At 71.5% G+C, this 57,671-nt stretch carries 52 protein-coding genes and 1 riboswitch (2 of these 53 only partly in view); of the genes, 44 read left to right on the top strand and 8 right to left on the bottom strand.

Annotation, left to right across the window (positions count from 1 at the left end):
* From alaS to nusB, 11 genes are all read left to right on the top strand, one after another.
* Positions 1–1,809, top strand: partial view of an alanine--tRNA ligase gene (gene alaS / locus ACQP09_RS03840; RefSeq protein WP_433395995.1) — the 3' portion only. The gene continues 861 nt to the left of window position 1, outside the view; only the last 1,809 of its 2,670 coding nucleotides appear in the window; its start codon lies beyond the left edge, outside the window; the stop codon is at positions 1,807–1,809.
* A gap of 8 nt (positions 1,810–1,817) precedes the next feature.
* Complete coding sequence (gene ruvX, locus ACQP09_RS03835) at positions 1,818–2,291, top strand: Holliday junction resolvase RuvX (RefSeq protein WP_433395993.1); 474 nt, start codon at positions 1,818–1,820, stop codon at positions 2,289–2,291.
* Positions 2,292–2,392: 101 nt separating this feature from the next.
* Positions 2,393–4,162 (top strand): endolytic transglycosylase MltG, encoded by a 1,770-nt coding sequence (gene mltG, locus ACQP09_RS03830; RefSeq protein WP_433395991.1) that lies wholly within the window; start codon positions 2,393–2,395, stop codon positions 4,160–4,162.
* The gene (locus ACQP09_RS03825) at positions 4,159–4,986 is read left to right on the top strand and encodes a shikimate dehydrogenase (protein WP_433395989.1); all 828 of its coding nucleotides are present in this window, start codon (positions 4,159–4,161) and stop codon (positions 4,984–4,986) included. The genes mltG and ACQP09_RS03825 overlap by 4 nt, the downstream gene beginning before the upstream one ends.
* Before the next feature lie 145 nt (positions 4,987–5,131).
* Positions 5,132–6,316 carry a chorismate synthase gene (gene aroC / locus ACQP09_RS03820; RefSeq protein WP_433395987.1) on the top strand — a complete coding sequence of 395 codons (1,185 nt, stop codon included), beginning with the start codon at positions 5,132–5,134 and terminating at the stop codon, positions 6,314–6,316.
* A complete protein-coding gene (aroB, locus tag ACQP09_RS03815; protein WP_433395985.1) occupies positions 6,313–7,950 on the top strand; it encodes a 3-dehydroquinate synthase in 1,638 nt (545 codons plus the stop codon). Before aroC ends, aroB begins: the two co-directional genes overlap by 4 nt.
* On the top strand, positions 7,947–8,387 hold the full coding sequence (gene aroQ, locus ACQP09_RS03810; RefSeq protein WP_366389878.1) for a type II 3-dehydroquinate dehydratase: 441 nt from the start codon (positions 7,947–7,949) through the stop codon (positions 8,385–8,387). The genes aroB and aroQ overlap by 4 nt, the downstream gene beginning before the upstream one ends.
* Before the next feature lie 122 nt (positions 8,388–8,509).
* Positions 8,510–9,418 (top strand): Pro-rich N-terminal domain-containing protein, encoded by a 909-nt coding sequence (locus tag ACQP09_RS03805; protein WP_432147855.1) that lies wholly within the window; start codon positions 8,510–8,512, stop codon positions 9,416–9,418.
* A 69-nt stretch (positions 9,419–9,487) separates the two neighbouring features.
* Positions 9,488–10,594, top strand: coding sequence for a M24 family metallopeptidase (locus ACQP09_RS03800; RefSeq protein ID WP_433395983.1), 1,107 nt, complete (start codon positions 9,488–9,490; stop codon positions 10,592–10,594).
* Between the two features lie 50 nt (positions 10,595–10,644).
* A complete protein-coding gene (gene efp, locus ACQP09_RS03795) occupies positions 10,645–11,211 on the top strand; it encodes an elongation factor P (protein ID WP_433395981.1) in 567 nt (188 codons plus the stop codon).
* Between the two features lie 2 nt (positions 11,212–11,213).
* Positions 11,214–11,645 carry a transcription antitermination factor NusB gene (gene nusB, locus ACQP09_RS03790; RefSeq protein ID WP_433395979.1) on the top strand — a complete coding sequence of 144 codons (432 nt, stop codon included), beginning with the start codon at positions 11,214–11,216 and terminating at the stop codon, positions 11,643–11,645.
* 196 nt (positions 11,646–11,841) lie between these two features.
* Here the strand turns inward: nusB and bldD are convergent, their stop codons facing one another.
* Positions 11,842–12,342: a transcriptional regulator BldD gene (bldD, locus tag ACQP09_RS03785; protein ID WP_006123181.1), complete on the bottom strand. Its 501-nt coding sequence runs from the start codon at positions 12,340–12,342 to the stop codon at positions 11,842–11,844.
* A 221-nt stretch (positions 12,343–12,563) separates the two neighbouring features.
* Here bldD and pyrR point away from each other — a divergent pair, with 221 nt between their 5' ends.
* The 14 genes from pyrR (at position 12,564) to ACQP09_RS03715 (ending at position 29,229) form a co-directional block, all read left to right on the top strand.
* Positions 12,564–13,148: a bifunctional pyr operon transcriptional regulator/uracil phosphoribosyltransferase PyrR gene (gene pyrR / locus ACQP09_RS03780; RefSeq protein WP_404067821.1), complete on the top strand. Its 585-nt coding sequence runs from the start codon at positions 12,564–12,566 to the stop codon at positions 13,146–13,148.
* Positions 13,149–13,245: 97 nt separating this feature from the next.
* Positions 13,246–14,247: an aspartate carbamoyltransferase catalytic subunit gene (locus ACQP09_RS03775; protein WP_432147858.1), complete on the top strand. Its 1,002-nt coding sequence runs from the start codon at positions 13,246–13,248 to the stop codon at positions 14,245–14,247.
* 2 nt (positions 14,248–14,249) lie between these two features.
* Entirely contained in the window at positions 14,250–15,539 is a 1,290-nt protein-coding gene (locus ACQP09_RS03770; RefSeq protein WP_433395976.1) for a dihydroorotase, read from the top strand.
* The gene (locus ACQP09_RS03765) at positions 15,536–16,144 is read left to right on the top strand and encodes a hypothetical protein (RefSeq protein ID WP_433395974.1); all 609 of its coding nucleotides are present in this window, start codon (positions 15,536–15,538) and stop codon (positions 16,142–16,144) included. Before ACQP09_RS03770 ends, ACQP09_RS03765 begins: the two co-directional genes overlap by 4 nt.
* On the top strand, positions 16,141–17,280 hold the full coding sequence (carA, locus tag ACQP09_RS03760; RefSeq protein ID WP_433395972.1) for a glutamine-hydrolyzing carbamoyl-phosphate synthase small subunit: 1,140 nt from the start codon (positions 16,141–16,143) through the stop codon (positions 17,278–17,280). Before ACQP09_RS03765 ends, carA begins: the two co-directional genes overlap by 4 nt.
* Positions 17,273–20,581 (top strand): carbamoyl-phosphate synthase large subunit, encoded by a 3,309-nt coding sequence (gene carB, locus ACQP09_RS03755; protein WP_433395970.1) that lies wholly within the window; start codon positions 17,273–17,275, stop codon positions 20,579–20,581. Before carA ends, carB begins: the two co-directional genes overlap by 8 nt.
* Positions 20,582–20,638: 57 nt before the next feature.
* The gene (locus ACQP09_RS03750; RefSeq protein WP_433395968.1) at positions 20,639–21,751 is read left to right on the top strand and encodes a quinone-dependent dihydroorotate dehydrogenase; all 1,113 of its coding nucleotides are present in this window, start codon (positions 20,639–20,641) and stop codon (positions 21,749–21,751) included.
* A complete protein-coding gene (pyrF, locus tag ACQP09_RS03745) occupies positions 21,748–22,587 on the top strand; it encodes an orotidine-5'-phosphate decarboxylase (protein ID WP_433395966.1) in 840 nt (279 codons plus the stop codon). Before ACQP09_RS03750 ends, pyrF begins: the two co-directional genes overlap by 4 nt.
* Before the next feature lie 244 nt (positions 22,588–22,831).
* A complete protein-coding gene (locus tag ACQP09_RS03740; RefSeq protein ID WP_003970367.1) occupies positions 22,832–23,155 on the top strand; it encodes an integration host factor in 324 nt (107 codons plus the stop codon).
* Positions 23,156–23,217: 62 nt separating this feature from the next.
* Positions 23,218–23,811 (top strand): guanylate kinase, encoded by a 594-nt coding sequence (gene gmk, locus ACQP09_RS03735; RefSeq protein ID WP_432147865.1) that lies wholly within the window; start codon positions 23,218–23,220, stop codon positions 23,809–23,811.
* A gap of 61 nt (positions 23,812–23,872) precedes the next feature.
* Positions 23,873–24,145, top strand: coding sequence for a DNA-directed RNA polymerase subunit omega (gene rpoZ / locus ACQP09_RS03730; protein ID WP_015607348.1), 273 nt, complete (start codon positions 23,873–23,875; stop codon positions 24,143–24,145).
* Positions 24,146–24,281: 136 nt separating this feature from the next.
* Entirely contained in the window at positions 24,282–25,490 is a 1,209-nt protein-coding gene (gene coaBC, locus ACQP09_RS03725) for a bifunctional phosphopantothenoylcysteine decarboxylase/phosphopantothenate--cysteine ligase CoaBC (RefSeq protein WP_433395963.1), read from the top strand.
* A 235-nt stretch (positions 25,491–25,725) separates the two neighbouring features.
* A complete protein-coding gene (metK, locus tag ACQP09_RS03720) occupies positions 25,726–26,949 on the top strand; it encodes a methionine adenosyltransferase (protein WP_433395961.1) in 1,224 nt (407 codons plus the stop codon).
* Between the two features lie 108 nt (positions 26,950–27,057).
* Positions 27,058–29,229, top strand: a complete 2,172-nt coding sequence (locus ACQP09_RS03715) for a primosomal protein N' (RefSeq protein WP_433395959.1) — start codon at positions 27,058–27,060, stop codon at positions 29,227–29,229.
* Positions 29,230–29,397: 168 nt separating this feature from the next.
* On the opposite strand, the gene ACQP09_RS03710 is transcribed toward ACQP09_RS03715, so the two are convergent.
* Positions 29,398–29,967 carry a hypothetical protein gene (locus tag ACQP09_RS03710; RefSeq protein WP_433395958.1) on the bottom strand — a complete coding sequence of 190 codons (570 nt, stop codon included), beginning with the start codon at positions 29,965–29,967 and terminating at the stop codon, positions 29,398–29,400.
* A gap of 369 nt (positions 29,968–30,336) precedes the next feature.
* Between ACQP09_RS03710 and fmt the strand changes: the two genes are divergently transcribed.
* From fmt to ACQP09_RS03690, 4 genes are all read left to right on the top strand, one after another.
* A complete protein-coding gene (gene fmt, locus ACQP09_RS03705; RefSeq protein WP_433395956.1) occupies positions 30,337–31,269 on the top strand; it encodes a methionyl-tRNA formyltransferase in 933 nt (310 codons plus the stop codon).
* Between the two features lie 96 nt (positions 31,270–31,365).
* On the top strand, positions 31,366–32,799 hold the full coding sequence (locus tag ACQP09_RS03700; protein WP_433395955.1) for an RsmB/NOP family class I SAM-dependent RNA methyltransferase: 1,434 nt from the start codon (positions 31,366–31,368) through the stop codon (positions 32,797–32,799).
* A 148-nt stretch (positions 32,800–32,947) separates the two neighbouring features.
* Entirely contained in the window at positions 32,948–33,631 is a 684-nt protein-coding gene (rpe, locus tag ACQP09_RS03695) for a ribulose-phosphate 3-epimerase (RefSeq protein ID WP_433395953.1), read from the top strand.
* Positions 33,632–33,763: 132 nt separating this feature from the next.
* Complete coding sequence (locus ACQP09_RS03690) at positions 33,764–34,759, top strand: sugar-binding transcriptional regulator (RefSeq protein WP_404067777.1); 996 nt, start codon at positions 33,764–33,766, stop codon at positions 34,757–34,759.
* A gap of 87 nt (positions 34,760–34,846) precedes the next feature.
* Here ACQP09_RS03690 and ACQP09_RS03685 read toward each other — a convergent pair whose 3' ends face one another.
* A complete protein-coding gene (locus ACQP09_RS03685) occupies positions 34,847–35,917 on the bottom strand; it encodes a terpene synthase family protein (RefSeq protein WP_433395951.1) in 1,071 nt (356 codons plus the stop codon).
* A gap of 319 nt (positions 35,918–36,236) precedes the next feature.
* On the opposite strand from ACQP09_RS03685, the gene ACQP09_RS03680 reads away from it, so the two are divergent.
* The 5 genes from ACQP09_RS03680 to ACQP09_RS03660 all read left to right on the top strand — a co-directional run bounded on the left by ACQP09_RS03680 (position 36,237) and on the right by ACQP09_RS03660 (position 42,671).
* A complete protein-coding gene (locus tag ACQP09_RS03680; RefSeq protein WP_018512477.1) occupies positions 36,237–37,703 on the top strand; it encodes a GuaB1 family IMP dehydrogenase-related protein in 1,467 nt (488 codons plus the stop codon).
* Between the two features lie 163 nt (positions 37,704–37,866).
* Positions 37,867–39,324, top strand: coding sequence for an aldehyde dehydrogenase family protein (locus ACQP09_RS03675; protein WP_433395949.1), 1,458 nt, complete (start codon positions 37,867–37,869; stop codon positions 39,322–39,324).
* Between the two features lie 116 nt (positions 39,325–39,440).
* Positions 39,441–39,884 carry an Lrp/AsnC family transcriptional regulator gene (locus tag ACQP09_RS03670; RefSeq protein WP_432152375.1) on the top strand — a complete coding sequence of 148 codons (444 nt, stop codon included), beginning with the start codon at positions 39,441–39,443 and terminating at the stop codon, positions 39,882–39,884.
* Between the two features lie 246 nt (positions 39,885–40,130).
* The gene (locus ACQP09_RS03665; RefSeq protein ID WP_433395947.1) at positions 40,131–40,928 is read left to right on the top strand and encodes a carbon-nitrogen hydrolase family protein; all 798 of its coding nucleotides are present in this window, start codon (positions 40,131–40,133) and stop codon (positions 40,926–40,928) included.
* 48 nt (positions 40,929–40,976) lie between these two features.
* On the top strand, positions 40,977–42,671 hold the full coding sequence (locus ACQP09_RS03660) for a flavin monoamine oxidase family protein (protein ID WP_433395945.1): 1,695 nt from the start codon (positions 40,977–40,979) through the stop codon (positions 42,669–42,671).
* Between the two features lie 28 nt (positions 42,672–42,699).
* Here ACQP09_RS03660 and ACQP09_RS03655 read toward each other — a convergent pair whose 3' ends face one another.
* From ACQP09_RS03655 to ACQP09_RS03645, 3 genes are all read right to left on the bottom strand, one after another.
* A complete protein-coding gene (locus ACQP09_RS03655; protein ID WP_433395943.1) occupies positions 42,700–43,329 on the bottom strand; it encodes a DUF5995 family protein in 630 nt (209 codons plus the stop codon).
* Positions 43,330–43,441: 112 nt separating this feature from the next.
* Complete coding sequence (locus tag ACQP09_RS03650) at positions 43,442–44,839, bottom strand: uracil-xanthine permease family protein (protein WP_433395941.1); 1,398 nt, start codon at positions 44,837–44,839, stop codon at positions 43,442–43,444.
* A gap of 163 nt (positions 44,840–45,002) precedes the next feature.
* A complete protein-coding gene (locus ACQP09_RS03645) occupies positions 45,003–46,238 on the bottom strand; it encodes an MFS transporter (protein ID WP_433395939.1) in 1,236 nt (411 codons plus the stop codon).
* Between the two features lie 160 nt (positions 46,239–46,398).
* Here ACQP09_RS03645 and ACQP09_RS03640 point away from each other — a divergent pair, with 160 nt between their 5' ends.
* The gene (locus ACQP09_RS03640; protein ID WP_433395937.1) at positions 46,399–47,577 is read left to right on the top strand and encodes an ROK family transcriptional regulator; all 1,179 of its coding nucleotides are present in this window, start codon (positions 46,399–46,401) and stop codon (positions 47,575–47,577) included.
* Between the two features lie 57 nt (positions 47,578–47,634).
* On the opposite strand, the gene ACQP09_RS03635 is transcribed toward ACQP09_RS03640, so the two are convergent.
* Together ACQP09_RS03635 and ACQP09_RS03630 are read right to left on the bottom strand one after the other, a co-directional pair.
* On the bottom strand, positions 47,635–47,892 hold the full coding sequence (locus tag ACQP09_RS03635) for a hypothetical protein (protein WP_433406849.1): 258 nt from the start codon (positions 47,890–47,892) through the stop codon (positions 47,635–47,637).
* 79 nt (positions 47,893–47,971) lie between these two features.
* Entirely contained in the window at positions 47,972–50,341 is a 2,370-nt protein-coding gene (locus ACQP09_RS03630; RefSeq protein WP_433395935.1) for a chitinase C-terminal domain-containing protein, read from the bottom strand.
* 301 nt (positions 50,342–50,642) lie between these two features.
* A riboswitch (FMN riboswitch) is annotated at positions 50,643–50,773 on the top strand.
* A 162-nt stretch (positions 50,774–50,935) separates the two neighbouring features.
* Here ACQP09_RS03630 and ribD point away from each other — a divergent pair.
* The 9 genes from ribD to ACQP09_RS03585 form a co-directional block, all read left to right on the top strand.
* Positions 50,936–52,036, top strand: coding sequence for a bifunctional diaminohydroxyphosphoribosylaminopyrimidine deaminase/5-amino-6-(5-phosphoribosylamino)uracil reductase RibD (ribD, locus tag ACQP09_RS03625; protein WP_433395934.1), 1,101 nt, complete (start codon positions 50,936–50,938; stop codon positions 52,034–52,036).
* Positions 52,037–52,747, top strand: a complete 711-nt coding sequence (locus ACQP09_RS03620; protein ID WP_433395932.1) for a riboflavin synthase — start codon at positions 52,037–52,039, stop codon at positions 52,745–52,747. It abuts the gene before it with no gap.
* The gene (locus ACQP09_RS03615; RefSeq protein WP_433395931.1) at positions 52,744–53,388 is read left to right on the top strand and encodes a nicotinamide mononucleotide transporter family protein; all 645 of its coding nucleotides are present in this window, start codon (positions 52,744–52,746) and stop codon (positions 53,386–53,388) included. Before ACQP09_RS03620 ends, ACQP09_RS03615 begins: the two co-directional genes overlap by 4 nt.
* Positions 53,385–54,689: a bifunctional 3,4-dihydroxy-2-butanone-4-phosphate synthase/GTP cyclohydrolase II gene (locus ACQP09_RS03610; protein WP_433395929.1), complete on the top strand. Its 1,305-nt coding sequence runs from the start codon at positions 53,385–53,387 to the stop codon at positions 54,687–54,689. Before ACQP09_RS03615 ends, ACQP09_RS03610 begins: the two co-directional genes overlap by 4 nt.
* 38 nt (positions 54,690–54,727) lie before the next feature.
* Positions 54,728–55,213 (top strand): 6,7-dimethyl-8-ribityllumazine synthase, encoded by a 486-nt coding sequence (ribH, locus tag ACQP09_RS03605; RefSeq protein WP_015607322.1) that lies wholly within the window; start codon positions 54,728–54,730, stop codon positions 55,211–55,213.
* A 35-nt stretch (positions 55,214–55,248) separates the two neighbouring features.
* The gene (locus ACQP09_RS03600) at positions 55,249–55,521 is read left to right on the top strand and encodes a phosphoribosyl-ATP diphosphatase (protein ID WP_018490177.1); all 273 of its coding nucleotides are present in this window, start codon (positions 55,249–55,251) and stop codon (positions 55,519–55,521) included.
* Positions 55,522–55,579: 58 nt separating this feature from the next.
* A complete protein-coding gene (gene hisG, locus ACQP09_RS03595; RefSeq protein ID WP_327217236.1) occupies positions 55,580–56,428 on the top strand; it encodes an ATP phosphoribosyltransferase in 849 nt (282 codons plus the stop codon).
* A gap of 99 nt (positions 56,429–56,527) precedes the next feature.
* Entirely contained in the window at positions 56,528–56,989 is a 462-nt protein-coding gene (locus ACQP09_RS03590) for a PH domain-containing protein (protein ID WP_433395926.1), read from the top strand.
* Positions 56,990–57,191: 202 nt separating this feature from the next.
* A protein-coding gene (locus ACQP09_RS03585) for a hemolysin family protein (RefSeq protein ID WP_433395925.1) crosses the window boundary here: on the top strand, positions 57,192–57,671 show its 5' portion. The gene runs 963 nt beyond the window's last position; only the first 480 of its 1,443 coding nucleotides appear in the window; its start codon is at positions 57,192–57,194; its stop codon lies beyond the right edge, outside the window.

Below are 57,671 nucleotides of genomic sequence, written 5' to 3'. Positions count from 1 at the left end.
TCGGTGATGCTCATCGGCGACGGCGTCACCCCCGGCAACGAGGGCCGCGGCTATGTGCTGCGCCGCATCATGCGCCGCGCCATCCGCAACATGCGGCTGATGGGCGCCACCGGCTCGGTCGTCAACGAGCTGGTGGACGTCGTGATCAACACGATGGGGCTCCAGTACCCCGAGCTGGTCACCGACCGCAAGCGCATCGAGACGGTCGCGCTCGCCGAGGAGGCCGCCTTCCTCAAGGCCCTCAAGGGCGGCACCAACATCCTGGAGACCGCCGTCACCGAGACCAAGGCCGCCGGCGGCCAGGTCATCGCCGGTGACAAGGCGTTCCTGCTCCACGACACCTGGGGCTTCCCGATCGACCTGACCCTGGAGATGGCCGCCGAGCAGGGCCTCTCGGTGGACGAGGACGGCTTCCGCCGCCTCATGCAGGAGCAGCGCGACAAGGCCAAGGCCGACGCCCGCGCCAAGAAGACCGGTCACGCCGACCTCTCCGCCTACCGCGAGGTCGCGGACACCTCCGGCGCCACGGAGTTCACCGGCTACACCGCCACCGCCGGCGAGTCCACCATCGTCGGCCTGCTGGTCGACGGCGTGCCCTCGCCCGCCGCCACCGAGGGCGACGAGGTCGAGGTCGTCCTCGACCGCACCCCGTTCTACGCCGAGGGCGGCGGCCAGCTCGCCGACACCGGCCGCATCCGGCTCGACACCGGCGCCGTCATCGAGATCCGCGACGTCCAGAAGCCGGTCCCCGGCGTCCACGTCCACAAGGGTGTCGTCCAGGTCGGCGAGGTGACGGTCGGGGCCCCGGTCTTCGCCTCCATCGACTCCACCCGCCGCCGGGCCATCGCCCGCGCCCACAGCGCCACGCACCTCACCCACCAGGCGCTGCGCGACGCACTCGGCCCGACCGCCGCCCAGGCCGGCTCCGAGAACTCCCCGGGCCGCTTCCGCTTCGACTTCGGTTCGCCCGCCGCCGTACCCGGCACGGTCCTCACCGACGTCGAGCAGAAGATCAACGAGGTCCTGTCGCGCGAACTCGACGTCCAGGCCGAGGTCATGTCGATCGACGAGGCCAAGAAGCAGGGCGCCATCGCCGAGTTCGGCGAGAAGTACGGCGAGCGGGTCCGGGTCGTCACCATCGGCGACTTCTCCAAGGAGCTGTGCGGCGGCACCCACGTCCACAACACCGCCCAGCTCGGCCTGGTCAAGCTGCTCGGCGAGTCGTCCATCGGCTCCGGCGTGCGCCGTATCGAGGCCCTCGTCGGCGTGGACGCGTACAACTTCCTCGCCCGGGAGCACACGGTCGTCGCCCAGCTCCAGGAGCTGGTCAAGGGCCGTCCCGAGGAGCTCCCGGAGAAGATCGCGGGCATGCTCGGCAAGCTGAAGGACGCCGAGAAGGAGATCGAGAAGTTCCGCGCGGAGAAGGTCCTCGCGGCCGCCGCCGGACTGGTCGACTCCGCCAAGGACGTACGCGGCGTGGCCCTGGTCACCGGCCAGGTGCCCGACGGCACCTCCGCCGACGACCTGCGCAAGCTGGTCCTGGACGTGCGCGGCCGCATCCAGGGCGGCCGCCCGGCCGTCGTGGCCCTGTTCACCACGGCCAACGGCCGCCCGCTCACCGTCATCGCCACCAACGAGGCCGCCCGCGAACGCGGCCTCAAGGCCGGTGACCTCGTCCGTACGGCCGCCAAGACGCTCGGCGGCGGTGGCGGCGGCAAGCCGGACGTCGCCCAGGGCGGCGGCACGAACCCGGCCGCCATCGGCGACGCCGTCGCCGCTGTCGAACGCCTCGTCACCGAGACCGCGTGACGGACGGGATGACACAGATGCGCCGCGGACGACGGCTCGCCGTCGACGTCGGGGACGCCCGGATCGGGGTCGCCTCGTGCGACCCCGACGGGATCCTGGCCACGCCGGTGGAGACCGTGCCGGGACGCGATGTCCCGGCCGCCCACCGGCGGCTGGTGGCCATCGTCGAGGAGTACGAGCCGATCGAGGTCATCCTCGGCCTGCCCCGCTCCCTCGGCGGCGGCGAGGGCCCCGCGGCAGCCAAGGTCCGCGACTTCGCCCAGGTGGTCGCCCGTTCGATCGCCCCCGTTCCGGTGCGGCTGGTGGACGAGAGGATGACCACAGTGACGGCCACTCAGGGGCTGCGCGCCTCGGGCGTGAAGTCCAAGAAGGGCCGGTCTGTCATCGACCAGGCTGCCGCTGTGGTGATCCTTCAGAACGCTCTGGAGTCCGAACGGGCGTCAGGTAATCCCCCGGGAGAGGGCGTCGAAGTGGTTGTCTGATCGCGATACGGTAACGTTCCGCGCGATGCGTCGGTGGTTCGAACAAACACCGCACAGCGAAGCGAAGAGACGGAACGTCGTCTCGCGGCTCTAGGGGATCGATGACTGAGTATGGCCGGGGCCCCGGCTCCGAACCGTGGCATCCCGAGGACCCCTTGTACGGGGACCAGGGATGGGGAGGCCGTCAGGCCGCCCACGGCCAGAGCCAGTACGGCGACCAGCAGCAGTCCTATCCGCAGGACCCGTACGCCCAGCAGCACCAGAACCACCAGCAGCAGAATCATCAGCAGTACCCGCAGCAGCAGTACGACCAGAACCAGCAGTACGCGCAGCAGCAGCACCAGCAGTACGGTGCGCAGCATCAGGACCCGTACGGTCAGCAGCCTCCCGCCCAGCCGCAGTACGACGGCGGCTGGGACTCCGGTCAGCAGCCCGCCATGCCGTACGGGGCCGAGCCCCAGGACCCGTACTACGCGCAGCAGCAACCCGGCTACGGCGAATCGCACGACTACTACGGCACGCCGGAGGCCTACCCTCCGCCGCAGCCGCCGGGCCGTCGTGAAGCCGAGCCGCAGCAGCCTCCTCAGCCCGAGCAGCAGCAGAAGCCGTCGACGGACTGGGACCCGGACCAGCCGCAGGAAGAGACGCATCCTTTCTTCACCGGCGCCGACGAACCGGCCCCCCGTGAGCCCCGCGACGGTGACGACGACCCGGACGACGACTCCTCGCGCTCCGCACGCCGTGACCGCGGCGACGGCGAGCGCCGAGGCGGCAAGGGCAAGAGGAAGAAGAGCCGCAACGGCTGCGCCTGCCTGGTCGTCGCCGTCGTCCTGGTCGGCGGCCTCGGGGGAGCGTCGTACGTCGGATACACGTACTGGAAGAAGCAGTTCGGTGCCCCGGCCGACTACGCGGGGTCGGGCACCGGCGAGCAGGTCGAGGTCGAGATCCCCGAGGGCTCGTACGGCTACGACATCGCGAACATCCTGCGCAAGAAGGGCGTCATCAAGTCGTCCGACGCCTTCGTCGCGGCACAGAACGACAACCCCAAAGGCAAGTCGCTCCAGGCCGGTGTGTACCTCCTGAACAAGGAGATGTCGGCGGCCAGCGCGATCACGCTGATGCTCGACCCGAAGAGCCAGAATGCGCTCGTGATCCCCGAGGGCACCCGTAATGCCACGGTGTACGCGAAGATCGACGAGCGGCTCGAGCTGGCAAAGGGCACCACGGCGAAGATCGCCAAGACCAAGGCGGAGTCGCTGGGCCTGCCCGCATGGGCCGACGACAACCCGGACGTGAAGGACCCGCTGGAGGGCTTCCTGTATCCGGCGGCGTACCCGGTCGCCAAGGGGTCGAAGCCCGAGGCCACGTTGAAGCGGATGGTCACGCGGGCCAACAAGGAGTACGACAAGCTCAATCTGGAGGCCAGTGCGAAGAAGCTCGGTCTCAAGAGCCCGTGGGAGCTGATCACGGTCGCGAGCCTCGTGCAGGTCGAGGGCAAGTACAAGCACGACTTCGACAAGGTGGCGCGGGTCGTCTACAACCGTCTCAAGCCGGGCAACATGGAGACCGTCGGGCGGCTGGAGTTCGACTCGACGGTCAACTACATAAAGGGTCAGAGCACCCTGGACATCGGAGCCGTCGACGACCTCCGGAAGATCGACGATCCGTACAACACGTACAAGATCATCGGCCTGCCGTCCGGCCCGATCAGCAACCCGGGCGGGGACGCTCTGCACTCGGCCATGAACCCGACCCCGGGTCCCTGGTACTACTTCGTCTCCATCAACGAGGACAAGACCGTCTTCGCGGAGACCAACGAGGAGCACGAGAAGAACCGGCGCGAGTACGAGGAAGGGAAGTCCGGCCAGTGAGCGCGCCCCGCCGGGCCGCCGTCCTCGGCTCGCCCATCGCCCACTCGCTCTCCCCGGTGCTGCACCGCGCCGCCTACGCCGAGCTCGGCCTCGTCGACTGGTCCTACGACCGGTTCGAGGTCGACGAGGCTGCGCTGCCCGGGTTCATCGAAGGTCTGGACTCCTCCTGGGCGGGGCTGTCGCTGACCATGCCGCTGAAGCGGGCGATGATCCCGCTGCTGGACGAGATCAGCCCGACCGCCGCCTCGGTGGAGGCCGTCAACACGGTCGTGCTCACCGAGGACGGCCGACGGCTCGGCGACAACACGGACATCCCCGGTATGATCGCCGCCCTGCGGGAGCGCGGGGTCGAGAAGGTCGAGTCGGCAGCCGTCCTCGGCGCCGGCGCCACCGCCTCCTCCGCCCTCGCCGCGCTCGCGGTGATCTGCGCGGGGCCGGTCACCGCCTACGTACGCAGCCGGGAACGCGGCGACGAGATGCGCGGCTGGGGCCGGCGCCTCGGCGTAGACGTCCGGGTGGCCGACTGGGCGGAGGGATCGCGGGCGCTCGACGCGCCGCTGGTCATCGCCACGACCCCGGCGGGTGCCACGGATGCCCTGGCCGCCGACGTACCGCAGAACCCGGGCATCCTCTTCGACGTGCTGTACGAGCCGTGGCCGACGGCGCTGGCCTCGGCCTGGTCCGCGCGCGGTGGTGCTGTCGTCGGCGGGCTCGACCTCCTCGTGCACCAGGCTGCCCTTCAGGTGGAGCAGATGACCGGAAGGCGCCCCGCGCCGCTGGCGGCCATGCGGCGGGCCGGGGAAGCGGCGCTCGCGGCCCGCTGACCCGTTCGACCTGATGAAGTGGCGTCCGGTTGCTGGACCGGCGGCCGGACACCGCCCATAGTCGTGGGAGGATCGACGGTGGCGGGCCGGGGCCGCGCACCTGGTCGCGCCGTCGGATTTTCAGGCGCGAGCATGAGGAGCACCTTTGAGCAGGTTGCGCTGGCTGACCGCGGGCGAGTCGCACGGCCCCGCACTGGTGGCGACGCTGGAGGGTCTTCCCGCCGGCGTCCCGGTCACGACGGAGATGGTCGCCGAGGCGCTCGCCCGGCGGCGGCTCGGCTACGGCCGCGGTGCCCGGATGAAGTTCGAGCAGGACGAGGTCACCTTCCTCGGCGGCGTACGGCACGGCCTCACCATGGGCTCGCCGGTCGCCGTCATGGTCGGCAACACCGAGTGGCCCAAGTGGGAGCAGGTCATGTCGGCCGACCCGGTCGACCCCGCCGTGCTGGCCGAGTCGGCCCGTAACGCCCCGCTGACCCGGCCCCGCCCCGGCCACGCCGACCTGGCCGGGATGCAGAAGTACGGCTTCGACGAGGCCCGGCCGGTCCTGGAGCGCGCCAGCGCCCGGGAGACCGCCGCGCGCGTCGCCCTCGGGGCCGTCGCCCGCTCCTACCTCAAGGAGACCGCGGGCATCGAGATCGTCAGCCATGTCGTGGAGCTGGCCGCCGCGAAGGCGCCGTACGGCGTCTACCCGGTCCCCGCCGACGTGGAGAAGCTGGACGCCGACCCGGTCCGCTGCCTGGACGCCGACGCGTCCAAGGCGATGGTGGCCGAGATCGACCAGGCCCACAAGGACGGCGACACCCTCGGCGGGGTCGTCGAGGTGCTGGCGTACGGCGTGCCCGTCGGGCTCGGCTCGCACGTGCACTGGGACCGGCGCCTGGACGCACGGCTGGCCGCCGCGCTCATGGGCATCCAGGCCATCAAGGGCGTCGAGGTCGGCGACGGCTTCGACCTGGCCCGGGTCCCCGGCTCGAAGGCGCACGACGAGATCGTCGCCACCGACGAGGGCATCCGGCGCACCTCCGGCCGCTCCGGCGGCACCGAGGGCGGGCTCACCACCGGCGAGCTGCTGCGGGTCCGCGCCGCGATGAAGCCCATCGCGACCGTGCCGCGCGCCCTGGCCACCGTGGACGTCGTCACCGGCGAGGCCGCCAAGGCCCACCACCAGCGCTCCGACGTCTGCGCCGTCCCGGCCGCGGGCATCGTCGCGGAGGCGATGGTCGCCCTGGTCCTGGCCGACGCGGTCGCGGAGAAGTTCGGCGGCGACAGCGTGGCCGAGACCCACCGCAACGTCCAGTCGTACCTCGACCACCTCCAGATCCGATGAGCGGCCCCCTGGTCGTCCTCGTCGGTCCGATGGGCGTCGGCAAGTCCACCGTCGGCGAACTGCTCGCCGCCCGGCTCGGCACCACCTACCGGGACACCGACGCGGACGTCGTCGCCGAGGCGGGCAAGCCGATCGCGGAGATCTTCTACGACGAGGGCGAGGACCACTTCCGCGCCCTGGAGCGCCGGGCCGTCGAAGCGGCCGTCGCCGGACACGCGGGCGTCCTCTCCCTCGGCGGCGGAGCCGTCCTGGACGAGGCGACCAGGGAGCTGCTGGCGGGCCGCCCGGTCGTCTACCTCTCCATGGACGTGGACGAGGCCGTCCGCCGCGTCGGCCTCAACACCGCCCGCCCGCTGCTCGCGGTCAACCCGCGCCGGCAGTGGCGCGAGCTGATGGACGCGCGCCGCCACCTGTACGAAGAGGTGGCCCGTACGGTCGTCGCCACCGACGAGAACACCCCCGAAGAGGTCGCCCAGGCGATCATCGACGCACTGGAACTGCCGGAGGGCCAAGCCGCCCCCGGCGTGGAGAACACCGGCATGACGCAGCAGGGCCCCACCCGCATCCAGGTCGCAGGCTCGGCGGGCTCCGACCCGTACGAGGTCCTCGTCGGCCACCAGCTCCTCGGCGAGCTGCCCCAGCTCATCGGCGACCGCGCGAAGCGGGTCGCCGTCCTGCACCCCGAGGCGCTCGCCGAGACCGGTGAGGCGGTCCGCCAGGACCTCGCCGACCAGGGGTACGAGGCCATCGCGATCCAGCTGCCTAACGCGGAGGAGGCCAAGACCGTCGAGGTCGCCGCCTACTGCTGGAAGGCGCTCGGCCAGACCGGCTTCACCCGCACCGACGTCATCGTCGGCATCGGCGGCGGCGCCACGACGGACGTCGCCGGGTTCGTCGCGGCCAGCTGGCTCCGCGGGGTCCGCTGGATCGCCGTTCCGACCACCGTGCTCGGCATGGTCGACGCGGCCGTCGGCGGCAAGACCGGTATCAACACCGCCGAGGGCAAGAACCTCGTCGGCGCCTTCCACCCGCCCGCCGGGGTCCTCTGCGACCTCGCGGCCCTGGAATCGCTGCCGGTCAACGACTACGTCTCCGGCATGGCCGAGATCATCAAGGCCGGCTTCATCGCCGACCCGGTCATCCTCGACCTGATCGAGGCCGACCCGCAGGCCGCCCGTACGCCTTCCGGGCCGCACACCGCCGAGCTGATCGAGCGCTCGATCCGGGTCAAGGCCGAGGTCGTCTCCAGCGACCTCAAGGAGTCCGGCCTCCGCGAGATCCTCAACTACGGCCACACGCTCGGTCACGCCATCGAGAAGAACGAGCGCTACAAGTGGCGCCACGGCGCCGCCGTCTCCATCGGCATGGTCTTCGCCGCCGAGCTGGGCCGGCTCGCCGGACGCCTCGACGACGCCACCGCCGACCGGCACCGGACCATCCTGGAGTCGGTGGGCCTGCCGCTCACCTACCGCGGCGACCAGTGGCCCAAGCTGCTGGAGAACATGAAGGTCGACAAGAAGTCCCGCGGCGACCTGCTGCGCTTCATCGTCCTGGACGCCCTCGGCAAGCCCACCGTCCTGGAGGGCCCGGACCCGGCCGTGCTGCTCGCCGCCTACGGGGAGGTCTCCGCGTGACCCGCAGAGTCTTCGTGCTCAACGGCCCCAACCTCGGCCGGCTCGGCTCCCGCGAACCCGACGTCTACGGGGCCACCTCCTACGCCGGACTCGTCGAGACCTGCACCGCGCTCGGCAAGGAGCTCGGCTTCGACGTCGACGTACGCGAGACCAACGACGAGGGCGAACTGATCCGCTGGCTCCACGAGGCGGCGGACGGTTCCATTCCGGTCGTCCTCAACCCGGGCGCCTTCACGCACTACTCGTACGGGATGCGGGACGCGGCCGCCCAGCGCACCGCACCGCTGATCGAGGTGCACATCTCCAACCCGTACGCCCGCGAGGAGTTCCGCCACACCTCGGTGGTCGCGCCGGTGGCCACCGGCACCGTCGCCGGGTTCGGGATCGGCTCCTACCGGCTCGCGCTGCGGGCCCTGGCCGACGAACTGACGGACTGACAGTCCCCGGTGCTCACGGGCACTCCACGCCCTCCCGGGCCGTTCACCCTGAGACGGCCCGGGAGGGTACGGTAGCCGTCCCATCAGCGTCAGCCGCAGTTACGAGACGGAGTGGCCACCGGATGCAGCACCCAGTGGGGGCCCCGCTGCCGCCGCCCCAAGGACCCGGCAACGGGCCGGCGGGCTGGTCGCACCAGGCCCAGCACCCCGGCCACCCCGGACCCGTGGGCCCGCCCCCGATACCTCCGCCGCCCCAGGCCCCCGGCCAGGCCCCGCCGCCCGCCCCCGGCCGCCCTCCGCAACCCCAGGCGCCCGGCCAGGCCCCGCAGCCCCAGCCCCAGGCCCCGCAGTACGGCTGGAGCGGCACCGGCCCCACGCCGCCGCCCTCCGGCGGCCAGCCCACCGGACACGTCCCGCTGCCCCCCGGCGGCCCCGTCCCGCTCCCCGCGCCGCCCGCCGAGCCCGGCACCGGCGGCGCCACGCTCGCCGTGCTGCTGATCGGCCCGGCCGGCGCCGGCAAGACCACCGTGGCGCGGCTCTGGGCGGCCCGCCGCCGCGTGCCCACCGCCCATGTCTCCCTGGACGACGTCCGCGAGTGGGTCTGCTCCGGTTTCGCCGACCCGCAGGCCGGCTGGAACGACCACTCCGAGGCCCAGTACCGACTGGCCCGCCGCACCTGCGGCTTCGCCGCCCGTAACTTCCTCGCCAACGGCATCTCCTGCATCCTCGACGACGCCGTCTTCCCCGACCGCCCGGTCGTCGGCCTCGGCGGCTGGAAACGCCACGTGGGCCCCGGCCTGCTGCCCGTCGTGCTGCTGCCGGGACTGGAGATCGTCCTGGAGCGCAACGCCGCCCGCAGCGGCAACCGCAGGCTCTCCGACGAGGAGGTCGCCCGCATCCACGGCCGGATGGCCGGCTGGTACGGCTCCGGCCTCCCGATCATCGACAACTCGACGTACGACGTGGAGACCACCGCCCGGGTCCTGGACGACGTCCTCGCCCGCTCCATTGCCTCACCGCCCACCTGGTGAGCGGCCCCGCGGGCCCCGGTCGGATGCGCTGGCCGGGCGGCGAGCGGGATTCGTTCGTACGCTCGGAGCATGTCTGAGGTGCACGCCGTCCGACGCGGGCTGCTCCGCGACCGCTGCGCCGCCGCGGGGTCCGCGGCCGCCCTGGTCTCCCGCCCCGCCAACGTCCGCTACCTCGCGGGCGGAGCGCCGCCCGGCGCCGTGCTGCTGCTCGGCCCCGGCGAGGACGTTCTGCTCTGCCCGCGCGCCCCGGGCGGCGAGGCCGGCCACGGACGGCCCGACGAGGCGCTCCGGGTCGACATCCTGCCCGTACCGGACGGAGATCCGGTGGTGGAGGCCGCGGGGCTGGCCGCCGCCTCCGGCGCGGACTCGCTCGCCGTGGAGGAGCACGACCTGACCGTGGCCCGCCACCGCGCCATGGCGAAGGCCGCTCCGGGCCTGAAGCTGGCCGATCTGGGCTTCACCGTCGAACAGCAGCGGATCGTCAAGGACGAGGAGGAGATCGGCTGTCTCCGCATCGCCTCGGAGATCACCGACCAGGCCCTCGGCGAACTCCTCGAATCGATCCTCGTCGGCCGCACCGAGCGCCACCTCGCGCTGGAGCTGGAGCGCCGCCTGGTCGACCACGGCGCGGACGGCCCCGCCTTCGCCACCTCCGTCGCCACCGGCCCCCACTCCGGCCAGAGCCGCCACCGGCCCTCCGACCGCCGGGTGGAGGAGGGCGATTTCCTCTCCGTACGCCTCGGTGCGAGCTACCACGGATACCGCTGCGAGATCGGCCGGACCTTCGTCATCGGCACCGCCCCGGCCCAGTGGCAGATCGAGCTGTACGACCTCGTTTTCGCCGCTCAGCGAGGCGGCAGGGAGGCGTTGGCGCCGGGCGCCGCCTACCGGGACGTGGACCGTGCGGCCAGGCACCTCCTAGAGTCGGCGGGGCACGGTGAGGGCCTCCAGCCGTGGACCGGGCACGGTGTGGGGCTCGAAATCGAGGAGGACCCGCAATTGGCACCGACGGCCATGGGTAAACTGGACGCTTGTGTGCCGGTCACCGTCGGACCGGGGGTCCACCTCCCGGGCCGGGGCGGTGTCCGGATCGATGACACGCTCGTCGTGCGCCCCGAGGCGGACGGCGGACCCGAGCTACTCACCATGACGACCAAGGAACTGCTCGCGCTCTAGCGCGCATCCCCGGTCGTTCCACCAGCTTCAGTCCAGGAGATTCCGCAACCGTGGCTTCCACGAACGACCTCAAGAACGGCCTGGTGCTCAAGCTCGACGGAGGCCAGCTCTGGTCCGTCGTCGAGTTCCAGCACGTCAAGCCCGGCAAGGGCCCCGCCTTCGTGCGCACCAAGCTCAAGAACGTGCTCTCCGGCAAGGTCGTCGACAAGACGTTCAACGCCGGCGTGAAGGTCGAGACGGCCACCATCGACCGCCGCGACATGCAGTTCTCGTACATGGACGGCGAGTACTTCGTCTTCATGGACATGGACACGTACGACCAGCTCATGGTCGACCGCAAGGCCGTCGGCAACGCCGCCAACTTCCTGATCGAGGGCTTCACCGCCTCGGTCGCCCAGCACGAGGGCGAGGTGCTCTACGTCGAGCTGCCCGCCGCCGTCGAGCTGACCATCCAGCACACGGACCCGGGCGTCCAGGGCGACCGCTCCACCGGTGGCACCAAGCCCGCCACCCTGGAGACCGGTTACGAGATCGGCGTGCCGCTCTTCATCTCCACCGGCGAGAAGATCAAGGTCGACACCCGCTCGGGCGACTACCTCGGCCGGGTGAACAGCTAACCGTGGCTGCCCGGAACAAGGCCCGCAAGCGCGCCTTCCAGATCCTCTTCGAGGCCGACCAGCGCGGCGAGTCCGTGCAGAGCGTGCTCGCGGACTGGGTCCGGCACTCGCGGACCGACGACCGTCAGCCGCCGGTCGGCGAGTTCACGATGGAGCTGGTCGAGGGGTACGCCGAGTACGCGGACCGGATCGACGACCTCATCGTCACCTATGCCGTGGACTGGGAGATCGACCGCATGCCGGTCGTCGACCGCAACATCATCCGGCTCGGCGCGTACGAGCTGATCTGGATGGACGAGACCCCGGACGCCGTGGTGATCGACGAGGCGGTCCAGCTCGCCAAGGAGTTCTCCACCGACGACTCCCCGTCGTTCGTGAACGGCCTGCTGGCCCGCTTCAAGGACCTCAAGCCGAACCTCCGCCGGGAGCAGTAGCCCGGCCCGGTGCGGGGCTGCTCCGCCACGTACGCCACGAAGGGCCCACGGTCAGCCGACCGTGGGCCCTTCGGCATCCGGGCCGTCGGCTGCGGACGAAAAACCGCCGGGCCGGCGGAACCCGAAGGTTCCCGCCGGCCCGGCGGCACGTTTCTGCTGTGGGGTCCGCGGCGGTGGGCCCGGATCCCGGCAGGTCTCAGCTCTCGTCGTGGGAGACCGCGCGGCGCGCGTCCGCGTCCAGCACGCCCCAGCTGATGAGCTGCTCCGTCAGGACGGAAGGCGACTGGTCGTAGATCACGGCGAGGGTGCGCAGGTCGTCCTGGCGGATCGAGAGCACCTTGCCGTTGTAGTCACCGCGCTGGCTCTGGATGGTCGCCGCGTAGCGCTGCAGCGGACCGGCCTTCTCCGGCGGGACGTGGGCGAGGCGCTCCAGGTCCAGGACGAGCTTCGGCGGCGGCTCGGCGGCCCCGCCCGGCGTCGTACCGGGCAGCAGCTCCTGCACCGGGACCCCGTAGAAATCCGCCAGCTCGGCGAGGCGCTGCACGGTCACGGCACGGTCGCCGCGCTCGTACGAACCGACCACGACGGCCTTCCAGCGGCCCTGTGACTTCTCCTCCACGCCGTGGAGGGAGAGGCCCTGCTGGGTGCGGATGGCACGGAGTTTGGCCCCGAGCTGTTTTGCGTATTCGCTGGACATATGGCTCCCCGGACGCTGGAACAGTGTGCGGCTCCGCCGCGTGGCTGGTAACTCACTGTGAGGTTACGCAGCGTTACTTGGATGCGTCAAGCCGAATGGTCCGGACCGGCGCCTCCAGGGGGCGGGGCCAAGGCCTCACACAAGCCCTGGTAACGTGAGTGACGTAATTTCGACGTCCTTTAAGGTCCGTCCCGTGAGGCGGAGAAGGAGGTCCGTTTCTTATGGACGCACAGCACGACGGCACAGGCAACGCGGCACGCCCCGTTCTCGAGGCCCCCGACATCGCCCGTGTTCTGACCCGTATCGCCCACGAGATCGTCGAACGCGCCAAGGGCGCCGACGACGTGGTGCTGCTCGGCATCCCGACGCGGGGCGTCTTCCTCGCCCGCCGGCTGGCCGACAAACTCGAAGAGATCACCGGCCGGAAAATGCCGGTCGGCTCCCTGGACATCACCATGTACCGCGACGACCTGAGGCTGCGCCCGGCGCGCGCCCTGGCCCGTACGGACATCCCCGGCGAGGGCATCGAGGGGAAGCTGGTCGTCCTCGTCGACGACGTGCTCTTCTCCGGCCGCACGATCCGCGCCGCGCTCGACGCGCTCGGCGACATCGGCCGCCCGCGCGCCGTGCAGCTCGCGGTCCTCGTCGACCGCGGCCACCGCGAACTCCCGATCCGCGCCGACTACGTCGGCAAGAACCTCCCCACGTCGCTGCGGGAGACGGTCAAGGTCCAGCTCGCCGAGGAGGACGGCCGCGACGCCGTGCTGCTCGGTGTCCAGCGGACCGAGCCCGCGGACGCGCAGTAGTCCCGAGCCCTTCCGTACGCCCTTCCGGGGGACGTACGAGGTGCTCCCGCGCGCCCGCATGCCCGCACACCCTCCTCCAGCCACCGGAGAACCCCAGATGAAGCGCCACCTCATCTCGGCCGCCGACCTCACCCGCGACGACGCCGTCCTGATCCTCGACACCGCCGAGGAGATGGCCCGGGTCGCGGACCGGCCGATCAAGAAGCTCCCGACCCTGCGCGGCCGTACCGTCGTCAACCTCTTCTTCGAGGACTCGACCCGGACCCGTATCTCCTTCGAGGCCGCCGCCAAGCGGCTCTCCGCCGACGTCATCAACTTCTCCGCCAAGGGCTCCTCGGTCTCCAAGGGCGAGTCCCTGAAGGACACCGCGCTGACCCTGGAGGCGATGGGCGCCGACGCCGTCGTCATCCGGCACGGCTCCTCCGGCGCCCCCTACCGGCTCGCCACCTCCGGCTGGATCGACGGAGCCGTGGTCAACGCCGGCGACGGCACCCACGAGCACCCCACCCAGGCCCTGCTGGACGCCTTCACCATGCGGCGCCGCCTCGTCGGCGCCGACACCGGCCTCGGCCGCGACCTGGACGGCCGCCGGATCACCATCGTCGGCGACATCCTGCACAGCCGCGTCGCCCGCTCCAACGTCCACCTGCTCACCACGCTCGGCGCGCACGTCACCCTGGTGGCCCCGCCCACGCTGGTGCCGGTCGGCGTCGAACAGTGGCCCTGCGAGGTCAGCTACAGCCTGGACGACGTGCTGGCGAAGTCCGACGCGGTGATGATGCTGCGTGTGCAGCGCGAACGGATGAACGCCGCCTACTTCCCGACCGAGCGCGAGTACTCCCGCCGCTACGGCCTGGACGGCCTGCGCATGGCGAAGATGCCCGAGCACGCCATCGTCATGCACCCCGGCCCGATGGTCCGCGGCATGGAGATCACCGCCGAGGTCGCCGACTCCGACCGCTGCACGGCCGTCGAGCAGGTCGCCAACGGCGTCTCCATCCGGATGGCCGTCCTCTACCTGCTGCTCGGCGGCTCCGACACCGCCCTGTCCGCTCCTGCCCGCCCCGAGAGCCCCGCCCGTACCGAGGAGACCAAGTAACCATGAGCAAGATCCTTATCCGCGGTGCGCGGATCCTCGGCGGCGAGCCGCAGGACGTGCTGATCGACGGCGAGACCGTCGCCGAGGTGGGCACGGGCATCGACGCCCCCGACGGCGCCACCGTCATCGAGGCGGCGGGCCAGATCCTGCTGCCCGGCCTCGTCGACCTCCACACCCACCTGCGCGAGCCCGGCCGCGAGGACTCCGAGACCGTCCTCACCGGCACCCGGGCCGCGGCGGCCGGCGGCTTCACCGCCGTCCACGCCATGGCCAACACCTTCCCCGTCGCCGACACCGCCGGCGTCGTCGAGCAGGTCTGGCGCCTCGGCAAGGAGTCCGGCTACTGCGACGTCCAGCCCGTCGGCGCCGTCACCGTCGGCCTGGAGGGCAAGAAGCTCGCCGAGCTCGGGGCGATGCACGACTCGGCCGCCGGAGTGGTGGTCTTCTCCGACGACGGCAAGTGCGTCGACGACGCGGTGATCATGCGCCGTGCCCTGGAGTACGTGAAGGCCTTCGACGGCGTCGTCGCCCAGCACGCCCAGGAGCCCCGCCTGACCGAGGGCGCCCAGATGAACGAGGGCGTCGTCTCCGCCGAGCTCGGCCTCGGCGGCTGGCCAGCCGTCGCCGAGGAGTCGATCATCGCCCGCGACGTCCTCCTCGCCGCCCACGTCGGCTCCCGCGTCCACATCTGCCACCTCTCCACCGCCGGCTCCGTGGAGATCGTCCGCTGGGCCAAGTCCAAGGGCTGGAACGTCACGGCGGAGGTCACCCCGCACCACCTCCTCCTCACCGACGAGCTGGTCCGCTCCTACAACCCGGTCTACAAGGTGAACCCGCCGCTGCGCACCGAGGCCGACGTCCTGGCCCTGCGCGAGGCGCTCGCCGACGGCACGATCGACTGCGTCGCCACCGACCACGCCCCGCACCCGCACGAGGACAAGGACTGCGAGTGGGCGGCGGCGGCCATGGGCATGGTGGGCCTGGAGACCGCGCTCTCCGTCGTCCAGCAGACGATGGTGGACACCGGCCTGATCGACTGGGCGGGCGTCGCCGACCGCATGTCGTTCCGTCCCGCGGCCATCGGCCGCCTCGAAGGACACGGCCGTCCCGTCTCGGCGGGTGAGCCCGCCAACCTCACGCTGGTCGATCCGGCATACCGTGGAGCCGTGGACCCCGCGGGCTTCGCGTCCCGCAGCCGGAACACCCCGTACGAGGGGCGTGAGCTGCCGGGCCGCGTCACCCATACCTTCCTGCGGGGCCGTGCCACGGTCGTCGACGGGAAGCTCGCGTGACAACTCTTACCCCCCTGTACCTCCTGGCCGCCGAGCAGAAGTCGGCGGAAGTGACGGACTGGTCCGCCCGCATCGCCTGGGTGATCGGCCTGCTGGTCTTCATCGCCCTCGTCTACTGGCTGATGCGCGAGGGCTGGAAATGGCGCGGACGGCTCCAGTCCGACCTGCCCGAGCTCGCGGCCACGCCTGACGGCTTCGCCGACGACGAGACGCTGCTGACGCTGGAAGGGCGCTACCACGCCTCCACCACCGCCGGGCAGTGGCTCGACCGGATCGTCGCGCACGGCCTCGGCACCCGCAGCCGGACCGAGCTGACGCTGACCGCCCGCGGTCTGGACGTCGTACGCCCCGGCGCGAGCGACTTCTTCATCCCGGCCGAGGCCCTGCGCGAGGCCCGTCTCGACAAGGCGCTCGCCGGCAAGGTCCTCCCCGAGGGCGGCCTGCTGATCATCAGCTGGGCCCACGGCGAGACCCTGATCGACTCCGGCTTCCGCTCCGACCGCGCGGCCGAGCACCAGGCCTGGGTCGACGCCGTCAACCGGCTGGCCGGCGCCCCGGCCGCCACGGAACTCACCAGCACCACTACGGAAGGCACCGCACGATGACGATCTCCACCCGGGGGGCCCTGACCCCCGCCGTACTCGTCCTGGAGGACGGCCGCGCCTTCCGCGGCCGTGCCTACGGGGCCGTGGGGGAGACCTTCGGCGAAGCGGTGTTCTCCACCGGCATGACCGGTTACCAGGAGACGCTGACCGACCCCTCGTACCACCGCCAGGTCGTCGTCATGACGGCCCCGCACGTCGGCAACACCGGCGTCAACGACGAGGACCCGGAGTCGGGCCGTATCTGGGTCTCCGGTTACGTCGTCCGCGACCCCGCCCGCAAGCCGTCCAACTGGCGCTCGCAGCGCTCGCTGGACGAGGAGCTGGCGGCGCAGGGCGTCGTCGGCATCAGCGGCGTCGACACCCGCGCCCTCACCCGCCACCTGCGCGAGCGCGGTGCGATGCGGGTCGGGATCTTCTCCGGCAACGCGATCGCGGACGAGGGCACACTGCTGGCGAAGGTGCGCCAGGCGCCGGAGATGACGGGCGCGGACCTGTCCGCCGAGGTCGCCACCAAGGAGGCGTACGTCGTCCCCGCGATCGGCACGAAGAAGTTCACGGTCGCCGCGGTGGACCTGGGCATCAAGGGCATGACGCCGCACCGGATGGCGGAGCGCGGCATCGAGGTGCACGTGCTGCCCGCCACCGCGACGCTGGAGGAGGTGTACGCGGTCCAGCCCGACGGCGTCTTCTTCTCCAACGGCCCCGGCGACCCGTCCACCGCCGACCACCCCGTGGCGCTGATGCAGGGCGTCCTGGAGCGGTCCACTCCGCTGTTCGGCATCTGCTTCGGCAACCAGATCCTCGGCCGGGCGCTGGGCTTCGGCACGTACAAGCTGAAGTACGGCCACCGGGGCATCAACCAGCCGGTGCAGGACCGCACCACCGGCAAGGTCGAGGTCACCGCGCACAACCACGGCTTCGCCGTCGACGCTCCGCTGGACAAGGTCTCCGACACGGAGTTCGGCCGCGCCGAGGTCAGCCACGTCTGCCTGAACGACCAGGTGGTCGAGGGCCTCCAACTCCTGGACCGGCCCGCCTTCAGCGTCCAGTACCACCCCGAGGCGGCGGCCGGCCCGCACGACGCCGCCTACCTGTTCGACCGTTTCGTCTCTCTGATGGAGGGCCAGCGTGCCTAAGCGCTCCGATATCCAGTCCGTCCTGGTCATCGGCTCGGGTCCGATCGTCATCGGCCAGGCCGCCGAGTTCGACTACTCCGGCACCCAGGCCTGCCGGGTCCTCAAGGCCGAAGGCCTGCGGGTCATCCTGGTCAACTCCAACCCCGCCACGATCATGACCGACCCGGAGATCGCCGACGCCACCTACGTCGAGCCGATCACTCCGGAGTTCGTCGAGAAGATCATCGCGAAGGAGCGCCCCGACGCGCTCCTGCCGACCCTCGGCGGCCAGACCGCGCTGAACACGGCGATCTCCATGCACGAGCAGGGTGTGCTGGAGAAGTACGGCGTCGAGCTCATCGGCGCCAACGTCGAGGCGATCAACAAGGGCGAGGACCGCGACCTCTTCAAGGGCGTCGTGGAGGCCGTCAAGGCCAAGATCGGCTACGGCGAGTCCGCCCGGTCCGTCATCTGCCACTCCATGGACGACGTCATCGCCGGCGTCGACACCCTCGGCGGCTACCCCGTCGTCGTACGCCCCTCCTTCACCATGGGCGGCGCCGGCTCCGGCTTCGCCCACGACGAGGAGGAGCTGCGCCGCATCGCCGGCCAGGGCCTCACGCTCTCCCCGACCACCGAGGTGCTCCTGGAGGAGTCCATCCTCGGCTGGAAGGAGTACGAGCTGGAGCTGATGCGCGACCGGAACGACAACGTCGTGGTCGTCTGCTCCATCGAGAACTTCGACCCGATGGGCGTCCACACCGGCGACTCCATCACCGTCGCCCCGGCGATGACGCTCACCGACCGCGAGTACCAGCGGCTGCGCGATGTCGGCATCGCGATCATCCGCGAGGTCGGCGTCGACACCGGCGGCTGCAACATCCAGTTCGCGATCGACCCCGCCGACGGCCGGGTCATCGTCATCGAGATGAACCCGCGCGTCTCCCGCTCCTCGGCGCTGGCGTCGAAGGCGACCGGCTTCCCGATCGCCAAGATCGCCGCGAAGCTGGCCGTCGGCTACACGCTGGACGAGATCCCGAACGACATCACCGAGAAGACGCCGGCCTCCTTCGAGCCGACGCTCGACTACGTCGTCGTCAAGGCACCCCGGTTCGCCTTCGAGAAGTTCCCTTCCGCCGACTCGACCCTCACCACCACCATGAAGTCGGTGGGCGAGGCCATGGCGATCGGCCGGAACTTCACCGAAGCCCTCCAGAAGGCGCTGCGCTCGCTGGAGAAGAAGGGCTCGCAGTTCGCCTTCACCGGTCCGGTGGGGGACAAGGCCGAGCTTCTCGCGGAAGCGGTCCGTCCGACCGACGGCCGCATCAACACCGTCATGCAGGCCATCCGCGCCGGAGCCACCCAGGAGGAGGTCTTCGACGCGACGAAGATCGACCCGTGGTTCGTGGACCAGCTCTTCCTGATCAAGGAGATCGCCGACGAGCTGGCCGCCGCCGACAAGCTCGGTCCTGAGCTGCTCGCGGAGGCCAAGCGGCACGGCTTCTCGGACGTGCAGATCGGCGAGATCCGCAGCCTGCGCGAGGACGTCGTCCGCGAGGTCCGCCACGCGCTCGGCATCCGCCCGGTCTACAAGACGGTTGACACGTGCGCCGCCGAGTTCGCGGCGAAGACGCCGTACTTCTACTCCTCCTACGACGAGGAGTCCGAGGTCGCTCAGCGGACGAAGCCCGCCGTGATCATCCTCGGCTCCGGGCCGAACCGCATCGGCCAGGGCATCGAGTTCGACTACTCCTGCGTCCACGCCTCCTTCGCGCTGAGCGACGCCGGGTACGAGACCGTGATGGTCAACTGCAACCCGGAGACGGTCTCCACGGACTACGACACCTCCGACCGGCTCTACTTCGAGCCGCTCACTCTGGAGGACGTCCTGGAGATCGTCCACGCCGAGTCGCTGGCCGGTCCGATCGCCGGCGTCATCGTGCAGCTCGGCGGCCAGACCCCGCTGGGCCTCTCGCAGGCGCTGAAGGACAACGGCGTCCGGGTCGTCGGCACGTCTCCGGAGGCGATCCACGCCGCCGAGGACCGCGGCGCCTTCGGCCAGGTCCTCGCCGAAGCCGGGCTCCCGGCCCCCAAGCACGGCACCGCCACCACCTTCCACGGCGCCAAGGCCATCGCCGACGAGATCGGCTACCCCGTCCTCGTACGGCCGTCCTACGTGCTCGGCGGACGCGGCATGGAGATCGTGTACGACGAGGCGCGCCTGGAGTCGTACATCGCGGAGTCCACCGAGATCAGCCCGACCCGGCCGGTTCTGGTGGACCGGTTCCTGGACGACGCGATCGAGATCGACGTCGACGCGCTGTACGACGGCACCGAGCTGTACCTCGGCGGCGTCATGGAGCACATCGAGGAGGCCGGTATCCACTCCGGTGACTCCGCCTGTGCGCTGCCGCCGATCACGCTGGGCGGGTTCGACATCAAGCGGCTGCGCGCCTCCACCGAGGCCATCGCCAAGGGTGTCGGCGTACGCGGGCTGATCAACATCCAGTTCGCGCTGTCCGGGGACATCCTCTACGTCCTGGAGGCCAACCCGCGCGCCTCCCGTACGGTTCCCTTCACCTCCAAGGCCACCGCCGTCCCGCTCGCCAAGGCCGCCGCGCGCATCTCGCTCGGCGCGACCATCGCCGAGCTGCGCACCGAGGGCCTGCTGCCGAAGACCGGTGACGGCGGCACACTGCCGCTGGACGCGCCGATCTCCGTCAAGGAAGCCGTCATGCCGTGGTCCCGGTTCCGCGACATCCACGGGCGCGGTGTCGACACGGTCCTCGGCCCGGAGATGCGCTCCACCGGCGAGGTCATGGGCATCGACTCGGTCTTCGGTACGGCGTACGCCAAGTCGCAGGCCGGCGCGTACGGGCCGCTGCCGACGTCCGGGCGGGCGTTCATCTCGGTCGCCAACCGGGACAAGCGCTCGATGATCTTCCCGGCCCGTGAGCTCGTCGCGCACGGCTTCGAGCTGATGGCCACCTCCGGTACGGCCGAGGTCCTCAAGCGCAACGGCATCAACGCCACGATCGTGCGCAAGCAGTCCGAAGGCACCGGCCCCAACGGTGAGAAGACGATCGTCCAGCACATCCACGACGGCGAAGTCGACCTCATCGTCAACACGCCTTACGGCACCGGCGGCCGCCTCGACGGCTACGAGATCCGTACGGCTGCCGTGGCCCGCTCCGTGCCCTGCCTGACCACCGTCCAGGCACTCGCCGCGGCGGTTCAGGGCATCGACGCCCTCAACGGCGGCGACGTCGGCGTCCGCTCCCTCCAGGAACACGCCGAGCACTTGACCGCGGCGCGCGACTAACAGCCCAGCAGGGGGACACCGGAAACGGTGTCCCCCTCTCTGTGAGGACACCACTCCATGTACAAGTTCTTCTTCCGGCTGGTCTTCAAGCGGATGGACCCCGAGCAGGCCCATTACGCCGCCTTCCGCTGGATCCGCCTCGCCGCCCGCATCCCCGTCCTGCGCACCTTCCTCGCCGCCGCTCTCGCACCCCGCTACAAGGAGCTGCGCACCGAGGCGCTCGGCCTCCGGATGCACGGTCCTTTCGGGCTGGCCGCCGGCTTCGACAAGAACGCCGTCGCGATCGACGGCATGGCGATGCTCGGCTTCGACCACGTCGAGATCGGCACCGTCACCGGTGAACCGCAGCCCGGCAACCCCAAGCAGCGCCTCTTCCGCCTCGTCGCGGACCGCGCGCTGATCAACCGCATGGGCTTCAACAACGAGGGCTCCGCCGCCGTCGCCGCCCGTCTCGCCTCCCGTAACCCGGTCTTCCGCACCACCGTCGGCGTCAACATCGGCAAGACCAAGGTCGTGCCGGAGACCGAGGCCGCCGCCGACTACGTGAAGTCCACCGAGGCCCTCGCCGCCCACGCGGACTACCTCGTCGTCAACGTCTCCTCGCCCAACACCCCGGGCCTGCGCAACCTCCAGGCCACCGAGTCGCTGCGGCCGCTGCTCACCGCCGTCCGCGAGGCCGCCGACCGTACCGTCACCGACCGCCGCGTCCCGCTGCTCGTCAAGATCGCCCCGGACCTCGCGGACGAGGACGTGGACGCGGTCGCCGACCTCGCCGTGGAGCTGGGTCTCGACGGGATCATCGCCACCAACACCACCATCGCCCGCGAAGGGCTCGGCCTGACGTCCGCCCCCGAACTGGTGGCCGAGACCGGCGGACTCTCCGGCGCACCCCTCAAGGAGCGCTCCCTGGCCGTCCTGAGCCGCCTGTACGCCCGCGTCGGGACCCGGATCACCCTGGTGGGCGTCGGGGGCGTGGAGAGTGCCGAGGACGCCTGGCAGCGGATCCTGGCCGGGGCCACCCTCGTACAGGGTTACAGCGCCTTCATCTACGAGGGTCCTTTCTACGCACGCGCGATCCATAGGGGCCTCGCCGCCCGTCTCGCCGCATCCCCGTACGCCACCCTCGCCGAGGCCGTCGGCGCCGAGACCCGGAAGAGGGCCGCCCTGTGACCCCCGAACCCTTCGGCACGCGGCTGCGCCACGCCATGGACACCCGCGGGCCGCTCTGCGTCGGCATCGACCCGCACGCCTCCCTGCTCACCTCCTGGGGACTGAACGACGACATCGCGGGCCTTGAGCGCTTCACCCGGACCACCGTGGAGGCGCTGGCCGACCGGGTCGCCGTCCTCAAGCCGCAGTCGGCGTTCTTCGAGCGGTTCGGCTCGCGCGGCATCGCCGTACTGGAGAAGGCCGTCGCCGAGGCACGGTCCGCCGGAGCGCTCGTCCTGATGGACGCCAAGCGCGGCGACATCGGCTCCACCATGGGCGCCTACGCGGCGACCTACCTGGACCAGGACTCCCCGCTCTTCTCCGACGCCGTCACCGTCTCCCCGTACCTCGGGTTCGGTTCGCTGCGCCCGGCCCTCGACGCGGCCGCCGCCTCTGGCGCGGGCGTCTTCGTCCTGGCCCTCACCTCCAACCCGGAGGGCGCCGAGGTCCAGCGCGCCACCGCCGCCGACGGCCGCTCGCTGGCCCAGCTGATGCTCGACCACATGGCGACGGAGAACGCGGGCGCGGCGCCGCTCGGCTCGGTCGGTGCGGTGGTCGGGGCGACGCTCGGCGACGCCGGCGTGAACCTGGCGATCAACGGACCGCTCCTCGCGCCCGGCATCGGCGCCCAGGGCGCCACCCCGGCGGATCTTCCCGCGGTCTTCGGCGACGCGGTCGGCAACGTGGTGCCGAGCGTGAGCCGGGGCGTGCTGCGCCACGGTCCGGACGCGTCAGGGCTGCGCGAAGCGGCCGAGCGGTTCGCGGACGAGGTCCGCGCTGCCGTCTCCGGCAGTTGACCCTGGCACGTTTACGGGCCGCTGACGAATTACTGACCGGAAACCCGGTGGTTATGCGGTAAATGTCCTGGTCGGCCAAGGCTGACCAGGACTTTTCGTCTGTTCTCGCTGACTACAGCGGCCTTGGCCGCTAGTCTCCGTCGAGAGCAGCCGAGCACACCGTGTTCGTCGCTCACCTGGTGGAGGGCGTCCAGCTTCCCCACCGGTCCGTATCCGACAGATCGACATCCGAGGTGACGTAGGCGTGGCTCTTCCGCCCCTTACCCCTGAACAGCGCGCAGCCGCGCTCGAAAAGGCCGCCGCGGCTCGCCGGGAGCGGGCCGAGGTCAAGAATCGACTCAAGCACTCCGGCGCCTCCCTCCACGAGGTCATCAAGCAGGGCCAGGAGAACGACGTCATCGGGAAGATGAAGGTCTCCGCCCTCCTGGAGTCCCTGCCGGGCGTCGGCAAGGTCCGCGCCAAGCAGATCATGGAGCGTCTCGGCATCTCCGAAAGCCGCCGGGTCCGGGGTCTCGGCTCCAACCAGATCGCATCCCTGGAGCGGGAGTTCGGCGGCAGCCCCGCCTGACGTTCCGGCCGCCGATCCGTCCGGCGTTCTCAGGCACTCCTGAGAACCTGGATAATCGCTCCATGGCTGCAACATCCCGGGGGACGTCCCCCGTACCCCCGGACGTACGTCCGCGGCTGACCGTGCTCTCCGGCCCCTCCGGGGTCGGCAAGAGCACGGTCGTCGCTCATATGCGCTCCGTGCACCCCGAGGTCTGGCTCTCCGTGTCGGCGACGACCCGCAAGCCGCGCCCCGGGGAGCGCAACGGTGTCCACTACTTCTTCGTGGACGACGAGGAGTTCGACAAGCTCGTCGCCAACGGCGAGCTGCTGGAGTGGGCCGAGTTCGCGGGCAACCGCTACGGCACACCGCGCCGTGCCGTGCTCGACCGCCTGGAGGCGGGTGAGCCGGTGCTGCTGGAGATCGACCTCCAGGGTGCGCGGCTGGTCCGCCAGTCGATGGACGACGCGCGCCTGGTCTTCCTGGCTCCGCCGAGCTGGGAGGAGCTGGTGCGCCGGCTCACCGGCCGGGGCACCGAGGCGCCCGAGGTGATCGAGCGCAGGCTCGCCGCCGCGAAGGTCGAACTGGCCGCCGAGGCCGAGTTCGATACGACGCTCGTCAACACCTCCGTCGAGGATGTCGCCCGCGAGCTGCTAGCCTTGATGCTTCAGGCCTAGATTCCGGCGATCGTCAAGACCGCTCGGATCCTTGATCTACACCCCCTTCGGAAGGCAGAGAGTGTCCTCTTCCATCACCACGCCCGAGGGCATCATCAACCCGCCGATTGATGAGCTCCTCGAGGCCACCGACTCGAAGTACAGCCTGGTGATCTACGCCGCCAAGCGCGCGCGTCAGATCAACGCGTACTACTCGCAGCTCGGCGAAGGTCTCCTCGAGTACGTCGGTCCGCTCGTCGACACCCACGTGCACGAGAAGCCGCTGTCGATCGCGCTCCGCGAGATCAACGCGGGCCTGCTGACCTCCGAGCCCATCGAGGGCCCCGCTCAGTAAGCTTCCTTCCACCTCAGGCCCGGCGGCCCGTCCGCCGGGCCTGAGGTGTGTCCGGGGCCGGGTGAACAGGCTCGGCGCGGTGAGGCAGCATGGGAACCACGCTTCTTAGTTACGTTGCCGAGTGCGGGGAGACGCAGTGGACAAGCCGAAGGTCGTCCTGGGGGTCAGCGGGGGCATCGCCGCCTACAAGGCGTGCGAGCTGCTGCGCCGGCTGACCGAGTCCGGGCACGATGTACGGGTCGTCCCGACCGCCTCGTCGCTGCACTTCGTCGGCGCCGCCACCTGGTCCGCGCTCTCCGGCCACCCCGTCTCCGACCAGGTCTGGGACGACGTCCACGAGGTGCCCCACGTACGGATCGGGCAGGGCGCCGACCTCGTCGTCGTCGCTCCGGCCACCGCCGACATGCTGGCCAAGGCCGCCCACGGGCTCGCCGACGACCTGCTCACCAACACGCTCCTGACCGCCCGCTGTCCGGTGGTCTTCGCCCCGGCGATGCACACCGAGATGTGGGAACACCCGGCCACCCAGGAGAACGTGGCGACGCTGCGCCGCCGGGGCGCCGTCGTCATCGAGCCCGCGGTGGGACGGCTCACCGGCGTCGACACCGGCAAGGGCCGGCTGCCGGACCCGGGCGAGATCTTCGAGGTCTGCCGACGGGTGCTGGCGCGCGGGGTCACCGAGCCCGATCTCGCGGGCCGCCATGTGGTGATCAGCGCCGGCGGCACCCGCGAGCCCCTGGACCCGGTGCGCTACCTCGGCAACCGGTCCTCCGGCAAGCAGGGGTACGCGCTGGCGCGTACCGCTGTGGCCCGCGGCGCGCGCGTCACCCTGATCGAGGCCAACACCGGCCTGCCCGACCCGGCCGGGGCCGATGTCGTACGGATCGGCACGGCGGTCCAGCTGCGGGAGGCGGTCCTGAAGGCGGCCGCCGACGCGGACGTGGTGGTGATGGCGGCGGCCGTGGCCGACTTCCGGCCCGCCGCGTACGCCACCGGAAAGATCAAGAAGAGGGACGGCGAGGAGGCGCCCGTCGTCCCGCTCGTCCGCAACCCCGACATCCTCGCCGAGGTCGCCGCCGACCGGGCCCGGCCGGGGCAGCTCGTGGTGGGTTTCGCCGCCGAGACCGACGACGTCCTCGTCAACGGCCGGGCCAAGCTCCGCCGCAAGGGGTGCGATCTGCTCGTGGTCAACGAGGTGGGGGAGCGCAAGACCTTCGGCTCCGAGGAGAACGAGGCGGTCGTCCTCGCCGCCGACGGGACGGAGACCCCGGTGCCGTACGGACCCAAGGAAGCGCTCGCCGACACGGTCTGGGATCTGGTTTCGGGAAGGTTCCAGCAGATGTGACAATCAACCCTCTGGCCGAGCCAGAGTGGTTCATAACGGGATGTAACCACCGTCCGGAACGGTGGATTATCCTTCAGGTGTCCGACGTGTCACGGGCTGTCGTGCTCCAAAGGGCGAGACGCATGCCCCGTCCGCCGGGCGTGACCGATAAACTGGTCGACGGTACGTACCGAGCGCAGCTCTCGGCCGTGCCACCCATGATCAGCCAGCAGCCGCTGCAACCCCAGGGAGCGATGTGTCCCGCCGTCTCTTCACCTCGGAATCTGTCACCGAGGGTCACCCCGACAAGATCGCTGACCAGATCAGCGACACGATCCTCGACGCGCTCCTGCGCGACGACCCCGCCTCGCGCGTCGCCGTCGAGACCTTGATCACCACCGGTCTGGTGCATGTCGCGGGCGAGGTCACGACCAAGGCCTACGCCGACATCCCCAACCTCGTGCGCAACAAGGTGCTGGAGATCGGCTACGACTCCTCCAAAAAGGGCTTCGACGGTGCCTCCTGTGGCGTCTCGGTCTCCATCGGCGCGCAGTCGCCGGACATCGCGCAGGGCGTCGACACCGCCTACGAGAAGCGGGTCGGGGGTGCCGCCGCGGGTGGAGAGGTCGACGAGCTCGACAAGCAGGGCGCCGGCGACCAGGGCCTGATGTTCGGGTACGCCTGCGACGAGACCCCCGAGCTCATGCCGCTCCCGATCCACATCGCGCACCGCCTCTCGCGGCGCCTGTCCGAGGTGCGGAAGAACGGGACCATCCCCTACCTCCGCCCCGACGGCAAGACCCAGGTCACCATCGAGTACGACGGTGACAAGGCGGTCCGCCTGGACACCGTGGTCGTCTCCTCGCAGCACGCCAGCGACATCGACCTGGACTCGCTGCTCGCGCCCGACATCCGCGAGTTCGTCGTCGAGCACGTGCTCGCGCAGCTCGTCGAGGACGGCATCAAGCTGGACACCGAGGGTTACCGCCTCCTGGTGAACCCGACCGGCCGCTTCGAGATCGGCGGCCCGATGGGCGACGCCGGCCTCACCGGCCGCAAGATCATCATCGACACCTACGGCGGCATGGCCCGCCACGGTGGCGGCGCCTTCTCCGGCAAGGACCCGTCCAAGGTCGACCGCTCGGCGGCGTACGCGATGCGCTGGGTGGCGAAGAACGTGGTGGCCGCAGGGCTCGCCACCCGCTGCGAGGTCCAGGTCGCCTACGCGATCGGCAAGGCCGAGCCGGTCGGTCTCTTCGTCGAGACCTTCGGCACCGCCGCCGTCGACACGGAGAAGATCGAGAACGCGATCGGTGAGGTCTTCGACCTCCGCCCGGCCGCGATCATCCGTGACCTCGACCTGCTCCGCCCGATCTACGCCCAGACCGCCGCGTACGGCCACTTCGGCCGTGAGCTCCCGGACTTCACCTGGGAGCGCACCGACCGCGTGGAGGCCCTCCGCGCGGCCGCCGGCCTCTAGCAGTACCGCACGGCTCATGAGTGGGGCCCGGACACCGAACACGGTGGCCGGGCCCCACTGCTCTGTGCGGGGCCGCCGCTGTCAGTGCCGTCTGGTAGGAATTTGGCTGTGAGCAGCGAGAACGAGCAGTCCGCCGATCCGGGAGCCGGGGCGGCCGAACCCGGGGCCGGGGCGCCGGAGCAGCTCGCGCTGATCCGGGAGACCGTGCGCCAGGCCAAGGTGCCGCGCGCCAAGCCGCGCACCTGGCGCGGCGCCGCGCTCGCCAAGGAGCTGCCGGTGGCGCGGGTGCTGGTCAACAAGGGCGTGCTCCACCTCGACCAGTTCTTCGACTACGCGGTCCCCGAGGAGCTGGACGCCGACGCGCAGCCCGGCGTGCGCGTACGGGTGCGGTTCGGCGCCGGGCGCCACAACGTGCAGGGCGGGCGGCGCGAGGGCGGCGGCCTGATCGACGGGTTCATCGTCGAGCGCCGCGCCGAGTCCGACTACCAGGGCACGCTGGCCGCCCTCGCCTATGTCGTCTCCCCGGAGCCGGTCCTCGGGCCCGAGCTGCTGGCGCTCTCGCGGGCGGTGGCCGACCGGTACGCGGGCAGCCTCGCCGACGTCCTCCAGCTCGCCGTGCCACCGCGCAACGGCCGCGCCGAGTCCAAGCCGTCCCCGGAGCCCCTGCCGCCGCCTCCGCCCCCGGAGCCGGGCACCTGGGAGCGGTACGGACAGGGCCCCGCCTTCCTCCGGGCCCTGGCCGAAGGCGGTGCGCCCCGAGCCGTCTGGACGGCCCTGCCGGGACCGCACTGGCCCGCCGAGATCGCCCGGGCCGTCGCGGCCACGCTCTCCTCCGGGCGCGGCGCGCTCGTCGTCGTCCCGGACGGCCGGGTCGCGGGGCGCGTGGACGCCGCCCTGACCGAGGTCCTCGGCGCGGGCCGCCACGCGCTGCTCACCGCCGACTCCGGCCCCGAGAAGCGCTACCGCCAGTGGCTCGCGGTGCGGCGGGGCTCGGTGCGGGCGGTCGTCGGGACCCGCGCCGCCATGTTCGCCCCGGTCCGGGACCTCGGCCTGGTCGCCGTCTGGGACGACGGGGACTCCAGCCACAGCGACACCAACGCCCCTTTCCCGCACGTCCGCGAGGTCCTGGAGCTACGGGCCACCCAGGGCCGGTGCGGCTTCCTGCTCGGCGGGACCAGCTGCACGGTCGAGGCCGCGCAGCTCGTGGAGAGCGGCTGGGCGCTGCCGCTCCTCGCGGACCGGGAGCAGCTGCGGCGGGCCGCGCCCCTGATCCGTACGGTCGGCGACGGCGAGCTGGCCCGGGACGGCGCCGCCCGCTCCGCCCGGCTGCCGAGCCTCGCCTGGCAGACCGTGCGCGACGGCCTGCGCACCGGCCCGGTCCTGGTCCAGGTGCCCCGCCGGGGTTACGCGCCCCGCCTCGCCTGCGAGCGCTGCCGCACGCCCGCCCGCTGCCGCCACTGCGCCGGGCCCCTGGAGGCGCCCGACCAGCAGGACCTGAACTGCGCCTGGTGCGGGCAGGCCGAGCGCGCCTGGCACTGCGCGGAGTGCGGCTCCAACCGGCTGCGCGCCCAGATCGTCGGCGCCCGCCGCACCGCCGAGGAGCTGGGCCGGGCCTTCCCCGCCGTGCCCGTCCGTACGTCGGGGCGCGACCACATCCTCGACGCGGTCCCGGCCGCCCCCGCGCTGGTGGTCTCCACGCCCGGCGCGGAGCCGGTCGCCGAGGGCGGGTACGCGGCGGCGCTGCTGCTGGACGGCTGGGCCATGCTCGGCAGGCCCGACCTGCGGGCGGGGGAGGAGGCGCTGCGCCGGTGGACGGCGGCGGGCGCGCTGGTGCGCGGGCAGGACGAGGGCGGCACGGTGGTGATCGTCGCCGAGCCGACGCTGCGCCCGGTGCAGGCGCTGGTCCGCTGGGACCCGGCAGGCTTCGCCCGCCGTGAGCTGGCGGACCGGGCCGAGCTGCGCTTCCCGCCGGTCTCCCGGATGGCCTCGGTGACCGGCCCCGCGGAGGCCCTGGCGTCCTTCCTCGCCGCTGCCGACCTGCCGCCGGAGGCCGAGATCCTGGGCCCGGTGCCGGTCCCGTCGGCCGAGCCGGGCAGACCGCGCAGACCGTCGGACGCGCCGCCGGGCGAGAGCTGGGAGCGCGTTCTGGTCCGCGTGGTGCCGGGACGCGGGGCGGCGCTCGCGGGCGCGCTGAAGACGGCACAGGCGGCACGTACGGCCAAGGGCGGGGGAGGGGGAGAGCAGGTGCGGATCAGGATCGATCCGCCGGACATCGGCTGAGCGCCACGTGCCCGGCTCCCGGCCAAGATCCGCCGGACACGCCCTAGCGGGGCGGCGGGCCGGGGAGACCGCCGCTCCGGTCGGGTGGCGTCGCCCCGCAGCGGTCGGGCGCTCGGGGCTGCCCCGCCGTACGGCTCGCACGGTGGGGCAGAGGGGGCGTGCGTACGGTCAGCCGTTGCGCGGGCCCGGGAAGGCTCCGGGGCGCGGCTCCTCACGGACCGGCTGCTGGCCCGCCGAGGGCTGCGGGGGCATCGAGCGGGCCGCGGGCACCGAGGGCACGTGGGAGTTGGCGCCGCCGGAGGACGATCCCGGCAGGGCGGGGCCTACGGAGACCGGTCGGGGCGTCGTCGCGGTGTCGGTGCCCGTCTCGGCCGTCGAGGACTGCGCCGTGGCCCGGCGCGTACCGTAACGGCGGTGCACCGCCTGCTTGGTGACCCCCAGCGCCGAGCCCACCGCGTCCCAGGAGAAGCCGAGCGAGCGGTCGAAGTCCACCGCCGCGGTGACCAGGGTCTCGACGCTGTCCCGCAGCTCCTGGGCGAGGCGGACGGTGGGGGCCGGGGCCCTGCCGTAGACGACGAAGCCCGCGGAGGGGCCGGAGCGGCGCGGGCGGTAGACGTTGCCCAGCTGGGCGGTGAGTGTGCGCAGCGCGTCCACCTGCCGCCGGACCCGCTCGATGTCCCGCACCAGGAGGTGCAGGCTGGCCCGCGCTTGGGCGTCGTGGGTTGCGTGGTCGGCCATGAAGAAGCCTCTCGAACCGGCGTTGAAAGGGATCGGGCCGCATCGCCGGCGGCCCGCTTCGGTCAATCTCCTTTGACCAACGCCCGAGCCGGGTATGTGGTCACGCTATCGGGGCGTATGTGCATATGCACGGGGCGTGCGCGGCGCACGCGCGCCCCCTGGTCGCCGCCCCCCGCGCAAGGGGCCGCCGCCCCCTAAGGGAGCGGCCGGGCCGTGATCGGCCGGGCAGCCTAGACTGGTGTGCTGCTCGTCACCGTACGTCCCGGCCCCGCGAAGCCCGAGAGTTCCGCAGGGGCCGAGAACCCCGTAGAACCCGAGAGTTCCGCAGGGCCCGAGAGTCCGAGAAGCCCGAGAGGCAGTCAGCCACCCATGAAGCTCGTCTTCGCCGGCACCCCCGAGGTCGCCGTCCCCGCCCTGGACGCCCTGATCGCCTCCGACCGCCACGAGGTGGCCGCCGTCGTGACCCGGCCCGACGCCCCCGCCGGGCGCGGCCGCCGGCTGGTGGCCAGCCCGGTGGCCGAACGGGCGGCGGAGGCCGGGATCGAGGTGCTCAAGCCGGTGAAGCCCCGGGACGAGGAGTTCCTGGCCCGGCTGCGGGAGATCGCTCCGGACTGCTGCCCGGTCGTCGCCTACGGGGCCCTGCTGCCCAAGGTGGCCCTGGACGTGCCCGCCCGTGGCTGGGTCAACCTGCACTTCTCCTTGCTGCCCGCCTGGCGCGGCGCCGCGCCCGTACAGCACTCCCTGATGGCCGGGGACGAGGTGACCGGCGCCTCCACCTTCCTGATCGAGGAGGGGCTCGACTCCGGCCCGGTCTACGGGGTCCTCACCGAGGAGATCCGGCCCACCGACACCAGCGGCGACCTCCTCACCCGGCTCGCCTTCGCCGGTGCCGGGCTGCTCGCGGCCACCATGGACGGCATCGAGGACGGCACCCTGCACGCCGTACCGCAGCCTCCCGAAGGCGTCACCCTGGCCCCGAAGATCACCGTGGAGGACGCCCGGATCGACTGGTCGGCCCCCGCCCTGCGCGTCGACCGCGTGGTGCGCGGCTGCACCCCCGCGCCCGGCGCCTGGACCCTGTTCCGCGGCGAGCGGCTCAAGCTCATCCAGGTCACGCCCGTCCTGGACCGCACCGACCTGGCGCCCGGCGAGCTGGCGGCGGCGAAGAACAACGTGTACGTGGGCAGCGGCTCGCACGCCGTCGAGCTGCTCTGGGTCCAGCCGCAGGGCAAGAAGCCGATGCAGGCCGCCGACTGGGCGCGCGGTGTCCGCATCGTCCACGGTGAGCTGCTGGGGCTGTAGCGCCTTCGCCCGGAGAACCTGTCGTACGAGGGGCCGGGGGCGGCGACGTACGCTGGGAGGGTTCGACCCCCTCACCCTCAGCGGAGCACCTTTCACGTGAACGACCAGCCGCGTCGCCGTCCCGCCAAGCCCCACCGCCGCCCGCAGAAGGACCCCGTCCGCTTCCTCGCCTTCGAGGCGCTGCGGGCCGTCGACGAGCGGGACGCGTACGCCAACCTCGTGCTGCCCCCGCTGCTGAAGAAGGCCCGCGCCAAGGGCGACTTCGACGGCCGGGACGCGGCGCTGGCGACCGAGCTGGTCTACGGGACGCTGCGCCGCCAGGGCACGTACGACGCGATCGTCGCGGCCTGCATCGACCGGCCGCTGCGCGAGGTCGACCCGCCGGTCCTGGACGTGCTGAACATGGGCGTCCACCAGCTGCTCGGTACCCGCATCCCCACCCACGCGGCCGTCTCCGCCAGTGTGGAGCTGGCCCGGGTGGTGCTGGGCGAGGGGCGGGCGAAGTTCGTCAACGCGGTGCTGCGCAAGGTGACCGCGCACGACCTGGACGGCTGGGTGGAGAAGGTCGCGCCCTCGTACGAGGAGGACGCCGAGGACCACCTCGCCGTCGTCCACTCGCACCCGCGCTGGGTCGTCTCGGCGCTCTGGGACGCGCTCGGCGGCGGCCGTGCCGGGATCGAGGACCTGCTGGAGGCCGACAACGAGCGGCCCGAGGTGACCCTGGTGGCCCGTCCCGGCCGCTCCACCACCGAGGAGCTGGTCAAGGCGCTCGGCGAGGAGAACGCGCTGCCGGGCCGCTGGTCCCCGTATGCCGTACGGATGGCCGAGGGCGGCGAGCCCGGTGCGCTCACGGCGGTCCAGGAGGGCCGGGCGGGCGTCCAGGACGAGGGCAGCCAGCTGGTGGCCGCCGCGCTCGCCGCCGCCCCCGTGGAGGGCCGCGACACCCGCTGGCTGGACGGCTGCGCCGGACCCGGCGGGAAGGCCGCCCTGCTGGCCGCGCTCGCCGCCGACCGCGGCGCGACCCTGCTCGCCGCCGAGAAGCAGCCGCACCGCGCCCGGCTGGTCGAGCGGGCGCTCGCCGGCAACCCGGGTCCGTACCAGGTGATCACCACCGACGGCACCCGCCCGCCGTGGCTGCCCGGCACCTTCGACCGCATCCTGATGGACGTGCCGTGCTCCGGCCTGGGCGCGCTGCGCCGCCGTCCCGAGGCCCGCTGGCGGCGTCGCGCCGAGGACCTGGAGAGCTTCGCTCCGCTCCAACGCGGGCTGCTGCGCGAGGCGTTGAAGGCCGTACGGGTCGGAGGCGTCGTCGGCTACGCGACCTGCTCGCCGCATCTCGCGGAGACCCGGGTCGTCGTCGAGGACGTGCTGAAGGGGCGCGGCGGCGAGCCGGTGGAGGCCGAGTGGGTCGACGCCCGTCCGCTGATGCCGGGCGTGCCCGCGCTCGGCGACGGTCCCGACGTCCAGCTCTGGCCGCATCTGCACGGCACGGACGCCATGTATCTCGCTCTGCTGCGCAGGACCGGCTGAATATCGACCTGTCAGCGGGCCCTCCCGTACGGCAAAGGAACAGTAAAGCACAGGCAAAATGCGCAGAATGTGCGAACTGTGATGGCCAGGTGAGGCTTCGGCGACCGCCGAGGCGGGGAACCGGCGCGGAACGTGGCAGGCTTGGGTCATGGCGCAGATCAACCCCAGCATCCTGTCCGCCGATTTCGCGCGTCTCGCCGATGAGGTGAAGGCCGTCGAAGGCGCGGACTGGCTCCATGTCGACGTGATGGACAACCACTTCGTGCCCAACCTGACGCTCGGCGTGCCGATCGTCGAGGCGCTCGGGAAGGCCACGGACACCCCGCTGGACTGCCACCTCATGATCGAGGACCCGGACCGCTGGGCCCCGCAGTACGTGGAGGCGGGCGCCGGCTCGGTCACCTTCCACGTGGAGGCGGCGGCGGCGCCGGTGCGCCTGGCGCGCGAGATCCGGGCGAAGGGGGCGCGGGCGTCGATGGCGCTCAAGCCCGCGACGCCGATCGAGCCGTACGAGGACCTGCTCCCCGAGCTCGACATGCTGCTGATCATGACGGTCGAGCCGGGCTTCGGCGGCCAGGCCTTCCTGGACATCATGCTGCCGAAGATCCGCCGCACCCGGGAGCTGATCGGCAAGCACGGCCTCGACCTCTGGCTCCAGGTCGACGGCGGGGTCTCCGCCGCCACGATCGAGCGGTGCGCCGAGGCGGGCGCGGATGTGTTCGTCGCGGGTTCGGCGGTGTACGGGGCCGAGGACCCGGCGGCGGCGGTGCGGGGGCTGCGGGCGCAGGCGGAGGCGGTCACGGCCGCCGCGCCCTGGGCATGCGGCCACTGAACAACGGGCAGATGAACGCGGCCCGACGGGGCCGATCAAGGATCGCCGGATCTGACAGGATGACGGCGTATCGGGCGTGTGAACAGCAGTGAGGAGATCGCGGTGTCTGGCATCTCGGCGGGTCGGTCAGCCATGCGGATGGGACCCGCGGAGCTGGTGCAGGCGGCGGCCATGGCCCGCCGGTTCTACCTGGAGGGCAAGTCCAAGATCCAGATCGCCGAGGAGTTCGGCGTCAGCCGCTTCAAGGTGGCCCGGGTCCTGGAGACGGCCCTGGAGCGTGATCTCGTACGGATCGAGATCCGGGTCCCGGCCGAGCTGGACGCCGAACGCTCCGACGCGCTCCGGGCCCGCTACGGGCTGCGCCACGCGGTCGTCGTCGAGTCCCCGGCCGACGAACAGGACGACGCCCCCGACCCGGAGAACCTGGGCGAGGTCGCGGCCGACCTCCTCGGCGAGCTGGTGGCCGAGGGCGATGTGCTCGGCCTGGCCTGGGGCCGCTCCACCATCCACATGGCGGCGGCGCTCGACCGGCTCCCGCCCTGCACGGTCGTCCAGCTGACCGGGGTCTACGACGCGGGCACCGCCGAGCGCGGCTCCGTCGAGGCGGTCCGCCGCGCCGCCCAGGTCTCCGGCGGCGAGGCCCACCCCATCTACGCCCCGATGCTGCTGCCCGACCCGGCCACGGCCGCAGCGCTGCGCGAGCAGACCGGCATCGCCCGCGCCTTCGAGTACTTCGACAAGGTGACGGTCGCCGCGGTCTCCATCGGCTCCTGGGAGCCGGGCATCTCCACGGTCCACGACATGCTCTCCGACGAGGAGCGCGCCCACTACGCCTCGCTCGGCGTCGCCGCCGAGATGTCCGCGCACCTCTTCGACTCCGACGGCCGCAGAGTCGGCCGCGATCTCGGCGAGCGCTGCATCACCGTGGAGGCGGACCGGCTGCGCCGGATCCCCGAGGTGGTGGCGATCGCGGGCGGTCTGCGCAAGGCGGCCGCGATCGGGGCCGTCCTGCGGTCCGGGCTGGTCACCAGCCTGGTGACGGACACCGCCGCGGCCGACTACCTGCTCACCGAGTCGGCGGCCGGGGTCCGCCCGGCGCTGGAGCGGGCCGACCCGGACGGGGAGTGACCGTCGCCTGAGGAAGGAGGCCGGGCACCCTGAGGGGTGCCCGGCCTCCTTCCGTACCGTCTCGCCCCCGCGAGGGACGTCAACACCTCAGCCCTGCCGCGGAACCTCCGCCGCACACGGCGCCGCCGCCTCCACACGGTCGGGCGCTATGCCCAGCACGGTCTCCTCCAGATACTCCTGCGGCTCCTCGTACTGCCCCACATCGGCCGGGTTGTAGCGCGGGGTCTGGCGCGACCAGTCCAGGTTTCCGCGCATCCAGCTGCGCATCCCTTCGAGGTACGGCACCAGCAGGCCGGTCAGCTCCGGATACAGCTCCAGCAGCTCGTCCTCGGCGGTGAGGAACCGCTCCGTCTCCAGCGCCAGCCGCTCCGCTACATGGTCCAGCGCCTGCTGCTCGCCGAAACCGCGGTGGTGGCGGACCAGGTGGACGAGGTTGTGGATCTCGCCGAGCACCTGCTCCTTCTCGAAGGAGTAGACGTCGTTGGCCCAGCACACATGGTTGCAGGAGGCCTCCAGCGCGGTGATGAACCGGGGGTCGTTGTGGAGCGACTCCGGCGCCTCGATGCCGGTGACGATCTCTATGAGGTCCATGCAGACGTGGATGGCGCCGGTGTGCCGCCGCTTGGCGATGTACGTCTCCTCGGACGGCACCACGTCGTCGGCGCGGTTTCCCGCCTCCCAGGTGGTGGCCGTCGTGAGGTAGGTGATCAGATGCCAGGCGAACCGGGTCCGCCAGTGGGGCGCCGCGCTCGGCGTCGTACGTTCCCACAGGTCCATCAGGGCGACCACGGCGGCCGGCAGCTCCTCGCCCGGCAGGGGCGCCGGAGCGGTGCCGTCCACGACGGCGCGCATCCGCTCCACCACGGCGCGCACCAGCTCGGGGGAGCGGCCGAGGTGGCCGTCGTCGAGCTGGTCGTCGACAAGGAAGAGCCAGACGAACCAGTCGGCCACCAGATCGAGGTGTTCCGGACCGGCCGTCGGGTAGACCATGCCGACGAACGCGCCGAAATCGGCTTGTTCGAAGCGGTTCATCGCGGACTCGCGGTGCACCAGACCCGTCTGTCTGATCCAGGTGGCCAGGTGACCGCGTGTGTGCCCGACGTGCGGGTTGGTCCGCTGGGGGAACGGGCAGTAGATGTCCGGCAGTTCGCTGTCCACAGGCGGATCTGGATCCTCTCCGGTCAAACGGTGTGCCGAGGCCGTCGATGTGCCCGAGCGGCACCTCGGACACCCCCGAGACCTGCGGCTTTGAAGCTACCTGACCCCTTGTCACCGGGTCCAGAGATGGTGATCACGAATGAATCGAATCCTGTTCGGGTAGAGTCCGTGGGTAAGGCAGGTTCCACTTGCCCGGGCCCCCCCGACCGCCTCCCTGGAGGCCTCCAAGCGTCTTTTGGAGGAACAGACGAACGCGGGGGTCTTTTGCTGTGTCTTCGTGGAAACGACCTGCACCGTTTCGTATGAAAAAATGAGTGTTATGCGCTTTCTTGAGCCGGGCACCGGTCGCTACACAGACTCCTCCGTGGTTCCGTACGACCTCACGTACGACGACGTCTTCATGGTCCCGGGCCGCTCCGCCGTCGGATCCCGCCAGGCCGTGGACCTCTCTTCGCCCGACGGCACAGGGACGACGATCCCGCTCGTGGTCGCCAACATGACCGCCATCGCGGGCCGCCGGATGGCCGAAACCATCGCCCGCCGCGGCGGTCTCGTCGTCATCCCCCAGGACATCCCGATCGAGGTCGTCACCGACGTCATCACCTGGGTCAAGACGCGCCACCTCGTCCTGGACACCCCGATCGAGCTGGCCCCCGGCCAGACCGTCGCCGACGCGCTCTCCCTGCTGCCCAAGCGGGCGCACGGCGCGGGCGTCGTCGTCGACGAGGACCGCCGCCCGGTCGGCGTCGTCACCGACCACGACCTGACCGGCGTCGACCGCTTCACCCAGCTCTCCGAGGTCATGTCCAAGGACCTGGTGGTCCTGGACGCGGACATCGACCCGCGCGACGCCTTCAACAAGCTCGACGGCGCCAACCGCAAGCTCGCGCCCGCCGTGGACCAGGACGGCCGCCTCGTCGGCATCCTCACCCGGAAGGCCGCCCTGCGCGCCACCCTCTACACCCCGGCCACCGACGCTCAGGGCCGGCTGCGCATCGCCGCCGCCGTCGGCATCAACGGCGATGTGGCCGGCAAGGCCAAGCAGCTCCTGGACGCGGGCGTCGACACGCTCGTCGTGGACACCGCCCACGGCCACCAGGAATCCATGATCGCCGCGGTGAAGGCCGTACGCGCCCTGGACCCGCAGGTCCCGATCGTCGCGGGCAACATCGTCGCCGCCGAGGGCGTGCGCGACCTGATCGAGGCGGGCGCCGACATCATCAAGGTCGGCGTCGGCCCCGGCGCCATGTGCACCACCCGGATGATGACCGGCGTCGGCCGGCCGCAGTTCTCCGCCGTCCTGGAGTGCGCCGCCGAGGCGAAGAAGCACGGCAAGCACGTCTGGGCGGACGGCGGCGTCCGCCACCCGCGCGATGTCGCCATGGCGCTCGCCGCCGGCGCGTCCAACGTCATGATCGGCTCCTGGTTCGCGGGGACGTACGAGTCGCCCGGCGACCTCCAGCAGTCCGCCGACGGCCGGTACTACAAGGAGTCCTTCGGGATGGCCTCCGCGCGTGCGGTCAAGAACCGCACCTCGGACGAGTCCGCGTACGACCGGGCCCGCAAGGCGCTCTTCGAGGAGGGCATCTCCACCTCGCGGATGTTCCTGGACCCGACCCGCCCGGGCGTCGAGGACCTGATCGACTCGATCATCGCGGGCGTCCGCTCCTCCTGCACCTACGCGGGCGCCGCCTCCCTGGAGGAGTTCGCCGAGAAGGCGGTCGTCGGCGTCCAGAGTGCCGCCGGATACGCCGAGGGCAAGCCGCTGCACGCCAGCTGGAGTTGATCCCGCGGTTCCACGACACGCCCGCCCTTTCCGGTGATTCGTACCGGGAGGGGCGGTGTCGTACACGGGCTTCCGAGGTGGCCCGGATACCGCTTCAACTCTCTTGAAACATAAGTAATATGAAGCGCAATCAGCTGCCTCCCTCTCTGTGGTAAGGGATCTCATGTCCTTCTTCACTGACCTGGCCCATCAGTACATCGACGGCGAGTGGAGGCCGGGGAAGGGGTCCTGGGACATCATCGACTTCAACCCCTTCAACGGCGAGAAGCTCGCCTCGATCCCCGTCGCCACCGCCGACGAGGTCGACCAGGCCTACCGCGCCGCCGAGCGCGCCCAGCAGGCGTGGGCCGACACCAACCCGTACGCCAGGCGCACGGTCCTGGAGAAGGCGCTGCGGATCGTCGAGGAGCGCGAGCCGGAGATCGCCGAGGCCATCGTCGCCGAGCTCGGCGGCACCCGTCTGAAGGCCGGCTTCGAGCTGCACCTGGCCAAGGAGTTCCTCCGCGAGGCCATCCAGCTCGCCCTGCGCCCGGCCGGCCAGATCCTCCCCTCGCCGACCGACGGCAAGGAGAACCGCGTCTACCGGGTGCCCGTCGGGGTCGTCGGGGTCATCAGCCCCTTCAACTTCCCCTTCCTGCTCTCCCTCAAGTCCGTCGCCCCCGCCCTCGCCCTCGGCAACGCGGTCGTGCTCAAGCCGCACCAGAACACCCCGATCTGCGGCGGCACCCTGCTGGCCAAGGTCTTCGAGGACGCCGGGCTGCCCGCCGGACTGCTCAACGTCGTCGTCACCGACATCGCCGAGATCGGCGACACCCTGCTGGAGCACCCCGTACCGCAGGTCATCTCCTTCACCGGCTCCGACAAGGTCGGCCGGCACGTGGCCACCGTCTGCGCCGCCAACCTCAAGCGCGCCGTCCTCGAACTCGGCGGCAACAGCGCCCTGATCGTGCTGGACGACGCCGATGTGGAGTACGCGGTCGACGCGGCGGTCTTCAGCCGGTACGTCCACCAGGGCCAGGTCTGCATGGCCGCCAACCGGATCCTGGTCGACCGGGCGGTCGAGGCGGAGTTCACCGAGAAGTTCGTCGCCAAGGTCGCCTCGCTCACCGTCGGCGACCCGGCCGACCCGGCCACCCAGATCGGCCCGCTGATCAACTCCTCGCAGGCCGAGTCCATCTCCCGGCTCGTCGACGAGACCGTCGAGTCCGGCGCCACCGCGCTGCTCCACGGCCGCGCCGACGGCAACCTGGTCAGCCCCTCCGTCCTCACCGGCCTGCCCGCCGACTCGCCCGTCCTCCGGCAGGAGATCTTCGGCCCGGTCGCCCTGATCGTCCCGTTCGACGGCGAGGACGAGGCCGTCCGCATCGCCAACGACACCCCGTACGGCCTCAGCGGCGCCGTGCACACCGGCAACATCGAGCGCGGGGTGCGGGTCGGGCAGCGCATCCACACCGGCATGATCCACATCAACGACGGCACCGTCCACGACGAGCCGATCGTCCCCTTCGGCGGCGAGAAGAGCTCGGGGCTCGGCCGGCTGAACGGCGAGTCGATGGTGGAGGCCTTCACCACCCAGAAGTGGATCTCGGTCCAGCACGGCCGCTCGCAGTTCCCGTTCTGACCCACTGACCCTGCGCCGGGCGCGCCCCGCGCGGCGGCCCGTGGTCTACTGCGGGAGGCGGCACACCCGCCGCCTCCCGCCGGCCAGACCCACCGCAGAGAAGTGAACCGCCCGACGTGCGCCTGAACGACCTCGACGAACGCATCGTCCACGCCCTCGCCGAAGACGCCCGGCGCTCCTACGCCGACATCGGCGCGATCGTCGGCCTCTCCGCCCCCGCCGTGAAACGCCGCGTCGACCGGCTCCGCGCCGAGGGCGCGATCACCGGCTTCACCGTGCGCGTCGATCCGGCCGCGCTCGGCTGGGAGACCGAGGGGTTCATCGAGATCTACTGCAGCCGCAACACCTCCCCGGACGCCATCAAGCAGGGCCTCGCCCGCTATCCGGAGGTCGCCTCGGCCTCCACGGTGACCGGCGAGGCCGACGCCGTGGTCCAGGTCTTCGCCGCCGACATGCGCCACTTCGAGCAGGTGCTGGAGCGGATCGCGGGGGAGCCGTACGTGGAACGGACGAAGTCCGTCCTGGTGCTCTCACCGCTGCTGCGCCGCTACTCGGCCTAAGGCCCCGCCGGCCTGACCCGGCACGGTGCGGCCCGGCCGGAAAGAGGCCTGCTCCGGCTGGAAACAGGTGGCGCACATCACCCCGCTGACCTGCGGTGATGCCCGACGCAACGTTTCGTCGCCTCAGCGCCTGGGCGCGCAACGAATCGACGGTCCATGCGCAACACTCGCGCCTTGTCCGGGCCGATCGGGGCCACGTACCTTCGATACGTCTCCCCACCCCGCCCGCACCGCCCGAGGTCAGCCATGCCGCCGTTGCGTACCGCCCTGCTCCAGAGCTCCGGCCGGCCCGGTGCCGTCGCCGAGAACCTGAAGGCGCTGGACGAGGCCGCCGCGCGTGCCGCCGGAGCGGGCGCCCGGCTGCTGGTCGCCCCCGAGCTGTTCCTGACCGGGTACGCCATCGGTGACGCCGTCCCCGAGCTGGCCGAGCCCGCCGACGGCCCCGGCGCCCAGGCCGTCGCCGAGATCGCCGTACGCCACGGTCTCGCCGTTCTCTACGGCTACCCGGAGCGCGACGGCGACCGCATCTTCAACGCCTCCCAGCTCATCGGCCCCGACGGCGCGTCGCTGGCCAACTACCGCAAGACGCACCTCTTCGGCTGCTTCGAGCAGGAGTGGTTCACCCCCGGCGAGCGAGCCGTCGTCCAGGCCGACCTGGACGGCCTCCGCATCGGCCTGCTGATCTGCTACGACGTCGAGTTCCCGGAGAACGTCCGGGCGCACGCCCTGGCCGGCACCGACCTGCTGCTGGTGCCGACCGCGCAGATGCACCCGTTCCAGTTCGTCGCCGAGTCCGTCATCCCCGTACGGGCCTTCGAGAGCCAGATGTACGTGGCGTACGTCAACCGGACCGGCCCGGAAGGCGAGTTCGAGTTCGTCGGGCTGAGCTGCCTGGCCGGTCCCGACGGCACCGTCCGCACCCGCGCCGGCCGCGGCGAGGAGCTCGTCGTCGGCGAGGTGGACCCGGAGTTCCTGGCCGCGTCCCGCGCCGCCAACCCGTATCTGCACGACCGCCGCCCCGGCCTCTACGGCTCCCTCGCCTGAGCCCGTCTCCTCCCCGAACTTCCGTACCGCGCAAGGAGTCCGTACCCCATGACGTCCACGGTGCCCAACGCCGTCCAGCACACCGACGCCGCCGCCCCGCCGATCACCATGTTCGGGCCGGACTTCCCGTACGCGTACGACGACTTCCTCGCCCACCCGGCCGGCCTCGGCCAGATACCGGCGACCGAGCACGGCCAGGAGGTCGCCGTCATCGGCGGCGGGCTCTCCGGCGTCATCGCCGCGTACGAGCTGATGAAGATGGGCCTCAAGCCCGTCGTCTACGAGGCGGACCAGATCGGCGGCCGGCTGCGCACCGTCGGCTTCGACGGCTGCGACCCCTCGCTCACCGCCGAGATGGGCGCGATGCGCTTCCCGCCGTCCTCCACGGCACTCCAGCACTACATCGACCTGGTCGGCCTGGAGACCCGCGCGTTCCCCAACCCGCTCTCCCCGGCCACGCCCTCCACCGTCGTCGACCTCAAGGGCGAGTCCCACTACGCCGAGACCATCGACGACCTGCCCCAGGTCTACCGCGACGTGGCGAGCGCCTGGAACGCCTGCCTGGAGGAGGGCGCCGACTTCTCCGACATGAACCGGGCGCTGCGCGAGCGCGACGTCCCGCGCATCCGGGAGATCTGGGCGAAGCTCGTCGAGCAGCTCGACAACCAGACCTTCTACGGCTTCCTCTGCGCCTCCGACGCCTTCAAGTCCTTCCGCCACCGCGAGATCTTCGGCCAGGTCGGCTTCGGCACCGGCGGCTGGGACACCGACTTCCCCAACTCCATCCTGGAGATCCTGCGGGTCGTCTACACCGAGGCCGACGACCACCACCGCGGCATCGTCGGCGGCAGCCAGCAGCTCCCGCTGCGCCTGTGGGACCGCGAGCCGCAGAAGATCGTCCACTGGCCGCTCGGCACCTCGCTGGCCTCCCTGCACGGCGGCGAGCCGCGCGGCGCGGTCACCCGGCTGACCCGTACGGCGGGCAACCGCATCACGGTCACCGACGCCACCGGCGACATCCGCACCTTCCGGGCGGCCGTCTTCACCGGCCAGTCCTGGCTGCTGCTCTCCAAGATCGACTGCGATGACGCGCTCTTCCCGATCGACCACTGGACGGCGATGGAGCGCACCCACTACATGGAGTCGTCCAAGCTGTTCGTGCCGGTGGACCGGCCGTTCTGGCTGGACAAGGACGAGCTCACCGGCCGCGACACCATGTCGATGACGCTCACCGACCGGATGACCCGCGGGACGTACCTCCTGGACGACGGCCCGGACAAGCCCGCCGTCATCTGCCTCTCCTACACCTGGTGCGACGACAGCCTGAAGTGGCTGCCGCTCTCGCCGAAGGAGCGCATGGAGGTCATGCTGAAGTCGCTCGGCGAGATCTACCCGAACGTCGACATCCGCAGCCACATCATCGGCAACCCGGTCACCGTCTCCTGGGAGAACGAGCCGTACTTCATGGGTGCGTTCAAGGCGAACCTGCCCGGCCACTACCGGTACCAGCGGCGGCTGTTCACCCACTTCATGCAGGACCGGCTGCCCGCCGACAAGCGCGGCCTCTTCCTCGCGGGCGACGACATCTCCTGGACGGCCGGCTGGGCCGAGGGCGCCGTGCAGACCGCGCTGAACGCGGTGTGGGGCGTGATGCACCAGTTCGGCGGGGTGACCGACCCGACCAACCCGGGCCCCGGCGACGTCTACGACGAGATCGCACCGGTGGAGCTTCCGGAGGACTGATCCGGGGGCTGTCGTACGTACGCGGGCGTCAGCGGCACGGGGTGAGCAGGAAGCGCACCACGAGCCCGGCGCCCGCGTCGGTCTGCCGCGCGAACTCCTCGGCAGCAGACGGGAGTTCGCGCAGCCGCCAGAGCACCCGGGCCGCCGTCCAGGCGGCCTCACGGGCCCGCTCCAGGTTCCACGTACTCACCAGATAGGCCAGCGGATCCGCGATCCGGAGCAGATCGGGCCCCGGCATCAGATCGTCGTGGATCCGCTCCTCCAGCAAGGCGAGGAGATCACCCACTCGCTCGAACTCCCCTTCCAGCGCGGCCGGTTCGCAGTCGCGCGTACGGCAGGTGTCCACCACGGCCAGAACCAGATCGTGCGCGATGTGCGCATGCAGCCCGGCCAGAGCGAACTGCACCGGGTGTACGCCGGTGTGGCACCGGTACTGGACCAGCGGCCGCCTGCACTCCGGCGCCCGCCCACCCGCGTCGGCCACGTCGAGGGCCGAGAGGTAGCGCTCGGCGAGACGCGCGTCGAGGGTGCCGGCGGGTACGGCTTCCGGCGCCACCGCCAGCCGTACGTCGTGGAAGACCCCGATCCCGTCCCCGGGCGGCCACCGGTGAGGGCGGGCGAGCACTGCCGGGTCCGCGAACTGTTCGATCTGCGTCATGTGCGGAGCGTGGCAGTCCTGGACCCGGCACGGCACCGGCCGGCCGAAGGTTCATCGGAACGGGCGAACGGCGGTGCCGGGTAAGGGGTTCACGGCCTGAGCGCGGTATGCCTCAGGACTTCTCGGCGTGGCCGTCCGGCCTCTCGTCGTACGCCGAAGTCCCCGCGTCCAGCAGCGGTTCCTCGGTCTTCAGATGCGCCGGGGCGAAGGCGCGCAGCACGTGGTAGCCGGTGATCACGACGAGGGTGCCGAGCGCGATGCCGCCCAGTTCGAAGTTGTCGGTGATCTTCAGGCTGACGCCGCCGACGCCGATGATGATGCCTGCCGCGGCCGGGACCAGGTTGAGCGGATTGCGCAGGTCGACCCGGCCGTTGAGCCAGATCTGCGCGCCGAGCAGGCCGATCATTCCGTACAGGATCACGGTGATGCCGCCGAGCACCCCGCCCGGGATCGCCGCGACGACCGCGCCGAACTTGGGGCAGAGGCCGAAGAGCAGCGCGAAGCAGGCGGCTGCCCAGTAGGCGGCCGTGGAGTAGACGCGGGTCGCGGCCATGACGCCGATGTTCTCGGAGTACGTGGTGTTGGGAGGGCCGCCCACGGCGGTGGAGAGCATCGACGCCGCACCGTCCGCCGCGATGGCGGTGCCGAGCTTGTCGTCCAGCGAGTCACCGGTCATCTCGCCGACGGCCTTCACATGGCCCGCGTTCTCCGCCACCAGCGCGATCACCACGGGCAGGGCCACCAGGATCGCGGACCACTCGAAGGCCGGGGCGTGGAAGGACGGCAGGCCGATCCAGTCCGCCGCGCCCACGCCCGACAGGTCCAGGCGCCAGTGGTCGACGGCCTCCGCGCCGCCCGCCGGGGAGTGGATCTTGCCGAAGACCAGGTCCAGCACCCAGGAGAGCAGGTAGCCGAAGACCAGGCCGAGGAAGATCGCGATCCGGGAGAGGAAGCCGCGCAGGCAGACCACGGCGAGGCCGGTGGCGAGCATCACCGCCAGCGCGGTCCACTGGTCCTGCGGCCAGTACGTCGACGCGGTCACCGGCGCCAGGTTGAAGCCGATCAGCATCACCACCGCACCGGTCACCACCGGAGGCATCGCGGCGTGGATGATCCGCGCGCCGAACCGCTGCACCGCGAGGCCCACCAGGAACAGGACGGCGGCGACCACCAGCACCGCACCCGTGATGGTCGCCTTGTCACCGCCGCTCGCCTTGATGGTGGCCGCGACGCCGACGAAGGAGAGCGAGCAGCCGAGGTAGCTCGGCACCCGGCCCTTCGTCGCCAGCAGGAAGATCGCGGTCGCGACGCCGGACATCATGATCGCGAGGTTCGGGTCGAGGCCCATCAGCACCGGCGCGACGAACGACGCCCCGAACATCGCCACCACGTGCTGGGCGCCGAGTCCGAACGTACGGGGCCAGGAGAGCCGCTCGTCGGGGCGGACCACCGCCCCGGGCGCGGGGGTCTTCCCGTCGCCGTGCAAGGTCCAGCGCACGCCGAGGCTCATGGTTGCTCCCTGAAAGGTCTGCTCGGTGTGCCGGCCGGTCTGCGACCCGGACTTCGGTGTTCACCTGCGGAAAAGATCAGCGCCATGGTAGTGGTGCGGCGCGGATCCTCGCCGTCGGGGCGTGCTCGGCTCCCGGCTGCGATTCCTCACCGTCGGGGCGTGCTCAGCTCCCGGCCGGACTCTTCGCCGCGGCACCACCCAGCGTGGCTCCGGAGCCGGTGACCTTCCGGTCGCCCGCCCGCAGCACGCCGGCACCCAGCACCAGGCCGAACGCCAGCGCGGTCACCACACCGAAGGACACCACCAGCGAGGTCGTCTCCGCCAGCGCGCCGATCGCGGAGGGGGCGATCAGGCTGGAGGTGTACGTGATGGTGGCGACGCCCGCGATGGCCTGGCTCGGGTTCGGCCCGCTCCGCCCGGCCGCCGCGAAGGCCAGCGGCACCACGACCGCCACGCCGAGGCCCAGCAGCCCGAAGCCGCCCATCGCCGCCGCCGGGGAGGGCGAGAACACCACGAGCAGCCCGCCCACGGTGGCCAGCACGCCTCCCACGCGTACGGTCCGCACCGCGCCGAACCGGTCCACGATCCGGTCCCCGGCGAGCCGCGCCACCGCCATCGTCAGCGCGAACGCCGTGGTGGAGGCGGCCGCGACCCCGTCCGAGCTGCCGAGGACGTCCCGCAGGTAGACCGCGGACCAGTCCAGGCTGGCACCCTCCGCGAAGACCGCGCAGAACCCGACGGCCCCGATGATCAGCGCCGACTTCGGCGGCAGGGTGAAGCGCGGCGGCGGCTCCTCGTCCGGCTCGCTGCGCAGGTCCAGTACGCCTCGGCAGGCGAGCAGCCCCAGCGCCGTCAGCACCAGCGCGGCGACCGTGTGGTGGAGCCGGGCGTCGGCCCCGATGTGCGCGGCGACCGTGCCCGCCGCCGAACCGATCAGCGCGCCGACGCTCCACATCCCGTGCAGCCCCGACATGATCGACTTGTCGAGCCGGTTCTCCACCTCCACGCCCAGCGCGTTCATCGCCACGTCGGACATCCCGGCCGTGGCCCCGTAGACGAACAGGACGGCGCAGAGCGTCAGCAGGTTCGGCGCCAGCGCCGGCAGGATCAGCGCCAGCGTCCACAGGGCGAGCAGCCCCCGCAGCGCGGTCCGCGCACCGAACCGGTGGCTGATCCGGCCCGCCAGCGGCATCGCGATCGAGGCGCCGATCGCCGGGAAGGCCAGGGCGAGGCCGAGCTGGCCCGCGCTCACCCCGGCGTGGTCCTGGATCCAGGGCACCCGGGTCGCGAAGCTGCCGGTCACCGCCCCGTGCACCGCGAAGACGGTGGCGACGGCGATCCGCGCCCGCTTCACCTGCTCCAAGCTGTGGACCGCGGTGGCGGTCGGTTCCTTCGTCATGCGGGCGGTGCCCTCCCCTGAGAGATCCGGACGGCGTCCGGGACGTCCTGACTGCGTCGCGTAAACTATCAGGAACCCTGCCTGATAAATAGCTCTTGTCGGCAGCTCTTCTCCGCCGCCCCGGGAAGGAGGCTCCGCAGTGGTCTGGAAGGATCCCGGTATGCCCGCATCACCGAGCACGGCTCGGGCCATCAACGACCGGCTCGCCCTGCAACTGCTCCAGCAGGACGGCCCGTTGACGGCCGCACAGCTCAAGACCCTGACCGGCCTCTCCCGCCCCACCGTCGCCGACCTGGTGGAACGGCTCCAGGACGCAGGGCTGATCCACGTCGTCGGCGAGTCCGGCGCCGTCCGCCGGGGCCCCAACGCCAAGCTGTACGGGATCGTCGCCGACCGGGCCCACCTCGCCGCCCTCGACGTCCGCACCGGCAGCGTCTCCGTGGTCGTCGCCGACCTGCTCGGGACCACCCGCGCCGAGGCCACCCTCCCCATCGCCGACGGCACCGGCACCGGGCCCGCCGTCGAGCAGGCCGTCGCCCTCCTGGAGCGCACGGCCCGCGAGGCGGGGTCCGTACCGCTGCACAGCGTCGGCATCGGAGCCCCCGGCCTGATCGACCCGGCCACCGGCGAACTCCGCGACAGCACCGGGCTGCCCGCCTGGCACCGTGGCCTGGTCCGGGTCCTCCAGCAGCGGCTCCCGGCGGCCGTCCTCGTCGAGAACGAGACCAACCTCGCCGCCGTCGCCGAACACCGCGCCGGTGCCGCTCTCGACCGCGAGACCTTCGTCCTGATCTGGCTGGGCCAGGGCATCGGCGCCGCCGTGATGCTGGACGGCAAGCTGCGTCAGGGCGCCTCCGGCGGCGCGGGCGAGATCGGCTTCCTGCCGGTGCCCGGCGTGGCCGGACTGCCCTCGGCCGTCGACTGCGAAGGCGGCTTCTTCTCGCTGGCCGGTTCGGCGGCCGTCTGCGAACTCGCCGCCCGGCACGGCATCGCGGGCGAAGGGGCTACGGAGGCCGCCGCCGTGGCCGCCGTACGCACGGCGCTGGAGGCGGGCGAGCGCGGGGAGCCGTTCCTGGACGAACTGGCCGACCGCCTCGCCCTCGGGGCCGCGGCCGTCGTCTCGGTCCTGGACCCCGGCTGCGTCCTCCTGGCGGGCGCGGTCGGCGAGGCCGGCGGGCCCGCGCTCGCCGCCCGGGTCGAGGAGCGGCTCGCGCTGATGTCACCTCTGCGCACCGAGGTCCGGGCCGGTTCGCTGGGGGACGGGGCGGTGCTGCGCGGGGCGCTGCTCACGGCCCGGGACGCGGCTCAGGACGCGCTGTTCGCACCGGGGGTGGGCTGAGGCGCCGCACCGCCGACGGAAGGCGCGGCTGAGAAACCGTACGGCTGACCCCCCGGTTCAGCCTCCCGCGCTCAGCCCGCCCGCCCGCCGGTGCCGCCGGGCCAGGAACTCCTCGAATGTCACCGTCCCCACCGCGTGCTCCGGGCTCAGATGGCCGCCGCTCCGGTATCCCGCGTACGCCTTCCCCGCCAGCCGCACCGGCACCACCCGCCGCGAGCCGTAGACGACGGACAGGACCAGGTCGTGGAACCTGCCAGAGGCGCGGCCGGGCGGCGGGAGTGCGTGAAGCCCCGGCGGTGGACGCCGGGGCTTCACGTGGGTGGTGCGGGGAGGTCACGGGGGCGGGGGCTCGCCCCCGTACCGCAGGGGCGATGAGCTCACCCCCGTACCGGAGCTAGCAGGCGCCCTGGTCCTTCCAGACGCCCCACTCGCCGGTGGTGCCGGGCTTCTCGCCCTTCGTCCACCACGAGGCCTTCCACGTGCGGCCGTCCTGGCTGACGAGGGAGCCGCCGCCGTACTCGGTGGCCGCGTTCCACGCCGGGGCCGTGCAGGTGCCGCCCGGCTGCGTCGGGGTCGGGGTGGGGGTGGGACCGGTCGGGTCCGGGGTCGGGGTCGGGGTCGGCGTCGGGTTGGTGCCGGTGCCGGGCTCGACCAGCGTGGTGCCGCGGGCCAGGTCACCGGCGAGGGCGTAGGACTTGCCGCCGAAGGTCACGGTCCAGTTGGACGGGGTGGAGGTCGGCAGGTAGTAGACGAAGTCCAGCTCCACCGAGGCGCCGGGCGCCACCGTCTGCCAGGCCGGGAGCTTCAGGGAGACCCGGTTGTAGGGGCCCTTGAGCCCGCCGATGTTGTTGGCGGCCGTGTGGTCGCTGCGGATGATCGACGTACCGAAGCCGGACTGGTCCTTGGCGTTGGCCGGGGCGGAGGTGGAGTAGTCGAACTGGAACTCCGTGCCGCCCGGCAGCGTGGCCTGGGTGCGGTTGGTGATCTTCAGCTTGGGGCTGATCGGGTAGTTGGAGTCACCGAGCGCGAACTGGTTGAAGGAGACGTCGATGTTGACGGCGCCGGTCGGCAGCGTGACCGTGGAGCGCTTCGCGCCGTACGGGGCCGCCGACTTGAAGGCGTCGTACATCGTGGTGGTCAGCGTGTTGCCGGTCTCGTACTGGCCCTTCGCGGCGTTCCACCGGTAGTCGCCCGCCAGCTCCCAGATCATCGTGCCGCCGATGCCCTTGTCGACCACGTACTGGGCCTTGCGCTGCACCGACTGCTCGTCCTCGGTGGAGAGGAAGACCTTCTTCTGGGCGTTCCACAGCCACGGGGCGACCAGCGTCGAGTCGTACTTGCGGACGTAGGTGCCGGTCAGCTGGGTGTTGGCGGGGAAGCCGTAGCTGGCGAGGTAGTCGCCCGCGATGCCCTTCTCCAGGTTCTTCGCGTGCCACATCGGGTTGGAACCGGCTGGCGATTCCTTGCCGTTGTCGTCCTTGTCGTGCCACAGGTTGTCGATGCCGACCGCGCCGTCACCGCACTTGGTCAGCCCCGCGCCCGCCGGGCAGGTGGTGGTGGCAGCCTTGCCCCAGAGGCCGTCGGTGCCGCCCTGGACGTTCTTGAAGCCGCGGGTGTAGTACGGCAGGCCGATGTTGATGCGGCCGGCCGGCATCGAGCCGCGGAAGTAGTGGTAGGCCCAGTCGGTGTTGAGGTAGCCGACCCCGCCGTACTGCGAGGTGGTGTACACACCGGCCTGCGCCAGCTCGTTGTCCTTGCCGTCGTCGAACAGCTGGGCGTTCGGGCCGACGTACTCGTTCCAGGCGCCGTGCAGGTCGTAGGACATGATGTTGACGTAGTCCAGGTACTTCTGCATCTGGTACGTCTCCATGCCCCGCAGCAGGTAGCCGGAGGACGGGGCGGCGACGGTGAGCAGGTAGTGCTTGCCGTCGGCGGCGCCCGCGCGGTCGAGCTTCTCGCGCAGGGTCTTCATCAGGGCGTCGTAGCCCTTGACCAGGCCCGCGCGGCGGCCGTTGGCCAGCGTGTGGTCCATCGGGTTGCCGGCGTCCTTCATGGACGTCGCGTACTCGTAGTCGATGTCGACGCCGTTGAAGTTGTACTTCTTGATGAAGGCGACGGCCGAGTCGGCGAAGGTGTTGATGCCGGCCTGGTTGACCGAACCGTCGGCGTTGGTCGCCATCGAGTAGAAGCCGCCGGAGTTGACGCGCTTGCCGTCCGGGCCGAAGTAGCCGCCGGTCTCGGCCCAGCCGCCGACGGAGACCAGGGTCTTCACGTCCGGGTGCAGCTTCTTGTACTTCGTCAGCAGGTTGAAGTGACCCTTGTAGGGGAGTGCCGGGTCCATCTCGGCGCCTGCGGCACCGGGCCAGGTCATCCCGGTGGAGGCGTTGTCGGCGCTGTCGGGGCCGACCGAGAGCTTGTTGGCGCTGTCGACGTGCGCGAAGGCGTAGTTGAGGTGCGTGACCTTGTCCCAGGGGATGTTGGGGACGAGGTAGGCCTCCTTGCCGTCCTTGCCGGTACGCCAGTTGGTGAAGTAGCCGATGACGCGGCGCTTGTGGTCGGCGCCCATCTTCTCGCGTCCCTCACCGTCGTAGACGGTGCAGTACGGGGTGTCGGCGCCGGGGGTCTTGTACAGCCCGTCGGGACGACAGGTCTCGTGGTCGACGGCGGCGGCCGACGGGGTGGCGGCGAGGGAGGTCATCAGCAGGCCGGCGACAGCGGCGCCGGCGGCGAGGAGCGTGGCTCTCGCTCGGGTGGGGGACAGCATGTGGACGTTCCTCCTGGGGAGGTCGGCAGAACACAACTGGCTAAGGGGGTGGGTCGTGTCGGGGTCCCGGTGTGCGCACACCGTGGGACCGAACCTCGGAGGTGACGCAGAGATTAAGAGGACTAGACCAGTGCGTCAATAGGTCTGGACCTTTAGTGCTCAACTTTCTGAATGACTACGTTGTCACCGACATGTCGGACTTCCTCTGGGCGGGTTTGTGCCAGACATCCTGTGACCCAGCCCACAGGGCTCACCCGCATGGCCGAGGAGCGTCCGTGGCAGACTGGTTCCGTACCAGTAGCAGCGCACTCCGGGGTCGGTGCAATTCCGAACCGGCGGTTATAGTCCGCGACCCGTCCGCAGCCAGCGGCCGGTTGACCAGGTGGGATTCCTGGACCGACGGTTAAAGTCCGGATGGGAGGCAGTGCGCGGCGGTTTCGTCATCGGTACGCCGCCGTAGGCGGACGCATGGCCGGGATGGTCCGGATCCCTGCGTCCCTTCTCGGGTTTTTCGGCGTCTCCCCTGATGAGCCCGCTTCATCTGTCGTCATCGACAGGCCCCGGAGTCCGTGCCCGAAGAGGCAGGAGGACCCGGTGGCCACCGCAGCCGACATCACCGCCATGGGCCGAGCCGTCACGCTCGCCGCCCGCGGTCTCGGCTCCACCAGCCCCAATCCGGTCGTCGGATGTGTCATCACCGACGCCTCCGGAGCCCTGGCCGGTGAAGGCTTCCACCAGCGCGCCGGAGGGCCGCACGCCGAGGTCCACGCCCTGCGCGCGGCCGGTGAGCGGGCCCGGGGCGGCACCGCCTACGTCACCCTCGAACCCTGCAACCACACCGGCCGCACCGGCCCCTGCGCCCAGGCCCTCCTGGCCGCCGGGATCAGCCGGGTCGTGTACGCGGTCGGCGACCCGAACCCGCAGGCCACCGGCGGTGCCGACACCCTGCGCGCGGCCGGCGTCCAGGTCGAGCAGGGCCTCCTCGCCGACGAGGCGGAGGCCGGGAACGCCGCCTGGCTCACCTCGGTGCGGCTCGGCCGCCCGTACGTCCTGTGGAAGTACGCCGCCACCCTGGACGGCCGCATCGCCGCCGCCGACACCACCAGCCGCTGGATCACCTCGCCCGAGGCCCGCGCCGACGTCCACCGGCTCCGCGCCGAGGCCGACGCGGTGATCGTGGGCTCCGGCACCGCCCGCGCCGACGACCCCCAGCTCGGCGTCCGAGGCATCGACGGCGCCACCCAGCCCCTCCGCGTCGTCGTCGACACGAACGCCACCGCCGTCAAGCCCGGCGCCCGGGTCCTGGACGACACCGCGCCCACCCTGGTCGCCGTCGCCGCCGACGCCCCGGCCGACCACCTCCCCGAGGGCGTCGCCCTGCGGCTGCCCCGCGCCGCCACCGGCACCGGCCTGGACCTCGACGCCCTCCTCGCCGCACTCCACGGGCGCGGCGTCCTCTCCGTACTCCTCGAAGGCGGCCCCACCCTCGCCGGAGCCTTCGTCGCCGCGGGAAAGGTCGACAAAGTCGTCGGCTATCTCGCCCCGGTCCTCCTCGGCGCGGGCCCCGCGGCCCTCGGCGACGCCGGAATCACCACCATCTCCCGCGCGTTGCGCCTCGATGTGACCGAGACGGTCCGCATCGGCCCCGATCTGCGCATCACCGCCGCCCCCGCCCCTGCTCGGAAGGGAAACTGAGTGTTCACCGGAATTGTCGAAGAACTGGGTGAGGTCACCGCCGTCGAGCAGCTCGACGACGCCTCCCGCTTCCGGCTGCGCGGCCCCGTCGTCACCGACGGCGCCAAGCACGGCGACTCCATCGCGGTGAACGGCGTCTGCCTCACCGTCGTGGAGACCGGCGACGGCGAGTTCACCGCCGACGTGATGGCCGAGACCCTCAAGCGCTCCAGCCTCGGCGCCCTCACCACCGGCTCCCGCGTCAACCTGGAGCGCCCGATGGCGCTCGGCGGCCGGCTCGGCGGACACATCGTCCAGGGCCACGTGGACGGCACCGGCACCATCGTCGAGCGCACCCCCTCCGAGCACTGGGAGATCGTCAAGGTCTCCCTGCCGCCCGAGCTGACCCGGTACGTCGTCGAGAAGGGCTCCATCACGGTCGACGGCGTCAGCCTCACCGTCGTCGAGGCGGCGGCCGACTTCTTCACCATCAGCCTCATCCCCACCACCCTCGCCCTGACCACGCTCGGCCACAAGCAGCCCGGCGACCCGGTCAACCTGGAGGTGGACGTGATCGCCAAGTACGTCGAGCGGCTGCTCGGCGACCGGTCCGGCTCCGCGCAGGGCCTGCTGAGCGACCAGGCCGCCGGGCAGGACCTGCCACTCGGAGACCAGGCCGCCGGGCAGGACCTGCCACTCGGATACCAGGCCGCCGGGCAGGACCCGCGATGAACACCGTCTCCTGGCTCAACTCCGAAGCCTTCACCGTGTTCGGCCAGCACATCAAGTGGGCCGACATGATCGGCAACCTCATCGGCCTGGCCGCACTGGCCCTCGGCTGGCGGCGCTCCATCTGGACCTGGCCCGCCCAGCTCCTCGCCGGGGCCATCCTCTTCACGGCCTTCGCCTCCGCCCACCTCTCCGGCAGCGCGGGCAAGCAGCTGGTCGTCATCGTCGTGGCCCTGTGGGGCTGGCAGGCGTGGAAGCGCGGCAAGCAGCAGGCCCAGGACGGCTCCCTCGCCGTCCGCTTCGCCACCTGGCGCGAGCGCGGCGTACTGATCGGCGGGGCGGCCCTCGGCACCCTCGCCGTCGGAGGCCTGTTCACCCTCTTCCCGTCGCTCTCCTGGGACCCGTGGCCGGACGCGTACATCTTCGTCGGCACGATCGTCGCGATGTACGCCCAGGCCAAGGGCATGGTCGAGTTCTGGTTCGCCTGGCTCCTGGTCGACCTCGTCGGCGTCCCGCTGAACTTCGCCAACGGCTTCGCCTTCTCCGGCTTCGTCTACATCATCTACGGCGCCCTCGTCCTGTGGGGCATGCGCGACTGGTGGCTGCGTACGCGGACACCCGCTCTGGAAGGAGCCACGGCATGACTGCTCAGCCCACCTGGCTGCACCCCGGCCACGACCCGCTCGCCGAGGACCTCTCCCTGGACCCCGTCGAGCAGGCCATCCGTGACATCGCCGCCGGCCGGCCCGTCGTGGTCGTCGACGACGAGGACCGCGAGAACGAGGGCGACCTCGTCATCGCCGCCGAGATGGCGACCCCGGAGATCGTCGCCTTCATGATGAGCGAGTGCCGGGGCCTGATCTGCGCACCCATGGAGAGCGACGAGCTGGAGCGGCTCGAACTCCCGCAGATGGTCGCCGACAACACCGAGTCGATGCAGACCGCCTTCACCGTCTCCGTCGACGCCTCCGCCGCCCACGGCGTCACCACCGGCATCTCCGCCGCCGACCGCGCCACCACCCTGCGGATGCTCGCGGGCGGGGCCGCCGGACCCGGCGACTTCGTCCGCCCCGGCCACATCTTCCCGCTGCGCGCCCGCTCCGGCGGCGTCCTCGTCCGCAACGGCCACACCGAGGCCGCCGTCGATCTCGCCAGGCTCGCCGGACTGCGCCCGGCCGGGGCGATCGTGGAGATCGCGGGGGAGGACGGCACCATGCTGCGCCTGCCCGAGCTGGTCCCGTTCGCCCGCAAGCACGGCCTCACGATCATCTCCATCGAGGACCTGATCGCCTACCGCCGCAGCGCCGAGCCCACCGTCCGCCGCGAGGCGCAGACCCGGCTGCCGACGCAGTTCGGCGACTTCACCGCGTACGGCTACCGCTCCACCGTCGACGGCGTCGAACATGTCGCGCTCGTCCACGGCGACATCACCGAGAACGGCGGCGAGGACATCCTCGTCCGGATCCACTCCGAGTGCCTGACCGGCGACATCTTCCAGTCCCAGCGCTGCGACTGCGGCCCCCAGCTGCACGCCTCCATGCAGCGCATCACGGAGGAGGGCCGGGGCGTCGTCGTCTACCTCCGGGGCCACGAAGGGCGCGGCATCGGCCTGCTCTCCAAGCTCCGCGCGTACGAACTCCAGGAGCGCGGCGTCGACACCCTGGACGCCAACCTGGAGCTCGGCCTGCCCGCCGACGCCCGCGACTACGCGGCCGGCGCGCAGATCCTCAAGGACCTCGGCGTACGCAGCCTCCGGCTGATGACCAACAACCCGGAGAAGACCGACGCCGTCCTGCGCCACGGACTCGCCGTCACCGGCCGGGAGCCCATGCCCGTCCAGGCCGGCGAGCACAATCTGCGGTACCTGCGCACCAAGCGCGACCGCATGGGCCACGACCTGCCCTGGCTGGACGGCGCCCCCGCGTCGCCCTGCGCCAACCAGTAACGACCGACCACCACCACGCAACGAGCTTCAGGAGAACCATGAGCGGCAAGGGTGCACCCGAACTGTCCGTACGCAACTGCGCCGACCTCCGGGTGGCCGTCATCGCGGCCCAGTGGCACGAGAAGGTCATGGACGGCCTCGTCGACGGCGCCCTGCGCGCCCTGCACGAGCTCGGCATCGACGAGCCGACGCTGCTCCGCGTCCCCGGCTCCTTCGAGCTGCCCGTCGTCGCCAAGGTGCTCGCCGGCCGGGGCTACGACGCGATCGTTGCTCTGGGCGTGATCATCCGTGGCGGCACCCCGCACTTCGAGTACGTGTCCCAGGGCGTCACCATGGGCCTCACGCAGGTCACCGTCGACACCGGTGTCCCCGTCGGCTTCGGCGTACTGACGTGCGACACCGAGGAGCAGGCGCTCGACCGGGCGGGCATCGAAGGGTCCAACGAGGACAAGGGGCACGAAGCGGTCACCGCCGCCGTCGCCACCGCGGCCACGCTGCGGACCGTCAGCGAACCCTGGCGCTGAGTACCGCCCGGCGACCCCGTATTCTGAGGACCATCATGGCGAACAAAACCTTCGAAGAGCTCTTCGCCGAGCTCCAGCTCAAGGCCGCCGAAGGCGACCCCTCCACCTCGCGCACCGCCGAACTGGTGGACAAGGGCGTCCATGCCATCGGCAAGAAGGTCGTCGAGGAGGCCGCCGAGGTCTGGATGGCCGCCGAGTACGAGGGCAAGGAAGCCGCCGCCGAGGAGATCTCCCAGCTGCTGTACCACGTCCAGGTGATGATGGTCGCCCGTGGTATCTCGCTCGACGACGTCTACGCCCATCTCTGAGCCCGGCCCGAGCACCGCACGTCCCCCGTTCTCCCTCCGCACAAAGGAACCTGACCTCATGCTGCGCATCGCCGTCCCCAACAAGGGTGCACTCTCCGGCTCTGCGATGGCGATGCTCCATGAGGCGGGCTACCAGCAGCGCAAGGAGTCCAAGGAACTGGTCCTGGTCGACCCGGCGAACGAGGTCGAGTTCTTCTACCTCCGCCCCCGGGACATCGCGATCTACGTCAGCTCCGGCAAGCTCGACATCGGCATCACCGGCCGCGACCTGCTCCTGGACTCCGGCGCCGACGCCGAGGAGATCCTCCAGCTCGGCTTCGCCCGTTCGACCTTCCGCTACGCCACCAAGCCCGGCACCGCCACGGGCCCGCAGGACTTCGACGGCATGACGATCGCCACCTCGTACGAGGGCATCGTCGCCGCCCACCTCAAGGAGTCCGGCGTCAAGGCGTCCATCGTCCACCTCGACGGTGCGGTCGAGACCGCCATCGAGCTGGGCGTCGCCCAGATCATCGCGGACGTCGTCGAGACCGGCACCAGCATGCGCAACGCCGGACTCGAAGTGATCGGCGACCCGATCATGACCTCCGAGGCCGTCGTCATCCGCCGCAACGGCGCCCCGACCGACGACCCCAAGGTCCAGCAGTTCCTGCGCCGCCTCCAGGGCGTCCTGGTCGCCCGGTCCTACGTGATGATGGACTACGACTGCCGCGTCGAGCACCTGGAGCGCGCCGTCGCCCTCACCCCGGGCCTGGAGTCGCCGACCATCTCCCCGCTGCACCACGAGGGCTGGGTCGCCGTCCGCTCCATGGTCGCCGCCAAGGAGGCGCAGCGGATCATGGACGACCTGTACGAGCTCGGCGCCCGCGCCATCCTCACCACGGCCATCCACGCCTGCCGTCTCTGAGCACCACGGCGATCCACGCCTGCCGTCTCTGAGCACCACGGCCATCCCGCCTGCCGCGTCTGAGCGCCCGGCCACCGCACAACCCGAGAGAAGACCCCGATGTCCGCGCCCCGGCCCGAAGTCCCCGCCCTCCCGGTCACCTTCCGGCCCACCCGCACCCGGGTGGTCCTGCTGAGCGTGGGCCTGGCGATGTTCCTCGTCATCACGGTCATCGCCCTGATGCTGGAGCGGCTCAACCCGGGGGAGCGGATCACCTTCGTCTTCGTCGCCGCGCTCTTCTTCGGCGTCCTGGCCCTGCTCAGCAGGCCCCGGGTCACCGCCGACGACACCGGCGTCACCGTCGTCAACCTCACCCGGACCCGCAGGCTGGCGTGGGAGGAGATCCTCCGCGTCAACCTGCGCTCCGGCGACCCCTGGGTCTTCCTCGACCTCAGCGACGGCACCAGCATGCCCGCCCTCGGCATCCAGCCCGGTATCGCCAAGCAGCAGGCCATCCGCGACGCCCGCGCCCTGCGCGCGCTGGCCGAGTCCCGTTCGACCACCGGCGACGACACCCCCTGACCGGCGGAGCCCCCGCGCCACGCCGGGCCCTGTTGTCTACTGTGGTGGACGGCGGCGCCCCGTGCCGCCCCACCCCGCCGATCCACGGCCCCCTGCCCGGGGCCCGCGGGGCCTTCCTTCGACCCAAGGAGTGACTCCCTCCAGCAATGGACGGATCGTCCGGTAGTACCTGCGCCGCCCCTTCACCGGAGGCGGCGGCCTCATGACCACCCCTCTGCTGCTCCTCGCGGCGGCCTTCCTCCTCATCCTCGCCAACGGATTCTTCGTGGCGGCCGAGTTCGGGCTCGTCACCGTGGACCGGCCCGACGCCGAACGCGCGGCCGCCGAAGGCGACCGGCGGGCCCGTACCGTCGTCCACGCCCTGCGCGAACTCTCCTTCCAGCTTTCCGGCACCCAGCTCGGCATCACCATCACCTCCTTGGTCGTCGGCATGCTCGCCGAACCGGCCCTCGCCCAGCTGCTCGCCGGACCCCTCACCGCCACCGGACTGCCCGCCGGCGCGGTCCCGGGCGTCGGCATCGTCATCGGGATGCTCCTGGCCTCCGCCGTCCAGATGGTCGTCGGCGAACTCGTCCCGAAGAACTGGGCGGTCTCCCGGCCGCTCCAGGTCGCCCGCTTCGTCGCCGGACCGCAGGCCCGCTTCGCCACGCTGCTGCGGCCCGTCATCACCGCGCTGAACACG

This window comes from Streptomyces sp. CA-146814 (assembly GCF_050942385.1).
Lineage (GTDB): Bacteria > Actinomycetota > Actinomycetes > Streptomycetales > Streptomycetaceae > Streptomyces.
The sequence above is the reverse complement of the archived record's forward strand: the minus strand, read 5'-3'. Positions and strand labels throughout refer to the sequence as shown.

What these genes read in the sequence shown, in the direction of transcription:
- ACQP09_RS03805 (WP_432147855.1), top strand. Translation starts at nt 8,510, where the DNA reads ATGCAGCACCCAGTGGGGGCCCCGCTGCCGCCGCCCCAAGGACCCGGC.
- bldD (WP_006123181.1), bottom strand. Translation starts at nt 12,342, where the DNA reads ATGTCCAGCGAATACGCAAAACAGCTCGGGGCCAAACTCCGTGCCATC.
- ACQP09_RS03690 (WP_404067777.1), top strand. Translation starts at nt 33,764, where the DNA reads ATGCGGATGGGACCCGCGGAGCTGGTGCAGGCGGCGGCCATGGCCCGC.
- ACQP09_RS03655 (WP_433395943.1), bottom strand. Translation starts at nt 43,329, where the DNA reads ATGACGCAGATCGAACAGTTCGCGGACCCGGCAGTGCTCGCCCGCCCT.
- gmk (WP_432147865.1), top strand. Translation starts at nt 23,218, where the DNA reads ATGGCTGCAACATCCCGGGGGACGTCCCCCGTACCCCCGGACGTACGT.
- ruvX (WP_433395993.1), top strand. Translation starts at nt 1,818, where the DNA reads ATGACACAGATGCGCCGCGGACGACGGCTCGCCGTCGACGTCGGGGAC.
- ACQP09_RS03750 (WP_433395968.1), top strand. Translation starts at nt 20,639, where the DNA reads ATGTACAAGTTCTTCTTCCGGCTGGTCTTCAAGCGGATGGACCCCGAG.
- ACQP09_RS03615 (WP_433395931.1), top strand. Translation starts at nt 52,744, where the DNA reads ATGAACACCGTCTCCTGGCTCAACTCCGAAGCCTTCACCGTGTTCGGC.
- ACQP09_RS03775 (WP_432147858.1), top strand. Translation starts at nt 13,246, where the DNA reads ATGAAGCGCCACCTCATCTCGGCCGCCGACCTCACCCGCGACGACGCC.
- ACQP09_RS03640 (WP_433395937.1), top strand. Translation starts at nt 46,399, where the DNA reads ATGCCCGCATCACCGAGCACGGCTCGGGCCATCAACGACCGGCTCGCC.
- rpe (WP_433395953.1), top strand. Translation starts at nt 32,948, where the DNA reads ATGGCGCAGATCAACCCCAGCATCCTGTCCGCCGATTTCGCGCGTCTC.
- aroB (WP_433395985.1), top strand. Translation starts at nt 6,313, where the DNA reads ATGAGCGGCCCCCTGGTCGTCCTCGTCGGTCCGATGGGCGTCGGCAAG.
- ACQP09_RS03650 (WP_433395941.1), bottom strand. Translation starts at nt 44,839, where the DNA reads ATGAGCCTCGGCGTGCGCTGGACCTTGCACGGCGACGGGAAGACCCCC.
- ACQP09_RS03800 (WP_433395983.1), top strand. Translation starts at nt 9,488, where the DNA reads ATGTCTGAGGTGCACGCCGTCCGACGCGGGCTGCTCCGCGACCGCTGC.
- pyrR (WP_404067821.1), top strand. Translation starts at nt 12,564, where the DNA reads ATGGACGCACAGCACGACGGCACAGGCAACGCGGCACGCCCCGTTCTC.
- ACQP09_RS03645 (WP_433395939.1), bottom strand. Translation starts at nt 46,238, where the DNA reads ATGACGAAGGAACCGACCGCCACCGCGGTCCACAGCTTGGAGCAGGTG.
- ribH (WP_015607322.1), top strand. Translation starts at nt 54,728, where the DNA reads ATGAGCGGCAAGGGTGCACCCGAACTGTCCGTACGCAACTGCGCCGAC.
- ACQP09_RS03590 (WP_433395926.1), top strand. Translation starts at nt 56,528, where the DNA reads ATGTCCGCGCCCCGGCCCGAAGTCCCCGCCCTCCCGGTCACCTTCCGG.
- ACQP09_RS03600 (WP_018490177.1), top strand. Translation starts at nt 55,249, where the DNA reads ATGGCGAACAAAACCTTCGAAGAGCTCTTCGCCGAGCTCCAGCTCAAG.
- ACQP09_RS03665 (WP_433395947.1), top strand. Translation starts at nt 40,131, where the DNA reads ATGCCGCCGTTGCGTACCGCCCTGCTCCAGAGCTCCGGCCGGCCCGGT.
- ACQP09_RS03610 (WP_433395929.1), top strand. Translation starts at nt 53,385, where the DNA reads ATGACTGCTCAGCCCACCTGGCTGCACCCCGGCCACGACCCGCTCGCC.
- mltG (WP_433395991.1), top strand. Translation starts at nt 2,393, where the DNA reads ATGACTGAGTATGGCCGGGGCCCCGGCTCCGAACCGTGGCATCCCGAG.
- hisG (WP_327217236.1), top strand. Translation starts at nt 55,580, where the DNA reads ATGCTGCGCATCGCCGTCCCCAACAAGGGTGCACTCTCCGGCTCTGCG.
- ACQP09_RS03630 (WP_433395935.1), bottom strand. Translation starts at nt 50,341, where the DNA reads ATGCTGTCCCCCACCCGAGCGAGAGCCACGCTCCTCGCCGCCGGCGCC.
- ACQP09_RS03710 (WP_433395958.1), bottom strand. Translation starts at nt 29,967, where the DNA reads ATGGCCGACCACGCAACCCACGACGCCCAAGCGCGGGCCAGCCTGCAC.
- ACQP09_RS03770 (WP_433395976.1), top strand. Translation starts at nt 14,250, where the DNA reads ATGAGCAAGATCCTTATCCGCGGTGCGCGGATCCTCGGCGGCGAGCCG.
- ACQP09_RS03675 (WP_433395949.1), top strand. Translation starts at nt 37,867, where the DNA reads ATGTCCTTCTTCACTGACCTGGCCCATCAGTACATCGACGGCGAGTGG.
- ACQP09_RS03680 (WP_018512477.1), top strand. Translation starts at nt 36,237, where the DNA reads ATGCGCTTTCTTGAGCCGGGCACCGGTCGCTACACAGACTCCTCCGTG.
- ACQP09_RS03660 (WP_433395945.1), top strand. Translation starts at nt 40,977, where the DNA reads ATGACGTCCACGGTGCCCAACGCCGTCCAGCACACCGACGCCGCCGCC.
- carA (WP_433395972.1), top strand. Translation starts at nt 16,141, where the DNA reads ATGACGATCTCCACCCGGGGGGCCCTGACCCCCGCCGTACTCGTCCTG.
- fmt (WP_433395956.1), top strand. Translation starts at nt 30,337, where the DNA reads ATGAAGCTCGTCTTCGCCGGCACCCCCGAGGTCGCCGTCCCCGCCCTG.